The following is a 41,504-nucleotide window of genomic DNA, read 5'->3' on the forward strand; positions in this document are numbered from 1 at the left end:
GGGGTACTCCCCATAAATAGGCGATAACGCAGCATAAATGCCAAACATGCGCTGCCCTTCGGGTTCTGCCTAGGGGCGATAAACTCTTTGTTACTCGGTTTTTACTTAGCCCACTAGGTTACAAACCTCGCGCCGCGATTTAATCGCCCCTAGATTGAACAAATTTCAATCCACGAAGATCAACACGTCCTAGCTAAAACTCTCTAGGCGATACAAATTCACCACTTTGTATTTGCTCATATGTTTGTTGGGCAAGTGTATCTAGACTATCTAAATTTTTACCATTACTCATAAGTTGGTGTTCTATTGGTAATAAATCGATGTTTTCAATGCCAGACATTTGCGCAACCTTAGAAAAAATATACGCATGCTTAAGCTTATCGTGTTTATAAAACAGACTAATAAGTGATGTGTAAACTTCAGGGTTTGGCTCAATACCTTTTTTATTTAACTCAAGCGTTTTATAAAGCAGATCTATTGTTTTTTCATCATCAAACTTAATATAGTAAGACGCTAAAAAAAATTGCATTTCGGCACTCTGCGTTACGCTTTTATCGTTTTCTAAGGCGAGTAATTTATTAAGTGCACTTTGGTCGTTGTTTCGAGACCAATGATAGTAAAGTAAACCTGGGTGATTAGTTTTTTGAGTGTCTTGATATAAGCGCGTCATTTCTTTGATACTGGTTAGTTGTCCTTCAATGCGCGATGTTGTCTTAGATTTTAGCTTTTTATGCTCTATTTTTGCAGCTAACGTAATACACTGATTATAAGACTCAAAGCCTTTGAGCAATTGGTATTTATTTTCATCTGTTGGTTTTTTATATTCAGTGTAGCGCTTTAAAATAACTACAGAGCGCTCATTCTTACAATGGCTGTCTTTATTTAGATCACTACAAAACCCAGGTGTCTCTTTACAAACCTGAGCGAGTGTTAGTGGTTCATCACACCCTGTTAACGCTAGCATTGTTAGTAATACGCTTGCTCTTAAAACCATCCCTTAACCCCAAATGAATATATACGTAACTATTCTAACGTAATCATTTGTGCTCTAACAGTAGAGAATAACTTAAGATTAACTTAGAATAGCCCTGCCTAAAGTGTATTACTCTCAAAATATAGTGCACTTTCAAAGGCTATCCGTTCAAAATGTTAAATTTAGGTAAATAAAATGACCTCATCTCACGAATTAGAATATACAAATAGTTGGCAAGAGCGCCAAGATTACGCCGAAAGCATGCAACCTATCATTGGTAAGCTTTATCGTAACCGTGGCATAGAAATCGCTGTATATGGCCGTCCTCTCGTTAATGCCAGTACAATAGATATTATCAAGTCTCATAAAACTGTAGCGCAGTTTGAAGGCACAAAATTACGTTTACGTGAAAGCTTCCCGTTTTTAGAAGCGATTAGTAAAATGGAGTTAAACTCTGCCCGTATAGATATTGGTAAACTTGCTTATAGCTACTTGTATACTGATGCAGCTAATGGCCGTACTGTAGACGAATTTGTAAAAGCTGAACTTGCAGAAATAGCTGATTTACCAGCGAAAGAGCCACGCGATGTAGTACTTTATGGCTTTGGCCGAATCGGTCGCTTATTAGCACGCTTATTAATTGAAAAGTCAGGCCCATATGCCGATTTACGCTTACGTGCAATTGTTGTACGTGGTGGTAAAGATGGCGACCTAGAAAAGCGCGCTAGCTTATTACGTCGAGATTCAATTCACGGGCCTTTTAATGGTTCAATTACAATTGATAAAGAGCGTAATGCAATTAAAGCTAACGGTAGCTACATTCAAGTAATTTACGCTAACTCTCCAAGCGAAATTGATTACACAGCTTATGGCATCGAAAATGCGCTGATTGTTGATAACACAGGTATTTGGAAAGATGAAGCAGGCCTTGGTCAGCATTTAGAGTGTAAAGGTGCTGCAAAAGTATTATTAACTGCACCGGCTAAAGGCAATATTAAAAACATCGTGTATGGTGTGAATAACCAAGATATTTTGCCTGCTGATAAAATTGTATGTGCAGCAAGTTGTACTACTAATGCCATTACGCCAACACTTAAAGCATTAAACGATAAATTTGGTATTAATAATGGCCATGTAGAAACTGTACACTCGTACACAAACGATCAAAACCTTATTGATAATTACCACAAAGCAGAGCGTCGCGGCCGTGCTGCAGCGCTTAACATGGTAATTACCGAAACAGGTGCAGCTAAAGCGGTTTCTAAAGCATTACCAGAACTTGAAGGTAAATTAACGGGTAACGCAATCCGTGTACCTACACCAAATGTATCGCTTGCTATTTTAAATCTTAATTTAGAAAAAGGGACATCGGTTGAAGAGCTTAACGCGTTTTTACGTGAAACAGCGCTTCATTCAGAGCTGCGAGATCAAATTGATTACACTGCTTCTACAGAAATCGTATCTACCGATTTAGTAGGTAGCCGTTATGCAGGTGTTGTTGATTCACAAGCAACTATTGTTGAAGGTAACCGTGTAGTACTTTACGTTTGGTACGACAATGAATTTGGCTACAGCTGCCAAGTTGTTCGCTGTATGCGTGATATGGCTGAAGTAGCCTTCCCAAGCCTACCTCGCTAAATTAATAATAAATCACTAAGCCAGCTTTTTTGCTGGCTTTTTTAGTCGCGTAATATTTTTAAAGTGTACCCTGTGTGATAGGCTTTAATTATTGAAATGTGTACAGCGGTTATGCCGTAATTATGCATTTTACTATTTATAAAATAGTGTCAGTTCTGCAAGTTAAGCAGATAAACTTATTCTACCTTAAGGTTTTTTCATGAAAATCAGCAGCAATTTTGATAGTGGTAACATAAATGTTATCGAAGCCACCGATCCTTTAAATATTCAATTAGAGATTAATAGCGATCACCAGTCTGAATTTTATCAGTGGTTTCACTTTCGTCTTGAAACAACACCTTACCAATTGCATAAGTTAAACATTAATAATCTTGAAAAATCGGCATACCCAGATGGCTGGGATGGATATCAAGCAGTTGCATCGTACGATCGCCAAACATGGTTTCGTGTACCTTCTAATTACGAAAATGGCACGCTTACATTTGAGCTAGAGCCAGAAAGCGGCAGTGTTTACTTTGCATACTTTGTGCCTTACAGCTACGAGCGTCATTTAGATTTATTATCGTGGGCGCAAAGCGAAGAGCTATGCCAATTACAAACCCTTGGCGAAACACTAGATGGTCGCGATATGAGCGTACTTAAAATTGGCCAACCAAGCGAAGATAAAAAAACAATCTGGATCACAGCACGCCAACACCCAGGTGAGACTATGGCAGAGTGGTTTGTAGAAGGCTTATTGCATAAATTACTTGATGATGAAGACCCGCATGCAGCGGCGCTTTTATCTAAAGCTGTTTTTTACATTGTGCCAAACATGAACCCTGATGGGAGTGTACGCGGGCACCTTCGTACCAATGCTAAAGGCGTTAACTTAAATCGTGAATGGCAAACACCAAGCATGGAAAATAGCCCTGAGGTTTACTTAGTGCTTAATAAAATGCGCGAAACAGGCCTAGACATGCACTTAGATATACATGGTGATGAAGCAATCCCATACAACTTTGTTGCAGGTAGTGAAGGTATCCCAAGTTACGATGATCGTTTAAAAGATTTAGAAGATAGTTTTAAAGCAGCGCTTTTAACTATTACTCCAGAATTTCAAGACGAACATGGCTACGATAAAGACGAACCGGGTAAAGCAAATTTAACGGTGGGCTCATCTGCAACAGCAGAAGAATTTAAAGCACTTACGTACACCGTTGAGATGCCGTTTAAAGATAATAACGACCTACCAGACCCAGATTACGGCTGGTCTGACCGCCGTTCGTATCAATTTGGTCAAGATACTTTAGCGGCAATCGTAAATGTCGTTGATAAACTGAGATAAATTAGTATAAGGTAAGGGCAACAATAAAATGTTGCCCTTTTTTATTACAAAGTTTACAAATAATAAAAAATTAGCAATAGCAGCGTTATCGTATTATTTAGCTTTAACTGAGTAATACGCACTCAACAGTCTCAATTAAAATAATAAGAGGAATTCAGCGTGGATGTATTTGGACAATTTTTAGATAGCCTCGATGGCATGTTAGGAGGAGCTGTTTGGTTCCCATACGTGCTATTAGGGGTTGGTTTATTTTTTACTATATATTTAAAGTTCCCACAAATCCGTTATTTCAAACATGCGTGTAAAGTTGTAACTGGTAAGTTTGATAAAAAAGACACCGAAGGCGACACAACACATTTTCAAGCCCTTGCGACTGCGCTTTCTGGCACGGTTGGTACAGGTAACATTGGTGGCGTAGCACTTGCTATCTCTATTGGTGGTCCCGCAGCCTTATTTTGGATGTGGATGACCGCATTTTTTGGTATGACAACCAAATTTGTAGAAGTAACGCTTTCTCATAAATACCGCGAAAAAACAGAAGACGGCACTATGTCGGGCGGCCCTATGTATTACATGGATAAACGTCTAAACATGAAATGGCTAGCCATTTTATTTGCTGTTGCAACGGTAATTAGCTCATTTGGTACAGGCAGCTTGCCACAAATAAATAATATTGCCCAAGGTATGGAAGCAACATTTGGTTTTGCGCCAATGGCAACGGGTGCTGTTTTATCTATTTTACTAGCACTGGTAATTTTAGGTGGCATTAAACGTATTGCTGCAATTACATCACGCGTAGTACCGCTAATGGCCGCGGTTTATATTATTGGTGCGCTTGCTGTTATTTTTTACAATATTGAAAATATCGGCCCGTCATTTGCGTCAATCTTTATGGATGCCTTTACTGGTTCAGCAGCAGCAGGCGGCTTTTTAGGTGCGTCGTTCGCTTACGCGTTTAACAAAGGTGTAAACAGAGGTTTATTCTCAAACGAAGCGGGTCAAGGTTCTGCGCCAATAGCCCATGCTTCAGCAAAAGCAGATGAACCAGTATCAGAGGGTATAGTTTCTATATTAGAACCGTTTATTGATACCATCATCATTTGTACACTTACAGGCTTAGTTATTTTGTCTTCGGGTGTATGGAACGAGAAATTCGAAACTCACTTTGAACGCTCTTCAATGAGTATTATTAAAGGTGACTACTCTGAAACGAACGAAGCACAGCGCACTGAGCTATATAATTACTTAAATAATAACGACAGTAACATTGAGTTATTTACAGGTAATATTGACGTGGTCAATGGTGAGTCTATTACTACGGGCTACACCGTTATTAATTCGCGCTCAATTGCAGAAGATGTTCGTTTTGGTTTAACAGAAAAACATAAATATACAGGTGTTGTTGAAGTTAAAAACGGTATGCCAACTGACGACAGTATTAGCTTAGTCGGTAAATCGCTAGTGCATTCAGCTGAGCTGACAACTAAAGCGTTTACTAGAGGCTACTTTGGTGAAAGTGGGCAATATATTGTATCGATTGGCTTGTTGTTATTTGCATTCTCGACCGCTATTGCTTGGTCGTATTATGGTGACCGTGCAATGATTTACTTACTAGGGCACCGTTCAGTAATGCCGTACCGTGTATTTTATGTTGCAGCGTTCTTTTGGGCATCGTTTGCCGATACCACTTTAGTATGGAAATTGGCGGCCGTGGCCATAGTCGTTATGACTCTCCCTAACTTATTTGGCATCATGTTGCTGCGCAAAGAGATGAAACAGTCAGTAGATGACTACTGGGTTAAATTCAAAAAAGACAACGAGAAATAAAACACGTACAATAAAAGGCGCCGCAAGGCGCTTTTTTTATGCGTAGTATGGAGAGATGTATGGCGATTACTCGTTGCCCCAAATGTGCAAAATCAATTTCAGACAAACATAAGCAGTGTCCGCATTGCGGTAGTAATATTTCAGAGCTTAACGACGAGCAAGTTTTGCAGCTGCAACGTGAGCAGCGGATTAAAAAACGCCAGATGTTTATGAATCACTCTTTTTTGGCGCTAATCTTATTTTTAGGTGGCTTTTTCTGTTTATACTTTTTACAACCGCAAGAAGAATCCCTGCAGTGGTACGCCTACACACTCGCAATTGGAGTAGGGTGTATTTGGTACCTTATCAATCGTATTATTTTAGTATCTCTAAAAAAGAAAAAATGACATGAATATCGACAATCTAGTACAAAATATCACTCCCGAATTATTTGAACGCTTACAGTACGGTGCTGCAACAGGTAAGTGGCCTGATGGCACGGTGTTATCAGACGAGCAAAAGCAACAAACTGTGCAATTAGTTATGCTGTACCAAGCTAAAGTGGCTCAATCAAACGAGCAGTTTACCATTGGTGCAAATGGCGAAATGATCCAAAAAACAAAAGCACAACTACAAAAAGAATTTAAATCAGACAACGAAATAGCTAGGTTTAGTGAACATGATCTTTAAACACCTTTTTACACCAAAATGGAAACACCCAAAACAGCAAGTTCGTCTAGAAGCAATTGAAAACCTAGATGTACAGCGCGATGCTACAATTTTAAATACACTAGCCCTTGAAGATAATTCGGCTGAAATTCGTCGTAAAGCACTGCAAAAAATGAACGACTTAGCGCTGTGGTGGAAAGCATATAAACAAGATCAAGCGCTAAAAGATGTTGCTGAACAACAAATCTCTAATGCAGTATTAAGCGACGAAAGTGCGCTGTCTTCACATATTAAAACTGAATACATTGAGCGTTTTGCGCCAGTTAAAACACTTGAAAAACTAGCATTTGCTGAAAAAGAGCTTCAAGTACGCGTTAAGCTTTTAAAGCGTTTGGCTAACCCTAAACTTATCGAAAAAGCCTTTAAAGAAGGCAGCGAAGAGTTACAAGCTCATTTAGTAGAGCTTGTTATTACGCATCAACTTACAAAGCCTTTATTAAAACACGCTAAAGGCAGCGCTAAGCAGAGCTTAGAAACACATATAGAAAATGAACGTTTGGCAATAGAAATGCCAGCGCAAGTAGAGGCTTCTACACGTGTAATTTTAGCGAAGTTAAATGCACTTCGTGATAAAACAGACTACGCAATCGTTAATCCTCAATCGAGTGATTTAATGGCGCAGTGGCAAGCTCTAGAGCTTAAATGGTTAAGTGCTGAACATGTTAAAGCACTTGATGCTAAGTACATTACTATTACCGACAAGCTTGATGCACATATTGCAGTACTTAAAGAGCAACATGTTAAAGAGCAAGAAAAATTAGCTTTACAACAACGTCAGGTACTTGCGCTTGCTACTCTTGAGGCTTTAAGTGAAGAAATTGAGAATGCATTACAGCTCGGACTAGAAACGCCTGAGCAAATTCAACAAGATTGGTTAGATGCAAAAGTAGCTCAGGCTAAGCAATCGCTAAGCGATTCACAACTTGCTAATAACGAGCAATCAAAACAAGTAATTAATAAGCTAGAAAAATTATTTACTCAAGTTGCTAAGTTACCAGAGCTTACAAGTGCAATTAAAGAGTATAAATTAGCCTATGCGATACTGTGTGACATACAGCCGGCTGAGCAATTAAGTGATTACGATGATTCCTTAAATGCCTTTAATAGTGCGTTTAAAGCTGCTCGCAGCCATTTAAATACGCTTGATGGGTCACTTGCACAAAACTTTAAAACACAGCTAAATGCTAACAAAAAGCAATTTTTAGCTGCTATGAGTGAGTTAACCAAGCCACTTGAGAAAAATCAAAGCCAAGCTAAACGTAAAGCACGCGATGTAAAGCGCCTAATTGAAGAAGGCCGTTTTAATGTAGCGTTTGGTGTTTTTAAAGGCTTTGAAGAGCTATTTAATACACTAACTGCACATTATCAACAGCCATTAGTAAATATTAAAGCAGAACTTGAAGCGCAACTTGCAGATGCTAAAGATTGGCAAAAATATGCAGCAGCGCCAAAGCGTGAAGCGCTACTTGAAGAAGTAACGGCTTTAGTTGGCGAAGAGTGTACCGATCCGCAGCAGCGCGCTGATCAAGTTAAAACTTTACGTAAACGTTGGAACGAGCTAGGGCGCCTTGATACTGAGCAAGAAAAGCAACAAGGCGAGCAGTTTGATGACAAAATTGAGCAATTGTTTGCGCCTTGTCGTAGCTACTTTGCAGAGCAAGAAGTAGCGAGAGAAGCCGCTAAAACTCAGCGTGAAACTATAATTGCTGATATGAGCGCTTTACTTTCAGAGCCTTGCAATGACGATGGCTTTGACTGGAAGCAATATGAGAGCCAATACAATCGCTTAAACAAAGCATGGCGCAGTGTAGGTAAAGTTGACCCTAAAACATACCGCGTATTAAACGATCGTTACAAAAAAGAGCAGCAGCAAGTACTTGCAACACTTAATGCGTTTCATAAAGCAAATGCAGCTCAAAAAAATGAACTCGTTGAAAAAGCACAGCAACTATCACAAAGCGATGATCTTGCAAGTGCATGTCAAGAGCTAAAACAGCTTCAACAGCAATGGCAAACAATAGGCTTTGCAGGCTTAAAAGCTGAAAACGCACTGTGGCAAAAGTTTCGTCAATTTAATGATGAAACCTTTACTAAACGAAGCAGCGAATTTGAAGAGCAAAAACTTGCTCAAAACGAAAGCGATAAACAAGCTGCAGTTGAACTGACCGAACTTGAAGATGCACTTGATAGTGTGAATCAAAAAGCGCAATTGCATGATCTAGAAACTAAAGTGAAAGGTTACGCTCAATACAAATCACTCACAGGTAAAGTAAACAGCCTACTTGAAGCGATAGAGCACAAGTTAGCATTGCTTAACAGCCAAGCAGAACAAGCTAATTTAGATGCACTATTTAGCGCCATTGAAAATAACGATGTATTGCCAAGCCAATACCAAACATCGTTAATAACATCACTGAGCCGTGAGCAATTACTCACTAGAATGGAAATTTTAGCCAACGTGAGCTCAGAAAATGCATCGCTTAGAATGGCTGAACAAGTTGCAATGCTAGATGATAAACACCGTGGTGAACATGCTGATTTAAACTATTATTTAAAGCAGTTGTTAGCGCTCAGTAAGGGTTCAGTTGAGCCTGAGACACTAGCTAAAATTAAAACAATTTTTACAGCATAATAATGTAATACGCCTGTACTAAATACAGGTAATGCATTGTAAAAGCCGCTGTTAAAGCGGCTTTTTTATAATTAAAATTAATATAAGGGATCCTCATGAGAGTATTACTACTGATTGCAACAACACTATTTTTGGCGGCATGTAACACAACCCAAGGTGTATCTGTTTACTCGTTCACTAACGCAGAAGTTGAAACCGTATTGGGTAAGCAATTACCAAAGCTAAGCGAAAAAGTGAGTTTAATGGGGTTGCCAGTTCAGTTTGATGTAAACGATTTAAGTGTAAATATTGGCCCAGATAACCGCGATGTCGTTGTATTAGGTGCTGACTCAAGCGCTGAAATTAACGCTTTTGCACTAAAATACCCTGTGCGTTTAAAGCTGCAGATAGAAGGCAGCCCATTTTACGATAGTGAGAAAAAAGCGGTGTTTTTACGAAATGTAAAGCTACTTGATTCAAGTGTAGACGCCGGTGGTTTTAAAGGTAACTTAGGTGCGCTTGATAGCCAAGCTATGGAAGTAATTAACGCCTTTTTAGCGGTTAACCCTGTTTATACGTTAAATATGGACGACCCTAAAATAATGCTACTGAGTAAATTACCTCTTGATATGAAAGTGGCTGAGGGTGCAATTAAGTTAGTACCTCGTCTTTAAGTAGATCTAGCGCGGCGCCATTTACGTATTATTTAGACTTACTTTATTAGGCTCTAAATTATGGCAGCACCGCGCAGCATTCCTACCTCACGACTCTCTCGATTTGCAAAGCTAGGCTCTTTAGCCAGTGGCGTTGCCGCCAATATATTAATAGACGGTACTAAAAGTGCTTTAAGTGGTAATGGCTGGGATAACAAAAGTTTACTGCTACAGCCTAAAAATATCGAAAAACTAGCCACTGAGCTTGCGCATCTTAGAGGTGCTGCAATGAAGCTTGGGCAGTTACTCTCAATGGATGCTGGTGAGCTACTAAGCCCTGAGCTTACGAAGCTATTAGCACTACTTCGATCAGATGCTAACCCTATGCCCCATAAACAGTTAATTGCAGTGTTAAAGCAGCAGTGGGGAGATCATTGGCTTGAGAGATTTTCACATATAGAGTTAAGGCCCTTTGCTGCAGCCTCTATCGGACAGGTGCATTTAGCGTATCAAGAAAATGGTGAAAAACTGGCTATAAAAATTCAGTATCCAGGTATCGCAAAAAGTGTAGAAAGTGACGTAGATAATGTTATCTCACTTTTAAATATAGCGCGCTTAATTCCCAAAGAGCTGGATATAAAACCATTGGTAAGTGAGGCTAAAGCACAATTACTCGCTGAGGCTGATTATGCTTTAGAGGCGCATTTTATTACAAAGTATCACTATCTTTTAGCTGAAGATAAACGCTTTATCGTTCCTAAAGCATACACCGAGCACAATACTAAACAAATTTTGGCAATGCAGTATGTAAAAGCCTCTCCTATTGAAGCACTCAATGATTTAGCACAAAATGAGCAAAATCAGGTGGCTGCGGCACTTATTGATTTATTTTTTAAAGAAATGTTTGAGTTTAAGCTTATTCAAACTGATCCAAACTTTGCCAATTTTCATTACCAACGCGAGAGCAAAAAAATAGTGCTATTTGATTTTGGCGCCACGCGAGAAATATCCATGCAATTGAGTCAAGCTTACCTATCTTTGTTTAAAGCAGGGAGTGAAAACAACAGAGCGGGGGTGTTAGCCGCTGCAACTCAAATAGGTTACTTTAAAGATGATATTGTAGATAGTTATAAAAATCATGTAATTGACTTATTTTTAATGGCGTGTGAGCCGTTAAGAGTCGATGGTGATTTTGACTTTAAAAACAGCATTTTGGCTAACAATATTAAAAATGCAGGGCTTGAGCTGAGCGCTCAATCGCAGCAATGGCACACCCCACCTGTCGATGCGCTTTTTATTCATCGTAAATTAGCTGGGCTTTATTTAATTGCAGCCAAGTTGAATGCAAAAATAAATATTAAAGCGTTATTTAAGCCTTATATCTAATTGCTTACTATTTAACTGAACAACACACTGGTTTATGGCATAATACTCGCGATATTTCGCGAGGTTATTGCAATGATAAAACAATTTTTAAACGACCCTAAACTATTACTTAATGCGGTAGGTGAGGGGATTTATGGTTTTGACTTATCCGGCAATGCTGTATTTGTAAACCCTGCAGCTGAGCGCATGACCGGTTGGAAAGCCGATGAATTGCTTGGTAAAAAAATACACCAATACCATCACCATAGCCACGCAGACGGCACACCTTACCCTGCAGACGAGTGCCAAATATATTGCACTATGTTTGATGGCAAACGCCGCGAAATCAAAAATGAAGTATTTTGGCGAAAAGACGGTAGCTCATTTGCTGTAGAGTACACGTCAACGCCTGTTTATCGTAATGACCAGCTAATCGGTGCTGTAGCGGTATTTCGCGATATATCGGCGCAGCAGCGTACACAAAACGAGTTACATAATGCACTTGCGCAGGTTAAACATTTAAGCGAGCAGCTTAAAGATGAAAACAGTTATTTAATTGCTGAGCTTAATGAGGACTGGCAAGACTCAGGGTTAGTTGGGCAAAGCCATATTTTTCAAACCATGCTTGAGCAAATAAAGCTAGTAAGCGAGACCGACAGTACCGTATTAATACTTGGCGAAAATGGAACAGGCAAAGAATTAGTCGCACGTAACCTGCACCGATTGAGTAAGCGTAATAATCAAGCCTTCATAAAAGTAAATTGTGCTGCGTTTACGCCTAGTTTATTAGAGTCGGAGCTATTTGGGCACGAAAAGGGCGCTTTTACAGGCGCTAGCGAGCGCCGCAAAGGCCGCTTTGAACTAGCTAATAAAGGCACATTATTTTTAGACGAAATTGCAGAGCTGCCATTAGAAGCGCAAAGTAAATTATTAAGAGTGTTACAAGAGCAGGAGTTTGAACGCGTTGGCGGCAGCACAACACTTAAAGTAAACATTAGGGTAATAGCGGCAACTAACCGTGATTTATGGCAAATGGTGCAAAAGGGCAGTTTTAGAATCGATTTATATTATCGGCTCAATGTATTTCCTATTACAGTGCCAGCACTTAAAGACCGAAAAGAAGACATTCCATATTTATGCACAAATTTAATTACTCAGCTTAACAAGCGCCTTGGAAAACAATTAAGTGGTTTGAGCAAAAAGGCAATTAGCCAATTACAAGCATATGACTGGCCAGGTAATATTCGCGAGTTACAAAATGTACTTGAACGCGAAGCTATTTTATCTAAACATCAGGTACTTAAGTTAACTCAGCCGTTAACGCTAAAAGATCAGCACCCAATTAATCCCGCCCTTACCCTCGATGAGGCACAAAAACAACATATTATAAGTGTACTTGAGCTATCGCACTGGCAAATATCAGGCGATAAAGGCGCTGCTGCTAAGCTGGGCTTGCCAGAGAGCACCCTAAGATCAAAAATGCGTAAGCTAGGAATTATACCAATCCGCAATAATACTTAATCATTTTTAGGGGCTAAAAGTGTTGCTATCTGCGTTAAAAAATTCTCATTTAGAACAACTAAATAGCGAATTTTTTGCCTAGCTATCAACACGTTTATCTGTCCTCAAAATCGATCACTTAATTAAGCGGATTGGTATTAATAAAAATTCGTGATATATCGCGATTTACGTTTTATTTCGCGAGGGTATGATTTTATTCGGCATCAATAATTGTTTAATATCAATGATTTAATTTAACTTTCAGGGTGGTCTGAAAGTTGCAATAGTTTACTTAATACCGTCACTATTAAGTAAGTACTATGAAGTTTGATATTAAAGAAGAAGACATGATCATCAAGCCCTATAAAACAGAAGGGCCTATTTATATTCGCGAGCAAAAAGGTTTTTTTCAGCGAATACGCCGTAACCTAGGTTGGTTGCTTATGCTCACATTTGTAGCTATTCCTTGGTTGCAATATAAAGGTCAGCAAGCTGTTTTGCTTGATGTAGCAACTCAAAAATTTACAATCTTTGGCTTAACCTTACTTCCGCAAGACTTTATGATTTTAGCCCTGCTATTTATGGTGGGCGCCTTTGCGTTGTTTTTTGTAACTAACTGGTTGGGGCGAGTTTGGTGTGGTTATACTTGTCCGCAAACTATTTGGATGCTGATGTTTTCTTGGGTTGAGCAGCGTATAGAGGGCACTCGCAATCAACGTATCAAGCTAGATAAATCAAAATGGACATTGAGCACTTGGCGTAAAAAAATCACTAAGCACAGTGCATGGATTGTAATATCGGTGCTAACTGCTACCTCATTTATGGCTTATTTTATACCCGCTAAAAGTTTATACATGGAAATGTTCACTTTTGAGTGGTCAGGCATTACTAGCTTTTGGGTATTTTTATTTGCATTATGTACTTACGGAAACGCCGGGTTTTTACGTGAAAAAATGTGCACAGTTGCTTGCCCGTATTCTCGTTTTCAATCGGTTATGTTCGATAAAGACACTTTGGTGGTTACTTACGATAGTGCACGAGGCGAAAACCGGGGACCGCGTAAACGCAAAGCCGATCCTAAAGCGCTTAATTTAGGTGATTGTGTAGACTGTAATTTATGTGTAGAGGTGTGCCCTGCAGGTATAGATATACGCAATGGTTTACAGTATGAGTGCATAAACTGTGGTTTATGTATTGATGCCTGCGACGACACAATGGATAAGTTTGGCTATCAAAAAGGATTAATTAAATACGCTAGCGAAAAGCAAATGGAAGGCAAAAAAACCAATCCATTTAGGTTAAAGCTACTTGGCTATGGTGCGTTAACTGCTGTATTGATTATCTCAATGTTTGCATGGATGTTACAGCGCACGCCTATCGAGGCTTCAGTACTTCGCGATAGAAACGCGCTTTACAGAGTGAACTACGAAGGCTTGGTAGAAAACCCTTATACGCTAACGATTATTAATAAAACGCAGCAGCCTATGCATTACAGCATTGCTATTGAGGGATTGGCAGGCGCGACACTTACAAGTCCTAAGTCAACACTTGTACAACCGGGTGTAATGAAGAGCGTACCGGTTACCGTTACGGCAGACGGCTACGATATTGAGCAAAAAGCAACTAAACTTAAATTTATAGTAACAGCGCAAGAAGATGCCAGCATCACTATAACCAAAGATAGCCAATTTTATAAAAATTAGTACAGTATACGAGCAGTATATAAACGGTGACTTGAGCCTTACTTAGCTCAAGTCATGGTTTAATTCATTTAAGATAAATTGCTTTGCCGACTCTAGATTATCAAAAAGACAATCTTTAAACGAAACATCTCTTTTGGCGTTTTGCATTATTCGTTGCATTTGGCTTATAGCAATAGGTGATGTAAGCACAAACGCGCTAATTAAACAGTTGTTTTGCTGCATGCTATGGCTGATTGTTACCATTTCTTGTTCGGCCTGTGGTGTTGCAGCAATAACGTTTGATGAGTCACTTATATAACCCCATTGCTCGCCTTTAAATGATTGAATAGTATCAAAAAGTGCAGCTTTAAAATTACTTAGAAGCTCAAGTTCTAGATTTCCGCTAAATTGCGCAATAACTATATTATCTTCAAGCGATAAATTAACGTGTCCATTTTTATTTTTATATTCCATTAATACTTCCTAAATTAGCTTTTTATTTAAATTTAGTTTAGCAGCCAAAAGGGTACAAGCGGCTGCTAACTTATTAAAGTGTTTTAATAAAGTTAAGCGCGCTTTTAATAACTGCTACTTGCGCCAATATACATTCTTCATCTGTGGCTGTTGGGCTATCTGGGTATACCTCTGTTGTAGTTACATAGGGGGCATCTGTAAAGCCCATACATAAACCTAAATCGCGTGCCGCGTAGTTAATAACGCCAAATTGCTCTTGGGGTACGCCAATAAGCTGATTATTTTCATCACTTGGCGCAATATGAGTAACCTTTGCCACATCTTCAATAATTACTTTTTGAAATTCAGGTTCAGGTTTATTGGTATCTGCCACTAAATAAAAACCATCAGGTATGTTCCAATTAGTGTTTGTGGTGCCTTCTCGTGCTGCAAGTGCAGGTCTAAATTCGCTGTTATCGCTGTCGGTTGTTTCATGAAGGTCAATATGCGCTATAAGCTCTAAATCAAGAGACTTAACATATGCCATAATAGCAACCGATTCTGGCGCTGGGCTATTTTCATAAAATGAGCGATTAGGGTCAATCGCCGCAGGGTTCCAGCGGTTAATTGTTTCGTATCCCCAAGGGCTAATACATGGGGCAACAATAATATTAAACTGCTCTGAATATTGCAGAGCCGATGTTTTAGCAAACCTAAGTGCGCCATGTACGCCACTGGTTTCGTAGCCGTGCACACCACCGGTGATTAAAATAGTCGGTTTGTTTTTATCTAACTGAGGTGTTTTTAAAACATATAAAGGGTAGTTACCCGCAGCGTAATTAAGCTCGCCGTATTGCTCAACAGTTAATGAATTTTTTAGCTCGTTAATTAAAGACACAACGTCATTTTGGTAGCTGCGTTTAATGCTTTGGCTTTTAAACCACTGGTCTTTATCGTTGTTATTCCATTTAGTGCCAGGTGTTCCAATAGGATAGGTGCTATGAGTCATAATTAACCTTTATATAGTACTAATGCGCTTACTGTTTATAAAAAAGGCAGAGGCAACTAGTAAATTACTTAATAAAGGCATAGCTTAACGCTGAGTAAAATAGCGTGCAAATTAAAACGTTAAAGTCATGTTTTTAATAGCACGAGACTGCTGAGCTTTAATGTAACTTTGATCTGTAAACTCATCAGCAATATTACCAAAGCGCTCTCGTATAACGCTAAGCGTTAAATTACACGACTTACTGTGGTCTATCTGTGTGTTTTTAAACATATCAAGATTTTCAAGGGGTATTTCAAGGTGTGACGCAGAAAGCTCTAAGGTGCTTGATTGAATAAGCGAGTCGTTGCTTAACGTTATACAGCTACTAGTTAGCTCTACATAGCTTGTACTATTAGGATCTGTTCCATCAAGCTGTAAAGTTAACGTACTATCAATCTTAAATGGTTGTTCATTGCTTGGGGTTAAAATAATAAAGTTTAGTGGTAGCTCTACGTTTGAGCTGGCACTTATGCCATTACTTCGCCCAAATATTATTTCAAATAGTTGACTGTCGTCAGTTGCGTTTATATAAGCTTGGTAGTCAACATCTAAAAAATCGGTATCTTTTTTAAGTGTTACAACGCTACTATTAACAACTGCTTGCAGCGTATCAGTGTCACTTAAAACAACGTTAGAGCCACTGATATCATCCACGTTTAGCTCGGCGTTAACGCGCGTTTTACTTCCATCAGACACCAATTTAAATCCAGCCCAAATATCTTTTGTTTCTACTAGGTCTGATTCAGTTTCTGAATTACAGGCACATAAAGCTAAAATAAGTGCTGCAGACATAACGCATTTTTTAAACATAATTAGCTCCTTTAATAGTATTTGCCTGTAAACGTAACAGTGGGTTAATTAACTGTAATGTAATTGTAAGTTTGCATTGTTACACATAGAGCGCTCAGTAAATGTTTAAATTTGTTAACGCTTGTAATGAAAAGTTTAAATAATAGATCTAAATATAAGTTTGGCGTTTAATTAACATACTAAAACCTATTTTATTACGCTAAATGTATTACAAAAGAGTATGTTACAATTAAATCAAAGCATGTTTTGATATTGAGTATTATGGCGCAGTATATTGCTACTCCAAGTTGGCTAGGCCGTTTTTTTACCCGCATTAAACACGTAAGCATTGAGCAAACAGAGCTTGTCGTGCACTTTAAAAATGCGCAAACACAGCGTTTTTTAATTAAAGACTTCTATAATTTTTCCGCACTAAATAACCGCGTGTTTAGTGCTAAAATAATCCTAAGCGATGACCGCAACACATCCATTAGCTTTTTAAATAAAGCGCAAGCTCACGCTTTAAGCTGTGCAATTAACAACCAGTTTTCGCAACTGCTTGAGCAAAAGGTTAACAACGCTAAAGCAGTATTAAAGCGTTATGCTTTAGATGAATTTTTACGTGATAGTTCCCTAAAAACACTTAAAAATAATGTATTTTTGCTAGGTAGCCATTACAACAAAAGTAAGAATACATGGCTTGAGCATTTATCCCCCGCCAGTATTAAATTTTTAAATATACTTAGTAGCACGCCTGATAATGCTCATGCAGTGGCATTACTGCGCCAAAAATATGAGCAAAAACACCTAACTCTTAAAAATGATTTTTTTAATAAAATAGAATCAAACCCACTCACTACAGAGCAGCGTTTAGCAGTAATACGCGATAATGATAAAAACTTAGTGTTAGCCGCTGCGGGTACAGGTAAAACATCTGTCATGGTGGCAAAAGCATTAAATTTAATAACCAGTGACATTGCAAAGCCTGAACAAATTTTAGTGTTAGCGTATAACAAAAGTGCTGCTAACGAGCTTAAAGAGCGCTTTATTAACCGCGCGGTACAGGCAAAATTACCATGCAAAACACCGACAATTTTAACGTTTCATGCTTTGGGTCTAAAGTTATTACAAAGTGCAAAAAAACCGGTTGAACTGTCAAAATTTGCCACCGATCCAATATTATTAAATAGTTGGCTTACCCAGTGGGTAAGCAAAAAACTACAAGCAGACCCTAAATTTTTAAAAACATTTGTAGATTTGCTGCACGAGCCTATAGATATATTTAGCTTTAATAATAATGCAGAGTATGAGCGATATGTGCGCGACAATGAATATCGCAGCTTAGCGGGTCATAAAGTGAAAGGTTACCAAGAGCTGTTAATTTCAAATTGGTTGCATTTACACTCTGTAACGCATAGTTATGAAGCGACTTATCAGCCTACTTATACTGAGCAGTTGCAAAGCAAGTACCAACCAGATTTTTACATTCCTCAATACAATTTATATTTAGAGCATTTTGGAATAGATAGACGTGGTAATACGCGTGCCGACATAGATAAAAAACACTATAACGAGCAAATAGCGTTTAAACGTAAATTACATAAGCAAAACGGCACTACGTTGCTTGAAACCTTTCACTATAACTGGCTTGAGGGAAAGCTTGAACAAACCTTAGCTAAACAATTAAAACATCATAATGTTGAGCTTGTGCCTTTGAGTAGTGACGAAATATTTCATACTTTAAATAACTCTGGGCAATTACAACAAGGGGTTGATAAATACATAAAATGTTTGCAAGCCATTAGGGCAGAGCAATTATCTCACCAGCAAATAGAGAAGCGAATAAAGCAAAGCGGTATTAAAAACTATAAGCAATATGCAGCCTTGTTGATGCAAATTCATGATGCGTATGCAAATGAACTAAGCCTTCACAATAGTATTGATTTTGACGATATGATTATTCAAGCAACTAAGGCTGTAAAAAATGGGGATTTTAAAGTTCCATGGAGCCATATTTTAGTTGATGAGTTTCAGGATATATCAAGCGCGCGTATGGCGTTTTTAAACGCAATTATTAAACACGGCAATGGCATACGCTTTACAGCTGTGGGTGATGACTGGCAGGCTATTTATAGGTTCTCGGGTGGTAATTTGGCACTAACCACACAATTTAACGATCTTGTAGGTAGCCATTCACTAACGATGCTACAAAAAACATTTAGGTATAACAACAGCATAAGTGATGTGGCAGGGCGCTTTGTAATGCAAAACCCTGAGCAATATAAAAAACATATTATTACCCATACTCAGGTAAGTGCACCGCAAATTATTTTACTCGACGATTTATACCAAGGAACTAAATCAATCGAGATAAAAGTGCGGCAAACAATAAGTACCATTGAAAAAAATGATGCCTCGGCCAGTATTGCCATACTTAGCCGATACCGATACATGCTAAATGGTGTTCAACAGCATTTAAAAGGTAAAAAACACACTAACCCACTTTATTTTTGGACATTACACAGCGCAAAGGGCCTTGAAGCCGATTACTGTATTATCATTGGTTTTGAGCAAGGTAAATTAGGGTTTCCAAGTGATAACCAAGACAATTTGCTGGTGGATACTTTACTACCAAGGCAAGATAGCTTTACCCATTCTCAAGAGCGCCGTTTACTTTATGTAGGTATTACGCGTGCAAAGCATAAAAGTTATTTAATTGCCGACCCTTACGCTTGCTCAGCGTTTATTAAAGAATTAATAAATGACGATTACCCCATACACATAGCATCCGATCTTTTTAAAAAGTCGCAATTACAGCAAAGGCAATGTGTAACGTGCAGTGATGGATTAATCACACCTAAATCGGGTAAATACGGCGACTACTTTAGCTGCACTAATACTCAGCTATGTAAAACAAAACTTAGGGTATGTAAAAGCTGTAAAAGTCCATCGGTTGATAAAGTCACGTATTCGCAGTGTACGAATCAAGAGTGCCAAGCACGCCAACCTATTTGTGAACAATGCGGGCGCGAAATGCGATTACGTCAGTCTAAGCATGGTGAGTTTTTAGGGTGCAGTGGTTACGCATTAAAAGAGCACAACTGTAAAAATACCCGAAAAGTAAAAAATAATGTGATTTCTAATTAATCGAACGTAATACATCTCATTTGATTGATTTTAACAAATTTAAAATGTTTAATTAACTATCGAGCTTTTACTTTTTATTAATTATGCATTTTCTTAATAAGTACTTTTTGCTGTCTGATCACCACACCCATAATAATGAGGTTGCTCATTGGCGGGTTAGCGCACTGCGTATTATTTCCACATTGGTAATGTTGTTATGCTTTGGTGTTGCGTGGCATACATTCACCACGGCTGTAGAGCTTGATTTACTTTATATAGTGGCACTTACGTTTAGCTTTTTAACTATTTCTGCCGGCTTAGTCTTAGCCAGCAAGCGTTTTTATAAGCAAAGTGCGCATGCTTTGTTAGCTGCGATTGTAATTTCCAGTATTTGTATGAACTTATTTTTAACCGATCTGGAGCTTGCTAAGGTGGGCTCTATGTTTATGTATTCCTGTCCCATAATTGCACTGATGCTAATTGGTAACCGAACGGCCATAGTTTACGCCGTACTAAATACAGTCCCGTTTTATATGATTATTAATAATATAGACCTATCAAGTGTTACGGGTATAGCTCAGCAGCTCCCAAGCGCAAATTTGTATATAACCGGGCTTATTTTCTTATTTTTTAATATCTGTATTCCGTTAGCAGTGGCCAGAACAATCGTCGCTGCAAAGCGATTAAATAAGTCGATGAGTGTGGCCAACTCACTATTAATAGATAAAAACGAGTTATACAAAACATTTTTTACCGAGTCAGATAAAGCTAAAATTATTGTAGATGAGCATTTTAATATTACCGATGCCAATAAGTGCGCCGACAACTTGTTTGCTGCCAATAAAAAGCAGATAAGTAAGGGCATTAATATAACGTCGTTAGTTTCTGAGCTAAACCTTAAAACAAATAATATGAGCCAGGTTCTACAGTATAAAAGGCGATTTTTAAGGGCTAATTACTCAGTCGCCATGAATAAAAATTATCGGGTGTATGAATTTTATGACTGCACTCAAGAGCAAATAATTAAGCAAAATTTAGCCAATATGGAGCAAGAAAACAAACGGCTAAAATACCGCAACCCACAAACAAAACTCCCCAATAAGCATTGGTTTGAAATGCAATGTGATCGCTTAATTACTAAATATCAACGCGGTTTTTATATTGTTGTTGCACAAACAGCTAATAGTGAATATTTAAAATTAAAACTCGCGCAGCAAGACTCTCAAGCACTTTTAATTAATGCATACAAACGTTTAAAAACAATGCCAGAGGGCCCTTTTTTATGCGCGCATATTGGCGCCGGTAAGCTTGCTTTTATTATTGGTACTCAATCACATGAAGAATTAAAAGCTAAAATATTACCAAGCATAAAGCACACACTCGACGAAACGTACAAACTCAAGAATGAGCGCTGCCAGCAAAGTTTTATGTTTGGTTATGCGCGTTACCCACAGCATGGGAAAAATAGTGCTGAGGTACTTACTAATGCGTGTAGTGCCCTTAAACATGCTAATAAAAGTGAGCCTTTAAGTGGCTATGATGAAAAGCTTTCACAAGCCTTTTTAGAAAAGTATGAAATATCAATGCTCCTCGACGAAGCACTTTTACAAGGTGATTTGAGTGTACATTATCAGCCTAAAGTAACAGCAAGTGGTGAGTGCATCGGCTTAGAGGCACTTGCTCGTTGGGATAGCCCTATACTTGGCGTTGTATCGCCAAGTGTGTTTATTCCAATAGCTGAAGAGTACGCAATGGTTAGCCGGTTAACTGATCTGATTATACAAAAAGTATGTTCGCAAATAGCCGATTGGCGTCAAAAAGGGTTACCAACTGTACCTGTGGCAATTAATATTTCACTGCTTGATTTTAGCCAAGCCGACTTTATGTCGAAGCTAGTAAAATACTTAGCCGATTTTAATGTAAAGCCCCACCAAATAGAGTTAGAGCTGACCGAAACATCATTAGAGGCAAATCAGGCACACTCATTAGAGCTAATAAATACACTGCAGTCGTGGGGTTTTATCATTTCGGTGGATGATTTTGGTGTTGGTTATTCTAATATAGCGCGCCTTGCTGAGTACCCAATAAACAAGTTAAAACTAGACCGTTCTTTAATTAGCCAAGTAACCACGTCTACAAGGCAAAAGAGCTTAGTAAAAGCGGTGCACGTTATGTGTGAAGAACTTGATATTAAATGTGTTGCTGAGGGCGTAGAAACACCAGAGCAAGTAGCCATAATGGCGCAAATGGGATGTAAAGAATTTCAGGGCTTTTATTTTGCTAAACCAATGCCTGCTAAAAAATTAGAGGCGCATATTAATCGCGAAGGGTTAGTGTTTAATGTGTCTGAGCAAGTAACTGAGCATTAATCATTTAAATTGCTTTGATTTGTGGCTCTAAATTGTTTTGGGGTTTTATTAAAATGCGATTTAAAGCGTTTAGTAAAATAGGCGGGGCAGTTAAAACCTACAGTATGTGCTATTTCGGTAATGCTGCTATTCGTTTCAACTAAGTGTATAGCAGCTTGTTGTAAGCGGTAATTTAATACGTATCCATTAGGTGTTGTTTTAAGTGCTTTTTTAAATACTCTAAAACACTCGCTTTCACTTACATTACCAGCTTTGCTTATGTTTTTAACTGACATATTTTGCTGGTAATGCGTATGCACGTACGACAAAAACAAGTGCAATCTGCGCTCACTAAAATCGCTAACAGGCTGCTTGCTAATAACAGTGGGTTGAAGCTCACAAAATAAGGCCCAAAAGTGCATTAAGTAGCTAATTGTTTGTAACTCATAGGTTGGGGTTTTATTTCGACATGCATCAAATGCTAAATTTAATGTACTGATAAGGGGGGTATGATCATTATTCTTTGCTAAAAAGGCGAACATAGGCAAGCTTTCATTATTAATGATACTCGCTACAAAACGTTTATATATTTTGCTATACAAAGAGCCACCTATAAGAGTAGGGCTAAGTACAAAGTTTAAAATATGGCAGTCTGGTTTACCTACATCAGTTAATTTGTGCAGGCAACCTGCATTTATAAATACGGCATCACCTTCATTTAACGTAATGCTTTGTTCAACACATTCAACTAGCGTACTGCCTTTCACCACATAAATTAGCTCTAGCTCATCATGCCAATGCCAAGGTACATAGCCACCAATAAACTTTGAAAATAACTCATCATAAAAACCGCACGCAAAGCCTTCATCACCATGCAGGTTAAGCTCTTTTCCGTGTTCGTCAGTTTGTATATTGTAGTTTTGCATATTCAACTTGGCAGTATTGTTATATTAATGGCCAGTATATGGCTATTTTAGATTAATTTAAAATAGTATTGTTTGGTTTAATGTTTTTAACTGAAATCAACTTATGCCATTACTACTTATTCTTATTTACTTAGCTTTTATTAGCTTAGGCTTACCGGATTCTTTAATTGGGCCATCGTGGCCTAGCATTAGCAATAGTTTAAATAGCAGTATCGAGTTTGCAGGTGTTGTAGCCATTGTTGTGAGTATGGGTACTGTTATATCGAGCCTGTTAACAACGCGTTTAATTAACCTATTAGGCACAGGTAAAGTGGTTGCTATCAGTGTGTTATTTACGGCAGTGGCACTTTTTGGTTTTTCGATCGTAAATAGTATTTGGTTGCTATTAATACTCGCTATTCCATTAGGGCTCGGAGGTGGAGCTGTAGATTCCGCACTCAATAATTACGTGGCAACGCATTACAAAGCAAAGCACATGAACTTTTTACATTCGTTCTGGGGGGTAGGCGCAAGCGCGGGGCCGTTTATCATGTCGTTTTATTTAATGCAGCAAGAGGGTTGGCGCACTGGGTATAGCGTTATTGCGTGTGTTCAAATTGCATTAGTAATTGTGTTATTTTTAGCTTTACCGCTGTGGAATAAAGCACAAGAAGTTGAACAGCCCAAAATGCAAGCTGAGCATTTAAAGACAGCGCACTTACCTAATTCACAAGCGCTTAAAATTAAAGGCGTTAAATTACAGCTGCTATTGTTTTTTTGTTATTGCGCTCTAGAAACAGGTACTGGCCTTTGGGCTGCAAGCTTTTTAATAGCAGAGCATAATGTGTCTATTAGTAACGCGGCATTTTATACCGCACTGTATTATTTAGGGATAACATTTGGACGGTTTACCTGTGGTTTTATTGCCGGTAAGGTCGATGAAAAACGAATGATACGCACAGGTGTATGTTTAATGTTTTTAGGTGCACTGTTATTAATATTACCGCTTGGTGTTATATCAGCAAAATTGGGCCTTATTTTAATCGGCTTAGGATGCGCGCCGGTATACCCAAATACTATACATTTAACGCCAACTCGATTTGGTAAGCATGCTTCGCAGGCGGTTATAAGTTTATCGATGGCGGTTGCATACTTAGGCAGTACATTTATGCCTCCACTTATGGGGTATTTGGCTTCAACACTTTCGTTTATCGTTTTGCCATTTATGCTACTAACTTTTTCGTTATTAATGGTATTTACAAGTGAAAGGCTAAATCACGTATCTCTAAAAGGTGATCAGTAACTAACTAGATCTTAAGTTAGTTACTGTTATTATTTAAATGCTCAGTTACAAAACTGCTGAGCATTTACAGTAATTTCGCATTTTTGCGCTTTTTTAGCCTGCCAATGCTGTATATCTGATTGAGCGGTACAGCCTACATCTTCAATTAAGGCTGAGTTTTTATCACACAAAAGTAATACCGCATTATTTTTTTGAGCGTCAACAATAAGTGTATAGGCCTTAAAAGGTGCAAGTTTGCTTAAATCGTTATTAACGGCAGCTTTTAATAACTCATCAGTGGATGAATAGGGCGTTTCACTAAACTTTAAAGTGCCGTCTACGGCTGTAGCAATATCTTTTAATTGTGAGGCTAAATCGGCCATTATTTCTGGATTGTTATTTTTTGAAGTGTAGCAACCGCTAAGTAATACTATGAGGCTTATACAAAGTAAGTGTTTCATTTTATTTGCTCCATACCGTCATCGTGTTGTGTTCATCGTAGCCTGTATCTAGGTTCCAGTTTTTAATTTCACTGTAATCAGTATCTAAAAATACGGCATTGGCAATAATGGTTATGTAATGCTGAATATTTTTAACCGCAAAATCAAAAATAGCATCGTAATGCATAGGTTCGTGCGGTGTTCTTAGTTGTTCAATAAAAGTTGGGTTTATTTCATCAGGGCGGGGGTAAAATAAGCCCATATCGGCAGCAACGTGCCTTGCAAATGCAAACAAGCGGTAGCTTTCTTCTACATTATTAACCACAGTTTGAAAACCTGTATGCCAAGCATTAAAGTTTGGGGCATGCTCGTTGTTATAATTAGGGTGAATGCTTGTTAGCGCATGCTGCCATATATTTATAATATCTGGGTCAAAATCTCCCGAAGAGTTAGTACACGACCCCATATTATGTTTTATTCGATCGGCGTAGCCAATTTCACCTAAATTTAAGCGTTGCCAAATATAGGCATCTTGATTCATTTCGCAGGTTCTGTGCGCGGTTTTATTTTGCTCATAAGGACCCACCTTTAACTCAACAACGGGGTGAATAGTAATATCGACCGCAACATGGGCCATATAACCGCATAACCATGCAAAACACTTTTCAAATGCCTCGCCGTTTAAAGTTTTACAATACTCAACCATTTCTTTTATTACATCGGCGGTGCGCTCGTAATGCATTAAATCGGCCCATGCATTTTGCGAGACTTGCCCTATTGCTAAGTAAGGGTAGTCGGGCGCTACACACCCAAGCTCAACATAGGCTTGGCGCTGAGTTAAAATTAACTTCGCTTTATTAGGGATATTCATGTTTATGAGGGAGTTAGTTTCAGTGGCAATATTAGCCGCCGTAATATGGGCAAAAGCACCTGGCATTGTCATATCCTTATGATTTTTTAGAACACTAAGATTAACACAACATACCTAAATGCATTAGAGGAAGGGGGGAATTATTAACTAGCCAGAGTAAAGGTTAACTAAGTTGCTCTATAAGTTGGCCATTTTGGTAAAGCTTAGCAAACTTTCGTTTGTGCTCTTCAAATAAATAGGCTCTAAGGTGTTCTTGCCCGTTATGAATATGCGTTATTTTTGCCGCTATACCTAATGTACTTTGCCTTACAGGCTCTACATCTATCGAAATGCTCTCTTTATTGGGTAGCATAAACTCCATGTGCTCAACCTTGTTAAGTTGCTTTCCTTTTCTTAAGGGTTTTAAAAATATACCTGTACTTGATATTGACTCAATTTTAAAACCTTGGCTTTTAATATTTAGCTCACTCCAACGCCAGCTGCGTTGCGTGCCTTTTGTGTCTATAACTTCAGGGGCATTTAGAATTGGATTTATTACGCCATCGCCATTAATTTTTAACTCTAGCGGAAACCATAATTGATAATGGGCAACCTCAGCAAGTAAGGTTAAGTTGGCGTTACTTAGTAAATGAGCAATGCTTGCTGGTACAGAGCTTTGCATGGTTAACACATGGGAGTTATGTGCGTGGGATTTTCCGCTTGGCTTAAATAACTCAGATAAAAAATTTAGCTCCTCATTAGAAAAGTCCATATTTCACCTTTGTTACAATAAAAAATCCACGGTATGTTAAACAACGCGCTTGGTCAATAAATGCACTGTTTAAACTTGTTTAGCCATTGTTTAATGGTTTTTTGGTGCTAAACAAATAACTGCAAAGCATGACCGAATCTGTGTAAATAGGTATTTAGCCAAGGTTAGCATACTGATAAACTGCACAAATATTATTGGCAACACTTTAGAGACTTTTATGCGCACTTTGTTTTTATTAAATATGCGAACGCGGCTTTTATTTACCATACTCCCTGCTTTTATATCATTAAACACAGCTGCCCAGGAGCAAAGCCAAACACTCATTTTAGCGGGCAGCACACTGAGTGCGTGCACCAGCAGCAACTCTAAAAACTGCATAAATAGTCAGCAAATTAAAGGTAAACAATATAGCGGGTTTAAAGTAACGGACGCCAAAATAAAACAAATAAATTTAAATTGGCCAACTAATAATACAAACAATAAAAACGCTGCAGTTCAGTCATTAGCTAAAATGCTTAATAAAAGCACTAAACCACTCTCAAAAAGTGATTTATTATGGCTGTGGCGCGATATAAATAACGAAGGGCTAAATAGTTTATCAAAGCAAGAGTATAACTTTGTGATAGATATGCTAGAGGAATTTAAAGCTGACAAAGTACAGGTTAACACCGCACTAAATGCTCAAAACAGTACTAACAATATTTTGCAGTTTATATCGGGCAGCTTAAAAGTAAATAACCCTAATCCAAGCATGCTTGTAATTACAGCATCTAGCAAAGACCCATACAGTACAGCTAATCGTTCTACAGCTCTTTTTGACTCAACAAATATCAACACTCAGTGGTTAGCACTTACCCCTGCGTTAGCCAAAGCAATTACAACAAATAGCTGTAATAATTTACCCGCACTTAGGCAAAGCGAAATGGGGGTTTATAACCGAGAGGTGATTTACCCTGAGCAAACAAAAGCTGAAATGGCACTGTGTAAAGATGGCGTACACGCATTAACTAGCCTTATAAAAAACAGTACAGGCGTTATGTTTAACGATGGCGATGTAAGCCTTACTCGTAAAGTATTATTCGATGAAAACAATAACCCATACCCGTGGACACAAGCACTACAATCTCGCCCTGTAATTGTAGGTGAAGGGGCTGGCAGCTTAGTGCAAAGTGCAGCCGCTAAAAGTAATTTAAATACTGCAATTGTTACAGGTGGCTCAAGCATTGGGGCGCTACGAGGCGATAAAACCACTAAGCAGCAACGGCTTACATATACAGCTGCTGGAGGCCTTGGTAGTTTTAATTATGGCCTGCTCGATAGCCAATTTAGTGAGCAAAACAGAACGCTTAGACTTGCAATACTGTTAAGCAAAACAAGCACAAAAACCATAAGTGATGAGCAATTACAGCAAGGCTTTGGTATTGATGAAAATACCGCTTTGGTGGTTATTAAATCACCCGGAAGTAATTTAGTTACCGTATTAGGAAGTGGTGGAGTGGTGCACTTAACAACAAACACCCAAGGTAAAACGCAAGATGCTAAAACGCTTTACAACTATTCTTACTGGCCAGCTGGTAGCGTAATAGATATTAAAAATAATAGATTTAGCTTAAGTGAGCGCACTGTGAATCAAGCACTGCCAAGTATAAAAATTCCTCCGCTGCCAGTGCAGCGTTTTGGCGGTATTTTGTATGGCTCAAAATTACGCTCACTCACTCAGGCAATGTGTTTAAGCCAAGAGCAAAGCACGGTAGCCCAACAAGATGAGTTTTTAATTGGTTTTAGTATCACTGAAAATACAAGCTATCACCGCGTAAATGCAAAAGAATTTGGCTGTGCAATAAGTAATTTAAATTTAGCACTTAGCACGTTTTAAAAAATACAGGCGCTGCATTCTATGTAAAGGGTTTAAGTTTGCTTAAGTGCCCTATAAAATATGGTTATATTAAACTATATGCTTATCGCTTTAATAAGCACGACTAACAAAGAGCTTTTATGAATAACGAAAACGACATTATAGATAACTTAGCAGACCTTGAAGTTTTTTTACTCGCTGTAGAAAACGGCGGCTTAGGTTTAACAGGTGTTGCAGGCGTAGGAATGGCTACTAACAATAAAGACGGCAGCCACTTTGTTGCGGTATTTGACGACCGCCAGCAGCTATTACTAGCGCGCGGTATTACTACAGAAGTGTTTGAAAATGGCAAAGATATAGTTCGAAATGGGGTAGGGCGTAAGCACTAAACTCGTTATTAATTTAAAGCGCTTTAGGCGCTTTAGGCGCTTTTTTTATGTATTGCTGAGCTTCATAAGATAGCTTTTAATTTAGTCATAACTTTATAAAGAGCAAATTAAGGTATGACGGCATTAAATATAAAAATTTGGAATGATTACTCTGAGGAACTAATGGTCGGTATGGAGAGATTCGAACTCTCGACCCCTGCCACCCCATGACAGTGCGCTACCAAGCTGCGCCACATACCGAACGTTGTTTGCAATAGTACGTATATTTTTTTAAAAATCAATAAGTGATTGTTTGTTTGCGTATTTATTGCGCAAAAGAGCGGGTAGCCGCAATTGCGCAAGGTTAGTTATTAGTCTTTATTTAACCATTGTTTGATCGACTCATACATCTCATCGCGTATTAACGGCTGCGCTTTTTTGTTAGGGTGTAATCCGTCGTTTTGCATTAAACCGCTTTGTCCTGCAATATTTAATACAAAAAAATCCATAAGGTAAGCGTTTGTATTTTCACTTACTTGTGTAAAACTGTCGGTGAACATTTTACTGTAGCGTGGGCCGTAATTTGGGGGAATGTAAATTTCCATTAAGGCGGTCATCGCATTAGTAGCTTGGCTTTTTTCGATAAGCGAAGTTAAGTTAGCTTGCATTTTATTAACTGGAAAGCCACGTAAGCCGTCGTTAGCACCAAGCTCTATAAGTACATGAGTAGGTTCGTATTGCTCAAGCAAAGCATCGAGGCGGCGCAGGGCTCCACCGGAAGTTTCGCCACTAATACTGGCATTTATTAATTCGATATTACTTTGCTCTGCATCGTATTTATCTTGTAACAATTTGACCCAGCCTTGTTCTTGTTTAAGTCCGTAGGCTGCGCTTAAACTGTCACCGAGTATTAAAATCGTGTTGTCGGCTGCTGCGCTCAGTGGCTTGATAACTAAAAATAAAATGAATACAAAACGTAGGATTGAATGAGTCATATGTCAGCGCTTTCTCAATTAAATATAATTCAAGTAAATGGTTTGTCTAAAGTGGTCTCTACCTTTGAAGGCGAGCTGCCCATCCTCAGCGACATCAGCTTTAATGTCAAGCATGGCGAGTCGGTTGCGGTTGTTGGTACGTCGGGTTCGGGTAAATCTACATTGCTTAGTTTATTAGCCGGGCTTGATACAGCAAGCAGTGGTGAAATATTTTTAGACGGTGCACCGCTTCATAACTTAGACGAAGAGCAGCGCGCAGCACTTAGAGCGGAAAAAGTGGGCTTTGTTTTTCAATCTTTTATGTTGGTGCAAAGTTTAACCGCGCTTGAAAACGTTATGCTGCCGGCAGAGCTTGCAGGCGAAAGCGATGCAAAAGAGCAAGCGCTTGCGTTACTTGAAAAAGTAGGGCTTAGCCACCGTGTTGATCATTACCCATCGCAGCTATCTGGTGGTGAGCAGCAGCGTGTAGCAATTGCGCGAGCATTTATTGGCACACCTAAAATTCTTTTTGCTGATGAGCCTTCGGCTAATTTAGATAGTAAAAACGGCAAAATGATTGAATCACTTTTATTTGATTTAAACACTCAGCACGGCACTACGCTTATTTTAGTAACGCACGATGAAGCACTTGCGCAAAAGTGTGAACATATTATTCAAATAGAAGCCGGATTACTTGTTAAAAGTGAAGCTGAGGATACTGCAAATGTGGGCTAAGTTAGCGCTTAAATTATTTGCGCGAGAGTTTAGACGTGGCGAGCTTACGGTTATAAGCGCGGCAATTGCGCTTGCTGTATTAACAGTACTTACGCTTTCTATGGTTACCGAGCGAATCGCACAAAGTATTGCACAAAAAAGTAGTGCGTTTATAGCCGCCGACCGTGTACTTGCAAGTGCTCATACACTCGATACTGCTTTTATTACTAAAGCAAAAGAGCAAAACCTGCAAACAGCACAAATGGTTTATTTTGATACCATGCTTTTTGCAAACGACGAAATGCAGTTTAGCTCAGTAAAAGCGGCTTCAAACGAATACCCGTTAAAAGGGCAACTAAAAGTTAAAGACAGCCTAATGGGTGAAACCGTTATTGCCCAGGGCGGGCCTGCACCTGGCAATGTGTGGTTAAGTGAGTCAGTTTTTTATAGCTTAAATATTGATATAGGCGCACAAGTAGAGCTAGGGGCAGCCCTATTTAATGTTGAAAAAGTAATTGTAGAAGAACCTGATGCGCCATTTAATGTGTTTTCGAGTAGTCGTCGTGTATTAATAAACATTGCTGATGTGCCAAAAACAGAGGTAATTCAGCCTGGTAGCCGTGTTTATTACCGCCAGCTTTACGCAGGTGATGAAGCCGATATAAACAGCTTTTATGAATGGCTAAAGCCGCAAATGGCTGAAAACCAGCAGTGGTATGGTGTTAAAGACCGCCAATCGCCAATTTCAAATAGCTTAAACCGCGCAGAGAGCTTTTTACTACTAGCCGGTTTACTGGGTATTATTTTAGCCGCAGTGGCAATTGCAGTATCGGCAAAACGGTATTGTGAGCGCCAGTACGACCCCGTAGCGATGATGAAAACGCTAGGAGGAAGCCGTTCAACTATACGTAAAATATACATGCTGCATTTGCTTTTAGTGTGTGCAATGGCCGTGTCTATCGGTTTATTAATCGGTTATGGCTTGCAAGAAATCGCAACAAGCTATTTATCAAAAAGCATGGGAATGGAGCTGCCTTTAGGTGGGTTTAAACCCTGGTTAATCGCTATAAGTACAGGCGTAATATGTGCGGTTATGTTTTCTATTAAGCCGTTATTTGATTTATTTGATATCCCACCGCTTAGAGTACTGCGCCGTAATTTAGGTGATCAGTTAACCGTAAGCCGAATGCATTTAGGTATGAGTGCGCTAACGGTGTTTTTATTAATGTGGCTTTTTAGTAACAATATAAAAATTACCCTTATTTTGTTTGTGTCTACTTTAGCGCTTATTGGTGTATTATTTTTACTGTCTAAACTTATATTTGGCGGTGGGCGTAAACTGGGTTTAAAACCGGGTAACAGCTGGTCTTTGGCTATTGCGTCTATTCAAAAGCGTGCAAACGTAAATGCTGTGCAGCTTATTAGTTTTTCGTTAGCGATTAAATTATTGTTGTTTTTAATTGTACTTAAAAACGACATGATTTCTGATTGGCAATCGCAGCTTCCAGCTGATGCGCCTAATGCCTTTTTAGTGAATATTACGCAAAATGAGCTTGAGCCAGTAAATGAATATTTAGCGCAAAATGATATTCAGGTGTCAGACTTTTACCCAACCATTCGTGGGCGTGTAAATGCGGTAAATGGCGAGTTGGTTGCACGCAAAGTATCGCTGCAAGACAACGAGAAAAAAGACGAAGAAGCTCGCTCGGGCATTGGCCGTGAGCTAAACCTAACGTGGCTTAAAGATGTACCAGCTCAAAACGAAATTATAGAAGGGCAGTGGTTTGGTGAAGGTGCAGTAGGTGAAGCATCGGTTGAGGAGTCAATGTTAGAACGTTTAGACGTTGAAATAGGCGACACCTTAACGTTTTTAATTGGTGCGCAGTCGTTTGACGCTAAAATTACCAGTGTTCGCAAAGTAAATTGGGCGACGCTAAAACCTAACTTTTTTATAATTTTAAGCCCCGACGTACTTAAAGACTTTCCGGCGACTTATATTTCATCGGTGCGTATAGAGCCTGAGCAAAAACGAGACTTTAGCCAGCTATTACGTACTTACCCAACAATAACCGCAATTGATGTTGATAATTTTGTTAAACAAATTCAATCAACTATTCAGCAAGTGTCGTTAGCTATTGGGTTTGTACTTGCCATAGTTGTACTGTGTGGTGCGCTGGTGCTTATATCGCAAGTACAGGCAAGTTTAGGCGAGCGTATGCAAGAAATTGTAATTTTGCGAACGCTGGGTGCTAAAGGCCGCTTAATTAAAAATGCGACGTTATATGAGTTTTTATTATTGGGTGCTTTAGCGGGTTTTGTTGCGGCACTATTTAGTGATGTAGCGCTTTTAATTGTGCAGCAGCAAATGTTTGACCTAGCAGGTAAATTACACCCCGCTATTTGGCTTATAGGGCCTGTATCGGGTGGTGTATTTGTGGCCGCGCTTGGCTACTTTATGATTGCCCGTAAACTTAAACAAAATACTCAAGGGTTAGTTCGCGCATTAGCGTAAGCTATACTTTGAAACACTAAACGCCCACTTAATTTGTGGGCGTTTTTGTTTTTACTTGTTACTGGTAATTTATACAGTGCTCTGGCATTATTAGCATAATTAAAAAATAACAATAATGGAGCCCTTCTTGGCTATTATTTTAGGGATAGATCCTGGCTCACGATTAACCGGTTATGGTGTTGTGGCGCATCAAGGCGCTAAGTTTACTTACTTAGGCAGTGGCTGCATAAAATTGGCCGATCATCCTTTTCCTATCAGGCTTAAAATGATTTACCAAGGGATCACGCAATTAATTGAGCAATTTTCGCCAGAAACTTTCGCCATCGAAAAAGTATTTATGGCGCACAATCCCGATTCGGCTTTAAAACTAGGCCAAGCCCGAGGAGCCGCTATTGTAGGTGCTTCTATGGCTGATTTACCGGTATTTGAATATTCAGCAAGGCAAATTAAACAAGCCGTGGTGGGTAACGGCGGCGCAGATAAATCGCAAGTACAACATATGGTAAAAAATATTTTAAAATTACCAGGTACGCCTCAGGCTGATGCAGCCGATGCACTTGCTATTGCTATTTGTCATGCTCACTCAGAACAAAATTTAATTAAACTAGCGGGTAGCGCAAGCAAAACCGTTAGAGGACGTTTAAGGAAATAATTATGATTGGCCGCTTAAATGGCATTTTAGTCGAAAAACAACCACCCGAAATTTTATTAGAAGTAAGCGGTGTAGGTTACGAAGTTCAAATGCCAATGACCTGCTTTTATGACTTACCAAACATTGGCGAAAATGCGATTGTTTATACTCATTTTGTAGTGCGTGAAGATGCACAGTTATTATTTGGATTTAATAATAAAACTGAACGTGCACTATTCAGAGAGCTATTAAAAGCTAACGGAGTAGGGCCTAAACTCGGGTTAGCTATATTATCGGGCATGTCGGCTAAGCAATTTGTGAGCTGTGTAAATAACGAAGATGCTACTTCTTTAGTTAAGCTACCTGGTGTTGGTAAAAAAACAGCTGAGCGCCTAGTACTTGAGATGAAAGACCGATTAAAAGATTGGGGCAATGACTTATTTACACCATTTAGCGACAGTGCCGTTATTGAGCCTATGAGCGATACCACAATTGCTAATAATGCCGCCGATGATGCGGTATCAGCATTGGTTGCACTTGGTTATAAATTGCCACAAGCGCAAAAAGCAGTAAAATCGGTTAGTAAACCAGATATGTCTACTGAGATTCTTATTAAAGAATCTTTAAAATCAATGTTGTGAGTAACCCATGATTGAAGCGGATCGCTTAATTGACGCGACTGAAAAAACCAACGAAGACACCATCGATCGTGCTATAAGGCCAAAACTGTTAGCCGACTACCGAGGTCAGCCACATGTTAAGCAGCAAATGGAAATATTTATAGAAGCTGCTCGTAGCCGAGGCGAAGCGCTCGATCATTTATTAATATTTGGCCCGCCAGGCTTAGGTAAAACAACGCTTGCGAACATTGTTGCTAATGAGCTTAACGTAAGTATTAAAACAACCTCAGGCCCTGTACTTGAAAAAGCCGGCGACTTAGCTGCGCTGCTTACCAACCTTGAAGAGGGTGATGTACTGTTTATTGATGAAATACACAGGCTAAGCCCACAAGTTGAAGAAATACTCTATCCAGCAATGGAAGATTACCAACTTGATATTATGATAGGTGAAGGCCCAGCTGCGCGTTCTATTAAATTAGATTTACCTGCATTTACGCTTATTGGTGCGACTACGCGAGCAGGATCGCTAACGTCACCGCTTAGAGACCGCTTTGGTATTGTACAGCGTCTAGAGTTTTACTCAGTAGCCGACTTATCACATATTGTAGGGCGTTCAGCACATTACCTCGATTTAGAAATGTGCGACGACGGCGCAACTGAAATTGCAAAGCGCTCGCGTGGTACGCCACGTATTGCCAACCGTTTACTTCGCCGCGTACGCGACTACACACAAGTAAAGTCAGACGGGACAGTAAATGCAAATGTTGCTGAGCAAGCGCTTGATATGATTGATGTTGATAAAAGCGGCTTTGATTACATGGACCGTAAATACTTACTCGCCATTATAGAGAAGTTTATGGGTGGGCCCGTTGGGCTTGATAACTTAGCAGCGGCAATAGGTGAAGAAAAAGAAACCATTGAAGATGTAATTGAGCCTTTTTTAATTCAGCAAGGCTTTATTCAGCGTACTCCACGCGGGCGAATTGTGTCTGACAATGCTTATCATCATTTTGGTTTACTCCCTAAGCAAGATTAAATTAATTTAGTAGCCTGCTATAGTAAATGTAGCGGGCTGCATCCCTTCTTATTTGTAAACTCTTTATAAACTTACTCAGCTTTCATCCACTTTGTTGCAAATGTAATCAAAAAATTAAAATCATTTTGTAATTCACTTAACGTTAAGACTGGCGTGGCTATGCTGCGTACCATTAATACCAATCAGCATTAATACTTTATCAATTTAAGAGATTAAACTTAGGCTAACAGTGTTAAAACTTTTAGCTTGTTATCAGCACGTTTTTTATCTCGTAGTGGATAGCTTAATTTTTTGGTAAAACGTTAATCGATATGGAAAATCCATATTGAGTAACTACAAATTGTGCTGTTTACAATGAGTACATGCCAAATTGGTAGTAAAATTTAGGCAAAAAAAAAGCCCGCATATAATGCGGGCAAACAACAAGTTGAAGGAAGTAATCCAGGGGAACTACGTTTTACTTAATGTTGGTTTTATCCAAAAGAGTAAAACAATGTAATACGATAAAATATCCTATTACTAAGAACTCGACTTAACGAAAAATCTTTCATTTAGTGCGTCAGCTCGGTATGGGAGAATAATACGTAAGATTGCTTTTTTATTCAAACTAGAAAATTTGCATTTTCAGATTAAAAAAACTAATGCTATGAGTTTTATCGTTGTTTTAAATTTGTGCGTTAATTAATCGTTAATTTTATAAGTGGATGAAAATTATAACTTAAGTAATGTTTTTCATTCTAGCTCAGTATTAGTTTTACTATTACGATTAGGTTGCTCGAAAGTGGTTTTGAGTGTTTATGCGCTAAAATTGAATAAACGGTGCATTTTATGACGTTTAAGGCATATATTTAAGCATTTTAACCGCATTAAAATAATAAACTGGGTTTTATAAAAACCTAATAAAGATACAAAAGCATAATAAAGATGATTTTTAACGTTTTTTGTTGCTTATTCATAGCAATATCGTTGTCAGCTTGAAATGGACTAGATACACTAGATGCAACTTTTGACCGCGTAGACGGTCGTATTTACACAAATGAACCAATTTGCCGTATTTTGAAATTATTTAGGAGTTTAACGTGGGATCAGGGCTTAATTTTTTAGATCTAATTCTAGAAGCCAGTTTGCTTGTTCAGTTAGTGATGTTAGGGCTAGTTGCCATGTCGGTTATGTCGTGGGCGATTATTTTTCAGCGCAAAAAAGCGATATCAGATGCGTTAGCTAATGCTAAAAAGTTTGAACAAAAATTTTGGTCAGGTATTGATCTAAGCAAATTGTACAACGAAATTTCGTCGCGAAGTGGTCAATCTCATGGTATTGAAGCGCTATTTACAGCAGGCTTTAAAGAGTTTGCACGCCATAAAAAGAATACATTTCAAAGCGCAGGCATTGTTATGGAAGGTACGCACCGCTCAATGCGCGTTGCGCTATCTCGCGAGATTGAAAAAATAGAATCAAGTTTATCGTTTTTAGCAACTGTTGGCTCTATTAGTCCATACATAGGCTTATTTGGTACTGTGTGGGGTATTATGAATGCCTTTATTGCACTAGGCGAAGTTAAACAAGCAACATTACAAATGGTAGCACCTGGTATTGCTGAAGCATTGATTGCAACTGCAATGGGTTTATTTGCGGCTATTCCGGCAGTTATTGCATATAACCGCTTTTCTAATAAAGTTGAAAAACTAGAATCTCATTACATCAACTTTATGGAAGAGTTTGCAAATATTTTACACCGTCAAGCAGCTACCCAAATAGAGGCTCAAGCGAATGTATCAGCGTAAAAGGCGCCGTCCGGTCGCAGAAATTAATGTAGTACCTTACATTGATGTAATGTTGGTATTGCTAATAATATTTATGGCTACAGCACCGCTTATTACTCATGGTGTGAAAGTTGATTTACCGAAAATGGAAGAGTCGGATTTAGTAGATACTAAAGACACGCCACCAATTATTGCGTCAATTGATTCAGCGGGTAAGTACTATGTAAGTATAGGCACCGATCCTGAAGAGCCAATGGAAGCATTAAATGTAGCTGCCGTTATTAAGTTACAACTAATGAAAAATCCTGATGTGCCGGTAATGATTAAAGGCTCAGGTAAGGTATCGTACCAAGAAGTATTGTTATTAATGGACTTTTTAAAGAATGCTGGCGTACCATCTGTGGGTTTAATGACGGAATCCTTTGAGGGGACACAGTAGTAACATGAATAGTTCTATAATCAAGTCAGTACTTTTACATTTGGGGTTGGGTGGCTTTTTGTGGGCAACTGCAAACATTCATCCACCTGCGCCAAAAGTAATGGAAGTTACACTTAATTCGGCTATTCCTGAGCCTGACAATGCTGTATCGGCAGTAACCGTTGATCAAAAGCAAGTTGAGCAAAAAATTGCTGAACTACAAAAGAAAGAAGATGCTAAAAAAAGTGCAGAGGATAAGCGTATTCGCGACTTAGAACGTCGAGCGGCTAATGCACGAAAGCAACGTGAAACCGAAGCGCGTAATATTAAAAAGTTAGAGCAACAGCGTAAGGCGAAAGAGAAAGAAAAAGCCCAAGCTGAGGCTGAAGCTAAAAAAGCACGTGCAATTGAGCAAAAAGAGCGTGCTAAAGCTAAACAAGCTGAAAAGCAAAAGCAAGAAGCTGAAACTGCCGCTAAAGCCGCAGCCGATAAACGCAAAGCAGAAGAAGAGGCACTTAAAAAAGCAGAAGCAGAGCGTAAGAAACGTGAAGCTGAAGCAAAAGAACGTGCTAAAGAAGCAGAGCGTAAGCGTCAGCAAGCAATGCAAGAGCAAATGTTACAAGAGCAACTTGCAAAAGAGCAGGCGGCCCGTAGTAAAATACGTCAACAGCAAGTAGTAAGTGAAGTTGATAAATACCGTGCTTTAATTATGGCGCGTATACAGCAAAACTTACTTATTGATGAAAAAATGAAAAACCAACAGTGCCGAGTAAATATTCGTTTAGGCTTTAATGGTTTAGTAACGCAAGTTAAATCGTTAGGCGGCGATAAGTTAGTATGTGAGGCTGCATTAAGAGCTGTGCGCATGGCCGACACGTTACCGGTATCTAAAGATAAAGACGTATTCGAACAACTTAAGAATATTAATTTAACAATCAAGCCAGAATTTTAAAGGAATGATATGTTCAACAAAATAAAAATAGCCTGTTTAGTTTTACTGTTTGGGTTTGTAGGTGTTGCTAATGCCGCGCTTGAAATTGTAATAACAGAAGGTGTAGATGGCGCAAGACCCATTGCGATTGTGCCCTTTAAATACCAAGGTGTTGGCCCAATTCCTGAAAAGTTAAGCAATGTTATTGCTGCCGATTTAATGCGCAGTGGTAAATTTAAGCCAGTTGATGTGGCGCAAATGCCTCAGCAACCAAATAAAGATGGCGAAATTGATTACGCTTCGTGGGTTAATAAAGGTGTAGAGGCTATATTAGTAGGTGAAGTAGAGCAGCAAACCGATGGGCGCTACTTAGTACGTTATGAATTAGTAGATGTAATACGTGGCCAAATTACTGGCGGTAATACACAAATGATGAGTAACGGTAAATTAATTAAAAGCCAAGACCATGTATTAGAAGCGCGTGAGAGTGTGATTGGTGAAAACGGTTTTCGTCGATATTCACACCGTATAAGTGACGTGATTTACGAAAAGCTAACTGGCGAGAAAGGTGCGTTTTTAACTAAAATTGCTTATGTGATAGTACGTGATGAAGACCCTAAGCCTTATCAGCTTGTGGTTGCTGATTACGACGGTTTTAACGAGCAAGTATTACTGCGTTCAAAAGAGCCGTTGATGTCGCCAGCTTGGTCACCAGATGGCACTAAATTAGCGTATGTAACGTTTGAAAACCGTCAAAGCCAAATTTATATTCAAGATATATACACAGGTAAGCGCGAAATTATTGCAAGTTACCGTGGTATTAATGGTGCGCCGCAGTTTTCGCCAGATGGTAAAAAGCTACTGCTAGTACTTTCTAAAGATAAAACAGGTGCAACCGAAGTTTATTTACTTGACTTGGCTACGCGTAAAGAAACGCGTCTTACACGTCATCGTAGTATAGATACTGAACCATCTTGGTACCCAAATGGTCAAGATATTGTGTTTACATCTGAAAGGGGTGGTAATGCCCAGATTTATAAGTTAAATTTAAAAACTGGTAGGTCAAACCGATTGACCTTTGACGGTGACATGAACCTTGCAGGTTCTATAACACCGGACGGTAAAGAATTAGTGATGGTTAACCGTACCAACGGGCAGTACCATCTTGCTAAGAAAGAGCTGGCTACAGGTGCGTTTCAAGTATTAACAAGAACACGCCTAGATGAATCACCGAGCATAGCGCCAAACGGTTCGATGATTATATATAGCACGCTTCATAATAATAAACAGGTACTCGCGCTGGTATCGATGGACGGCCGCTTTAAAGCACGCTTACCTGTGCTAGACGGACAAGTAAAGGCGCCAGCTTGGTCGCCATATTTACAGTAATATTACTGGTTTACTCAAAATAGGAATCTACTCAATGCAACTTAACAAAATACTTAAAGGCCTGCTAATTGCTGTGCCAGTAATGACACTAGCAGCTTGTAGCTCATCTTCAGATATCGACGAAGGCGCTGCAAATCAATCAAATCAAGGTGTTGTTGAGCAATCAACAAACAACGATACTGTTGAAGTAGCTACAATCTCTCCTGAGCAACAAGCAGAAGAGCAACTTCGTCAAAAGTACGAAGCACTACGTCAAGAGCAAGTAATCTACTTTGATTTTGATAAAGCCACTGTTGAGGGCAAGTACGCAGAGTTACTTCGCGCACACGCTGAGTTTTTAGTTCAAAACCCTTCAGTTAAAGTATTAATCGAAGGTCACGCTGATGAGCGCGGTACACCTGAGTACAACATTGCACTAGGTGAGCACCGTGGCCAAGCAGTTGAAAAATACCTACAAAGTTTAGGTGTTTCAGCTAGCCAAATGTCAGTAGTAAGCTACGGTGAAGAGAAGCCAATGGTTAAGTCTCGCACTGAATCAGCTTTCGCTAAAAACCGCCGTGCGGTACTAGTTTACTAAGATAAGAGATATTATGAAGCCGAAAATTATTTTGGCAGCCATGATATTGAGCGGGAGCACCCAGTTAATGGCTGCTCCCGCTCCTGTTTCAGAAGCTGCAAGTTCACAATCGAGTATTGAGAAACGCTTAGCGTCGCTTGAAAATATGATGCAGTCGCGCAACTTATTACAGTTAGAGTTACAACAACAGCTTAATTTGTTACAAGACGAAGTAAGTCAAATTCGTGGTGTAACGGAAGAGCAAAGCTATAAACTTGAGAAAGTACTGCAGCGTCAGCGTGAGTTGTATCAAGAAATTGAAAACCGTGTAAGCCAAGCTTATACACAGCCCACTGCAGCGCCTACAACCGACTACACGCAGCCAAGCGATGCACAGACCTACAGTAACGATTTATCTGAAAACGAAGCTTACGAGCGTGCTGTTGCGTTAATAATGAAAGATAAGCGCTATGATCAAGCGATCCCTGAATTTCAAACGTTTTTAACGACCTACCCAAATTCTGTTTATGCGTCTAACGCGCATTACTGGTTAGGCCAATTACTAACGATTAAAAATGAAGGTGTAAAAGCAAGCGAGCATTTTAAAGTGGTAGTAAATGAATTTCCAAATTCAAATAAACGCCCAGATGCAATGTTAAAGTTAGGCTCACTTTTACAAGATCAAGGTTTAACAGCTGAGGCACAAAAAATACTGGGTGATCTTATCAATCAGTACCCAAGTACAACTGCTGCAAAGCTAGCAACTGATCGTTTAGGTAACTAAAGTTCACTAGCGATTAAATTGCTTATTTAGGCCGGCAAACTACATGGAAACTCTCGGTGAATCTTGTATTTGCATGTAGTTTGAGCACAAACGCTTTAATTTTGTGCATCTAGACATAAAAACTTAAAAAAAGAGACAATTTCGGTTGCACTCATTTTATAAATAAGTATTATAAGCGCCCGCAGCAAACGAATGGTTACCCCACTCGAAATGCGGCAAAAAGAGCGGGTTATTAGCTCAGTTGGTAGAGCAGTTGACTTTTAATCAATTGGTCGATGGTTCGAATCCATCATAACCCACCATTTTTTAAAATGGTCTTTTATCGGCGGATTTACGTACAGTACCAAGTTGCTATAAATGCAGCGTCAGAGTGGGTCATTAGCTCAGTTGGTAGAGCAGTTGACTTTTAATCAATTGGTCGATGGTTCGAATCCATCATGACCCACCATTTTTTATTCTTTTTGAATAAACAATGGTTTCAATCGGCGGATTTACGTAGCTTCATTCTATATAGAATAAGTGCATAGAGCGGGTTATTAGCTCAGTTGGTAGAGCAGTTGACTTTTAATCAATTGGTCGATGGTTCGAATCCATCATAACCCACCATTCTTTATTCTGATGAATACAGCGTGGCTCAATCGGCGGATTTAGATAGG

General features: G+C 39.0%; 35 protein-coding genes and 4 tRNA genes. 29 read left to right on the forward strand and 10 right to left on the reverse strand.

Annotated elements, in window-relative coordinates; all coding sequences use genetic code 11:
- Positions 1-193: 193 nt before the first annotated feature.
- Positions 194-994: a DUF2989 domain-containing protein gene (locus tag CWC11_RS04140; protein ID WP_138681669.1), complete on the reverse strand. Its 801-nt coding sequence runs from the start codon at positions 992-994 to the stop codon at positions 194-196.
- A 174-nt stretch (positions 995-1,168) separates the two neighbouring features.
- On the opposite strand from CWC11_RS04140, the gene CWC11_RS04145 reads away from it, so the two are divergent.
- The 10 genes from CWC11_RS04145 (at position 1,169) to ccoG (ending at position 14,305) form a co-directional block, all read left to right on the forward strand.
- Positions 1,169-2,611: a glyceraldehyde-3-phosphate dehydrogenase gene (locus CWC11_RS04145; RefSeq protein WP_058549568.1), complete on the forward strand. Its 1,443-nt coding sequence runs from the start codon at positions 1,169-1,171 to the stop codon at positions 2,609-2,611.
- A gap of 199 nt (positions 2,612-2,810) precedes the next feature.
- Positions 2,811-3,938, forward strand: a complete 1,128-nt coding sequence (locus CWC11_RS04150; RefSeq protein ID WP_138681670.1) for a M14 family metallopeptidase — start codon at positions 2,811-2,813, stop codon at positions 3,936-3,938.
- 159 nt (positions 3,939-4,097) lie between these two features.
- Positions 4,098-5,765, forward strand: coding sequence for an alanine/glycine:cation symporter family protein (locus CWC11_RS04155; RefSeq protein ID WP_502704791.1), 1,668 nt, complete (start codon positions 4,098-4,100; stop codon positions 5,763-5,765).
- Positions 5,766-5,824: 59 nt separating this feature from the next.
- Positions 5,825-6,151 (forward strand): zinc-ribbon domain-containing protein, encoded by a 327-nt coding sequence (locus CWC11_RS04160; protein WP_138681671.1) that lies wholly within the window; start codon positions 5,825-5,827, stop codon positions 6,149-6,151.
- A 1-nt stretch (position 6,152) separates the two neighbouring features.
- Positions 6,153-6,434 carry a YeaC family protein gene (locus tag CWC11_RS04165; RefSeq protein WP_058549572.1) on the forward strand — a complete coding sequence of 94 codons (282 nt, stop codon included), beginning with the start codon at positions 6,153-6,155 and terminating at the stop codon, positions 6,432-6,434.
- Complete coding sequence (locus CWC11_RS04170) at positions 6,424-9,105, forward strand: DUF349 domain-containing protein (RefSeq protein ID WP_138681672.1); 2,682 nt, start codon at positions 6,424-6,426, stop codon at positions 9,103-9,105. Before CWC11_RS04165 ends, CWC11_RS04170 begins: the two co-directional genes overlap by 11 nt.
- A gap of 95 nt (positions 9,106-9,200) precedes the next feature.
- A complete protein-coding gene (locus CWC11_RS04175) occupies positions 9,201-9,758 on the forward strand; it encodes a YceB family lipoprotein (RefSeq protein ID WP_138681673.1) in 558 nt (185 codons plus the stop codon).
- Positions 9,759-9,818: 60 nt separating this feature from the next.
- Positions 9,819-11,123, forward strand: coding sequence for an ABC1 kinase family protein (locus CWC11_RS04180; RefSeq protein WP_138681674.1), 1,305 nt, complete (start codon positions 9,819-9,821; stop codon positions 11,121-11,123).
- A gap of 72 nt (positions 11,124-11,195) precedes the next feature.
- The gene (locus CWC11_RS04185; RefSeq protein WP_138681675.1) at positions 11,196-12,623 is read left to right on the forward strand and encodes a sigma-54 interaction domain-containing protein; all 1,428 of its coding nucleotides are present in this window, start codon (positions 11,196-11,198) and stop codon (positions 12,621-12,623) included.
- 299 nt (positions 12,624-12,922) lie between these two features.
- A complete protein-coding gene (gene ccoG, locus CWC11_RS04190) occupies positions 12,923-14,305 on the forward strand; it encodes a cytochrome c oxidase accessory protein CcoG (protein ID WP_138681676.1) in 1,383 nt (460 codons plus the stop codon).
- 42 nt (positions 14,306-14,347) lie between these two features.
- Here the strand turns inward: ccoG and CWC11_RS04195 are convergent, their stop codons facing one another.
- The 3 genes from CWC11_RS04195 to CWC11_RS04205 all read right to left on the reverse strand — a co-directional run bounded on the left by CWC11_RS04195 (position 14,348) and on the right by CWC11_RS04205 (position 16,595).
- Positions 14,348-14,758 (reverse strand): hypothetical protein, encoded by a 411-nt coding sequence (locus CWC11_RS04195; protein ID WP_138681677.1) that lies wholly within the window; start codon positions 14,756-14,758, stop codon positions 14,348-14,350.
- A gap of 73 nt (positions 14,759-14,831) precedes the next feature.
- Entirely contained in the window at positions 14,832-15,746 is a 915-nt protein-coding gene (locus CWC11_RS04200) for a M14 family metallopeptidase (RefSeq protein WP_138681678.1), read from the reverse strand.
- A 111-nt stretch (positions 15,747-15,857) separates the two neighbouring features.
- Positions 15,858-16,595: a hypothetical protein gene (locus tag CWC11_RS04205; protein ID WP_138681679.1), complete on the reverse strand. Its 738-nt coding sequence runs from the start codon at positions 16,593-16,595 to the stop codon at positions 15,858-15,860.
- A 261-nt stretch (positions 16,596-16,856) separates the two neighbouring features.
- Here CWC11_RS04205 and CWC11_RS04210 point away from each other — a divergent pair, with 261 nt between their 5' ends.
- Positions 16,857-19,721 (forward strand): UvrD-helicase domain-containing protein, encoded by a 2,865-nt coding sequence (locus CWC11_RS04210; RefSeq protein WP_138681680.1) that lies wholly within the window; start codon positions 16,857-16,859, stop codon positions 19,719-19,721.
- 83 nt (positions 19,722-19,804) lie between these two features.
- Complete coding sequence (locus CWC11_RS04215) at positions 19,805-22,069, forward strand: putative bifunctional diguanylate cyclase/phosphodiesterase (protein WP_138681681.1); 2,265 nt, start codon at positions 19,805-19,807, stop codon at positions 22,067-22,069.
- Here CWC11_RS04215 and CWC11_RS04220 read toward each other — a convergent pair.
- Positions 22,066-22,974: an AraC family transcriptional regulator gene (locus CWC11_RS04220; RefSeq protein ID WP_138681682.1), complete on the reverse strand. Its 909-nt coding sequence runs from the start codon at positions 22,972-22,974 to the stop codon at positions 22,066-22,068. The genes CWC11_RS04215 and CWC11_RS04220 overlap by 4 nt on opposite strands.
- Before the next feature lie 103 nt (positions 22,975-23,077).
- Here CWC11_RS04220 and CWC11_RS04225 point away from each other — a divergent pair, with 103 nt between their 5' ends.
- On the forward strand, positions 23,078-24,256 hold the full coding sequence (locus tag CWC11_RS04225; protein WP_138681683.1) for an MFS transporter: 1,179 nt from the start codon (positions 23,078-23,080) through the stop codon (positions 24,254-24,256).
- 41 nt (positions 24,257-24,297) lie between these two features.
- Here CWC11_RS04225 and CWC11_RS04230 read toward each other — a convergent pair whose 3' ends face one another.
- The 3 genes from CWC11_RS04230 to CWC11_RS04240 form a co-directional block, all read right to left on the reverse strand.
- Entirely contained in the window at positions 24,298-24,696 is a 399-nt protein-coding gene (locus CWC11_RS04230) for a hypothetical protein (protein WP_138681684.1), read from the reverse strand.
- 1 nt (position 24,697) lies between these two features.
- Positions 24,698-25,612, reverse strand: a complete 915-nt coding sequence (locus CWC11_RS04235; protein WP_138681685.1) for a zinc dependent phospholipase C family protein — start codon at positions 25,610-25,612, stop codon at positions 24,698-24,700.
- A gap of 97 nt (positions 25,613-25,709) precedes the next feature.
- Entirely contained in the window at positions 25,710-26,297 is a 588-nt protein-coding gene (locus CWC11_RS04240) for a hypothetical protein (RefSeq protein WP_138681686.1), read from the reverse strand.
- Between the two features lie 217 nt (positions 26,298-26,514).
- Between CWC11_RS04240 and CWC11_RS04245 the strand changes: the two genes are divergently transcribed.
- Together CWC11_RS04245 and CWC11_RS04250 are read left to right on the forward strand one after the other, a co-directional pair.
- Positions 26,515-28,173 carry a type 1 glutamine amidotransferase family protein gene (locus tag CWC11_RS04245; protein WP_138681687.1) on the forward strand — a complete coding sequence of 553 codons (1,659 nt, stop codon included), beginning with the start codon at positions 26,515-26,517 and terminating at the stop codon, positions 28,171-28,173.
- Between the two features lie 119 nt (positions 28,174-28,292).
- Positions 28,293-28,541 carry a hypothetical protein gene (locus CWC11_RS04250; protein ID WP_104642880.1) on the forward strand — a complete coding sequence of 83 codons (249 nt, stop codon included), beginning with the start codon at positions 28,293-28,295 and terminating at the stop codon, positions 28,539-28,541.
- A 163-nt stretch (positions 28,542-28,704) separates the two neighbouring features.
- On the opposite strand, the gene CWC11_RS04255 is transcribed toward CWC11_RS04250, so the two are convergent.
- Both CWC11_RS04255 and CWC11_RS04260 read right to left on the reverse strand, forming a co-directional pair.
- A tRNA-Pro gene (locus tag CWC11_RS04255) sits at positions 28,705-28,781 on the reverse strand.
- 110 nt (positions 28,782-28,891) lie between these two features.
- Positions 28,892-29,515, reverse strand: coding sequence for an arylesterase (locus CWC11_RS04260; protein ID WP_138681688.1), 624 nt, complete (start codon positions 29,513-29,515; stop codon positions 28,892-28,894).
- Between CWC11_RS04260 and CWC11_RS04265 the strand changes: the two genes are divergently transcribed.
- The 14 genes from CWC11_RS04265 to CWC11_RS04330 all read left to right on the forward strand — a co-directional run bounded on the left by CWC11_RS04265 (position 29,516) and on the right by CWC11_RS04330 (position 41,454).
- Positions 29,516-30,229 (forward strand): ABC transporter ATP-binding protein, encoded by a 714-nt coding sequence (locus tag CWC11_RS04265; protein ID WP_058549649.1) that lies wholly within the window; start codon positions 29,516-29,518, stop codon positions 30,227-30,229. It begins immediately after the preceding gene.
- Complete coding sequence (locus CWC11_RS04270; protein ID WP_138681689.1) at positions 30,219-32,720, forward strand: ABC transporter permease; 2,502 nt, start codon at positions 30,219-30,221, stop codon at positions 32,718-32,720. Before CWC11_RS04265 ends, CWC11_RS04270 begins: the two co-directional genes overlap by 11 nt.
- Before the next feature lie 127 nt (positions 32,721-32,847).
- Positions 32,848-33,372, forward strand: a complete 525-nt coding sequence (gene ruvC, locus CWC11_RS04275) for a crossover junction endodeoxyribonuclease RuvC (protein WP_058549799.1) — start codon at positions 32,848-32,850, stop codon at positions 33,370-33,372.
- A gap of 2 nt (positions 33,373-33,374) precedes the next feature.
- Entirely contained in the window at positions 33,375-33,992 is a 618-nt protein-coding gene (gene ruvA / locus CWC11_RS04280; protein WP_138681690.1) for a Holliday junction branch migration protein RuvA, read from the forward strand.
- A gap of 7 nt (positions 33,993-33,999) precedes the next feature.
- Positions 34,000-35,007, forward strand: a complete 1,008-nt coding sequence (gene ruvB / locus CWC11_RS04285; RefSeq protein ID WP_104642877.1) for a Holliday junction branch migration DNA helicase RuvB — start codon at positions 34,000-34,002, stop codon at positions 35,005-35,007.
- A gap of 1,079 nt (positions 35,008-36,086) precedes the next feature.
- Positions 36,087-36,791 carry a protein TolQ gene (tolQ, locus tag CWC11_RS04290; protein ID WP_058549653.1) on the forward strand — a complete coding sequence of 235 codons (705 nt, stop codon included), beginning with the start codon at positions 36,087-36,089 and terminating at the stop codon, positions 36,789-36,791.
- Complete coding sequence (gene tolR, locus CWC11_RS04295) at positions 36,778-37,209, forward strand: protein TolR (protein WP_138681691.1); 432 nt, start codon at positions 36,778-36,780, stop codon at positions 37,207-37,209. Before tolQ ends, tolR begins: the two co-directional genes overlap by 14 nt.
- A gap of 4 nt (positions 37,210-37,213) precedes the next feature.
- A complete protein-coding gene (gene tolA / locus CWC11_RS04300) occupies positions 37,214-38,140 on the forward strand; it encodes a cell envelope integrity protein TolA (RefSeq protein ID WP_138681692.1) in 927 nt (308 codons plus the stop codon).
- Between the two features lie 9 nt (positions 38,141-38,149).
- Entirely contained in the window at positions 38,150-39,508 is a 1,359-nt protein-coding gene (gene tolB, locus CWC11_RS04305) for a Tol-Pal system beta propeller repeat protein TolB (RefSeq protein WP_138681693.1), read from the forward strand.
- Positions 39,509-39,542: 34 nt separating this feature from the next.
- A complete protein-coding gene (gene pal, locus CWC11_RS04310; protein WP_058549656.1) occupies positions 39,543-40,085 on the forward strand; it encodes a peptidoglycan-associated lipoprotein Pal in 543 nt (180 codons plus the stop codon).
- A 13-nt stretch (positions 40,086-40,098) separates the two neighbouring features.
- Positions 40,099-40,848 carry a tol-pal system protein YbgF gene (gene ybgF, locus CWC11_RS04315; RefSeq protein WP_138681694.1) on the forward strand — a complete coding sequence of 250 codons (750 nt, stop codon included), beginning with the start codon at positions 40,099-40,101 and terminating at the stop codon, positions 40,846-40,848.
- Positions 40,849-41,074: 226 nt separating this feature from the next.
- Positions 41,075-41,150 (forward strand) — tRNA-Lys (locus CWC11_RS04320).
- Positions 41,151-41,220: 70 nt separating this feature from the next.
- Positions 41,221-41,296, forward strand: a tRNA-Lys gene (locus tag CWC11_RS04325).
- An 82-nt stretch (positions 41,297-41,378) separates the two neighbouring features.
- Positions 41,379-41,454 (forward strand) — tRNA-Lys (locus CWC11_RS04330).
- Positions 41,455-41,504: the final 50 nt, after the last annotated feature.

Source organism: Pseudoalteromonas sp. S3178 (genome assembly GCF_005886985.1).
Lineage (GTDB): Bacteria > Pseudomonadota > Gammaproteobacteria > Enterobacterales > Alteromonadaceae > Pseudoalteromonas > Pseudoalteromonas carrageenovora.

Coding starts and splice junctions, on each gene's coding strand:
- CWC11_RS04140 (WP_138681669.1), bottom strand. CDS start 994: ATGGTTTTAAGAGCAAGCGTATTACTAACAATGCTAGCGTTAACAGGG.
- CWC11_RS04145 (WP_058549568.1), top strand. CDS start 1,169: ATGACCTCATCTCACGAATTAGAATATACAAATAGTTGGCAAGAGCGC.
- CWC11_RS04150 (WP_138681670.1), top strand. CDS start 2,811: ATGAAAATCAGCAGCAATTTTGATAGTGGTAACATAAATGTTATCGAA.
- CWC11_RS04160 (WP_138681671.1), top strand. CDS start 5,825: ATGGCGATTACTCGTTGCCCCAAATGTGCAAAATCAATTTCAGACAAA.
- CWC11_RS04165 (WP_058549572.1), top strand. CDS start 6,153: ATGAATATCGACAATCTAGTACAAAATATCACTCCCGAATTATTTGAA.
- CWC11_RS04170 (WP_138681672.1), top strand. CDS start 6,424: ATGATCTTTAAACACCTTTTTACACCAAAATGGAAACACCCAAAACAG.
- CWC11_RS04175 (WP_138681673.1), top strand. CDS start 9,201: ATGAGAGTATTACTACTGATTGCAACAACACTATTTTTGGCGGCATGT.
- CWC11_RS04180 (WP_138681674.1), top strand. CDS start 9,819: ATGGCAGCACCGCGCAGCATTCCTACCTCACGACTCTCTCGATTTGCA.
- CWC11_RS04185 (WP_138681675.1), top strand. CDS start 11,196: ATGATAAAACAATTTTTAAACGACCCTAAACTATTACTTAATGCGGTA.
- ccoG (WP_138681676.1), top strand. CDS start 12,923: ATGAAGTTTGATATTAAAGAAGAAGACATGATCATCAAGCCCTATAAA.
- CWC11_RS04195 (WP_138681677.1), bottom strand. CDS start 14,758: ATGGAATATAAAAATAAAAATGGACACGTTAATTTATCGCTTGAAGAT.
- CWC11_RS04200 (WP_138681678.1), bottom strand. CDS start 15,746: ATGACTCATAGCACCTATCCTATTGGAACACCTGGCACTAAATGGAAT.
- CWC11_RS04205 (WP_138681679.1), bottom strand. CDS start 16,595: ATGTTTAAAAAATGCGTTATGTCTGCAGCACTTATTTTAGCTTTATGT.
- CWC11_RS04210 (WP_138681680.1), top strand. CDS start 16,857: ATGGCGCAGTATATTGCTACTCCAAGTTGGCTAGGCCGTTTTTTTACC.
- CWC11_RS04215 (WP_138681681.1), top strand. CDS start 19,805: ATGCATTTTCTTAATAAGTACTTTTTGCTGTCTGATCACCACACCCAT.
- CWC11_RS04220 (WP_138681682.1), bottom strand. CDS start 22,974: ATGCAAAACTACAATATACAAACTGACGAACACGGAAAAGAGCTTAAC.
- CWC11_RS04225 (WP_138681683.1), top strand. CDS start 23,078: ATGCCATTACTACTTATTCTTATTTACTTAGCTTTTATTAGCTTAGGC.
- CWC11_RS04230 (WP_138681684.1), bottom strand. CDS start 24,696: ATGAAACACTTACTTTGTATAAGCCTCATAGTATTACTTAGCGGTTGC.
- CWC11_RS04235 (WP_138681685.1), bottom strand. CDS start 25,612: ATGCCAGGTGCTTTTGCCCATATTACGGCGGCTAATATTGCCACTGAA.
- CWC11_RS04240 (WP_138681686.1), bottom strand. CDS start 26,297: ATGGACTTTTCTAATGAGGAGCTAAATTTTTTATCTGAGTTATTTAAG.
- CWC11_RS04245 (WP_138681687.1), top strand. CDS start 26,515: ATGCGCACTTTGTTTTTATTAAATATGCGAACGCGGCTTTTATTTACC.
- CWC11_RS04250 (WP_104642880.1), top strand. CDS start 28,293: ATGAATAACGAAAACGACATTATAGATAACTTAGCAGACCTTGAAGTT.
- CWC11_RS04260 (WP_138681688.1), bottom strand. CDS start 29,515: ATGACTCATTCAATCCTACGTTTTGTATTCATTTTATTTTTAGTTATC.
- CWC11_RS04265 (WP_058549649.1), top strand. CDS start 29,516: ATGTCAGCGCTTTCTCAATTAAATATAATTCAAGTAAATGGTTTGTCT.
- CWC11_RS04270 (WP_138681689.1), top strand. CDS start 30,219: ATGTGGGCTAAGTTAGCGCTTAAATTATTTGCGCGAGAGTTTAGACGT.
- ruvA (WP_138681690.1), top strand. CDS start 33,375: ATGATTGGCCGCTTAAATGGCATTTTAGTCGAAAAACAACCACCCGAA.
- ruvB (WP_104642877.1), top strand. CDS start 34,000: ATGATTGAAGCGGATCGCTTAATTGACGCGACTGAAAAAACCAACGAA.
- tolR (WP_138681691.1), top strand. CDS start 36,778: ATGTATCAGCGTAAAAGGCGCCGTCCGGTCGCAGAAATTAATGTAGTA.
- tolA (WP_138681692.1), top strand. CDS start 37,214: ATGAATAGTTCTATAATCAAGTCAGTACTTTTACATTTGGGGTTGGGT.
- tolB (WP_138681693.1), top strand. CDS start 38,150: ATGTTCAACAAAATAAAAATAGCCTGTTTAGTTTTACTGTTTGGGTTT.
- pal (WP_058549656.1), top strand. CDS start 39,543: ATGCAACTTAACAAAATACTTAAAGGCCTGCTAATTGCTGTGCCAGTA.
- ybgF (WP_138681694.1), top strand. CDS start 40,099: ATGAAGCCGAAAATTATTTTGGCAGCCATGATATTGAGCGGGAGCACC.